Source organism: Pontibacter harenae (genome assembly GCF_020907245.1).
Classification (GTDB): Bacteria; Bacteroidota; Bacteroidia; order Cytophagales; family Hymenobacteraceae; genus Pontibacter; species Pontibacter harenae.
Map to the genome: position 1 here is coordinate 1 of NZ_JAJJWH010000039.1, position 42,475 is coordinate 42,475.

Sequence of the window (42,475 nt, forward strand, 5' to 3'; positions counted from 1 at the left end):
TAATACTCCTAATCCTTTGACACAGTTTGTTTTACAGCCTCACAAGTTAAGCAGCATATGGTTCAAAAGCCCGCACTTTCAGCACCTTAAAAACTTAAACCTTACTCCTCGCGCTTTGGTGAGCCAGCCGCCATAAGTATGTTTTGCACGTTCTCATGCTTTGTATAATCTATGGCAGCTTTGCCTGCGTTGTCAAGGGCTTTCACGTTTGCTCCTGCCTGAAGCAAGGCTACAATTACTTCGAAGTTGGCATTCATTTCGCATGCCAGCATCAAGGCTGTTTTCCCTTCGGCATTAGTTATGTTAGGGTCAGCACCTGCGCTTATCAGCTTATCAAGCTCCATGATGCCTATGTGTTGGCCTATGGTGGCCTGCAAGGCCTGTGCTAAGGCCGTGTTGCCCTCTTTATCTTTCATGTTAGGATCGGCCCCTTTGCCCAGAAGTATATCCAATAGAAGCACCTGCTCTTGCTCAAAGAATTCTGAACGCACTCTTGTACTACCCACTACAAAATGAAGAGCTGTTTTACCGTCTGCATCCTGGGCGTTTATCTTAGCACCGCGCTCTAGCAGCTGGTTAACCATTTCGATACGCACATCAGGTTCATAAATCACGCCATAATCTTCCAGCAGCATCGGAATGTAAATGGCATGCATCAAAGGTGTACGGTTTCTCAGGTCATCCCCAAATTCTTCGGGTGTTGCTAAGGTATTCACGTCTGCACCCGCTGTAAAAGCACGCTTCATCATGTCTGGGCTACGCGTAATGGAGGCAACCACCAGCTTCTCGTCTGGTGTCATGTTCATGTACTTTAGCTGCTCGTAAGCACTTACACTGCCTTTCGAAATTGCTTTTCGGTACAGCTTACGTGCCTCATCCAGCTTCACCTCTCCCAGGTTACCCTCTTCATATAAGAGACCCAGGGTATAGGTTGCTTCTCTATCTCCAGCGTCTATACCCTTTTTCAAGAATTCAACTGCTTTTCCTTTATCTTGCGTTACACCTTCTTCGTCTAAATACATATTAGCCAGGAAAGTATAGGCTACAACGTCATTCTTTAATGCAGCTCGATTCAGGTAATTAAAAGCAAGGCCCATGTCTTTCATTTCGCCATAACCTGTGTAGTACATGCTCCCTAAAATCCTGTTAGAGAAAGCATCGCCCTCCACTGCCTTTTCTCGTATGGCAACGGCAGCGGTACGCATGTGCTGCAAAAAGCGCTGCTTATCCTCATCGGTTCGCAGTACCATCAGCTCTGCTAAACCCAAATGCCCCAGCAGGCTATTCTCGTCTACAGCTTTTTGAAAGTAGTAGCGCGCCGAGTCTTTACTAGCAGAAAAATACTTATAAGCATTCTGCACCTCATTTATCGAATCTATTTGGATGGTATCATACTTCAGTTCGCGGTACTGGTGCATGCGGCCCAGAAAATAGTAGGCATCATGATCTCCCTCCTCTATAGCAGTCCTGAATTTTTCCTGCGCTTCTTTAAACTTAAGGCTCGTATAGTATCTTAATCCTTCCTGGGTCGCAGCGCTTCGCCAGATAATTCTGGTATTCTTATCTTGAGAAGGAACAGGTTTGGCAGTGGCCATGCCTACTGGCTTTGTGTTAGCACTTGCAGGTGCAGGACTTACAGGTTTTGCAGCAGTGCCAGGTTTAGTTGTCACCGTTTTACTGCTAGTACTTTTAGTTACTGGTTTGGTCTGAGCTATAATTAGCTGGCAAACGGAAACCATTGTTAAAGTCAGTAATAATTTCTTCATATTCGGTGCTTTTGCGCTCTTCTGCTGTTTAATCAAAACCTCTTTTCTCGTAATTATTAGCTTGTAAAAATACACTTATATCCTCCCGAATCAAAGGTGTTGAACCATATAGGCAAGCTTAGGCGTTTCTTTGGGCCAGATGTGGCGCCTCCCCTCAACGCTTTCGCCTTCATAAGTGTTCAATCTATAAAGCTTTACAACTATACTTACACTTGTCGTGCCAAAAGTGTGGTTGCCATTCTGAAAACGAAATTGAATTCGTAAATTGCAATGATTTTAAAGACGCACGCGGAAGAGAAGAAATGGATTTTATTAGTTTATTAAACGAATCACAAAGCCAGGCTGTACTGCACACCGAAGGACCAGCCATGATTATAGCGGGTGCAGGCTCAGGCAAAACAAGAGTACTAACCTACCGTATCGCCAACCTGATTAGCCAGGGTATAGACCCTTTTAATATATTGGCCTTGACCTTTACGAACAAGGCAGCTAAAGAAATGCGCCACCGTATTGAAAAGGTAATCGGCAACGAGGCGAAAAACATCTGGATGGGCACGTTTCACTCTGTGTTTTCACGTATTCTTCGTGCCGAGGCGGACAAAATCGGCTACCCAAAAAGTTTTACAATTTACGATTCAGACGATTCCAAAACACTTATTCGCAACATTGTGAAGGAGATGAACCTGGATGATAAGCTGTACAAGCCAAACGTGGTGCTAGGCCGTATTTCTGCCGCCAAAAATAAACTGATCTCTGTAAGGCAGTACCTAAGCGATGCTGTGATTCAGGCCGATGACGAAGCTGCTATGCGCCCGAAAATCGGGAAGATCTATGAAATGTATCAAAAACGCTGCTTTGCTGCTGGGGCTATGGATTTCGACGATCTTCTTTTCAACACCAATGTGCTTTTTAAAGATCATCCAGATGCGCTGAATAAATACCAGAATATTTTCAAGTTTGTGATGGTGGATGAGTATCAGGATACAAACTATTCACAGTACCTGATTACACGCAAACTGGCGGCTCAAAACCGTAACATTGTGGTGGTGGGCGACGACGCGCAGTCAATTTACGCTTTCCGTGGAGCTGATATCCAGAACATCCTCAACTTTGAGCGCGACTACCCAGAGCTGCAGGTGTTTAAACTAGAGCAGAACTACAGATCTACCAAAAACATTGTGCATGCGGCCAATTCTGTTATTAAAAATAACACGGCTCAGCTGCGTAAAGACGTTTTTACAGATAATGAGCAAGGCCCGCTGATTGAGGTAATTAAAGCAAACTCAGACAATGAAGAAGGCAAGCTAGTGGCTACCACCATTTTCGAAGAGAAAATGAACAACCACCTTTCCTACGATGATTTTGCAATCCTTTACCGCACCAACGCGCAGTCGCGGGCGATGGAAGAAGCACTGCGCCGCATGAACATCAAGTATAAGATTATCGGTGGCCTTTCTTTTTATCAGCGTAAAGAAATAAAAGACCTGATTGCGTATCTGCGCCTGACGGTGAACCCGAACGACGAGCAGGCCCTGCGTCGCGTTATTAATTACCCAAAACGCGGTATTGGCGAAACAACGGAGGCCAAAATATTTGTGACGGCCGAGGAAATGAACCATACGGTTTGGGAAATAGTGCAGCACGCGAGCCAGGTTTTAGGCAACCGTGTGGGTACGGCCATCGAGAATTTCTCGATCATGATAAAAGACTTCGCCCGCATTGCCGACAATAGCGATGCCTTTGAGGTTGCCAAGCACGTAGCCAAGCACTCTGGCATAGTAGATGACCTATACCAGGACAAAACCGTAGAGGGTCTGGCCCGTTACGAGAACATACAGGAGCTGCTGAACGGTATAAAAGAGTATGTCGATGATCCTGAAAGAGAAGACAAAAGCCTTTCAGCTTTCCTGCAGGACATTGCTTTAATTACAGACGCAGATACAAAAGCCGATGATGATGGCGAGTTTGTAACGCTGATGACGATTCACTCGGCCAAAGGTCTGGAGTTTAAGAACGTGTTTATAGTGGGCATGGAAGAAAACCTCTTCCCTAGCCAAATGATGCTAAACTCACGTGCCGACCTGGAAGAGGAACGCCGCTTATTTTATGTGGCTATTACCCGTGCTGAGAAGCGGCTTTACCTTACCTACGCCACCAGCCGCTATCAGTGGGGCAACCTGCGTGCTTGCGAAAAAAGCAGGTTCCTGGATGAAATTGATCCAAAATACATTAACTTTAAATACGGCGAAAATACAGGCGGCGGCGGAGGCGCTTTCGAACGTGTACTGCAACGCAAGAGCAGCATAGGTGCCTTAGTTACGCCGCCGCCACGTAAGCAAGCGGCCACTGCCTATACTGCCCCGGCAGATTTCAAGCCAAGCGATACCTCTAACCTAGCGGCAGGCATGAAGGTAGAGCACCCTAAATTCGGTTTCGGCGTAGTATCTAAAATAGATAGCCAGGGCAACAGCATCAAAGCCATCATCGACTTTGAAGAAGTAGGCGAAAAGACGCTGCTCCTGAGCTTTGCCAAACTACGCATACATGAGTAATTACGAGATAAGAATTACGAATTAAGAGTGAATTAGAAGCTAGTTCGAACAGCCGTTATATCGGTCTGCCTCTCTTTATATATTCATTTATAACTATAATTCTTAATTCGTGATTTTTAATTTTTAATTCTTAATTCGTAATTCGTAATTCGTAATTCTTAATTCGTAATTCGTAATTGATATAATGGAAGCTAGTACCACCTTTAAACAAGACCTGCTGCTGCGCGAATATGGCAGAAATGTGCAGGACCTTGTAAATTACATACTAAAAGTAGAAGACAGATCTGAGCGCACGCGTTTATCGCAGTTGCTCATAAACCTTATGGCAAAGCTGAACCCGCAGCTGCGCGACACACAGGATTTTCAGCAGAAGCTTTGGAACCACTTGTTTGTTATGTCTGGCTCTAAGCTTGATGTAGACGCTCCTTACCCGCTCAGCGCTATGGAGTACCTAAACGACAAGCCTCAGAAGATGGAGTACCCACTAAACACGCCAAAGTTTAAGCACTATGGCAAAAATGTGGAGCTTTTGGTGCAGCGCGCTACCGAACTCGAAGATGAAAAAGAGCGTGAAGCCGCCATTATCTCTTTAGGTAAGCTGATGAAAACTTTATACAGGTCTTACAACAAGGATAGCATTACAGATGATGTGATCTTAACCGACATCAAACAAATATCCAAAGGTAAATTGGATATTGACCTGAGCTATGTAGAAAGCAACAACCTGTTCGAATCGAATGCAAAACCGCAGCAGCAGGATAACCAGCGTAGCCAACAGCAAAGCCGCAACGACAATCGTAATGATAGCCGCGGCAGAAAAAACGTAAGATCTTCCAACCAAAGAAATAAATAATATTAATGGCTTCTCTCGAAGTAAAAGGCGGCGCTAAGCTTAAAGGCGACATTTACCCTCAGGGTGCTAAAAACGAAGCACTACAAATACTATGTGCAGTATTGCTTACCTCTGAGCCAGTTACAATTTCCAATATCCCCAACATCCGCGATGTAAACAAGCTGATAGAGCTTTTGATTGATTTGGGTGTGGTTGTCGAAAAACAATCAGAAGACACGTATACTTTCCGTGCAGAGAACCTGAACCTGGAGTACCTGGAAACAGAGAGTTTTGTAGAACAAGGCCGTGCCATCAGAGGTTCTGTTATGATTGTGGGCCCGATGCTGGCGCGTTATGGTCAGGCTAAAATGCCAAAGCCAGGTGGCGACAAAATTGGTCGCCGCAGATTAGATACACACTTTATAGCTTTCGAAAAACTGGGTGCCAAGTTTAGCTATGACACTCAGGATAGCTTCTTCAACGTTACCGCCGACAAGCTAAAAGGTGCTTATATGCTTCTGGACGAAGCCTCTGTAACTGGTACAGCCAACATCTTGATGGCAGCTGTACTGGCCGAAGGCACCACTACCATTTACAATGCTGCTTGCGAACCTTATGTGCAGCAGCTTTGCCGTATGCTGAACCGTATGGGCGCAAAAATCAGCGGAGTTGGTTCTAACCTGCTGGTTATTGAGGGCGTTGAGCAATTAGGCGGCACCGAACACCGCATGCTGCCCGATATGATCGAAATTGGTTCTTTTATTGGCTTGGCAGCCATGACGGGTTCTGAAATAACGATTAAGAATTGCCAAATACCTGAGTTGGGCCTTATACCAGAAACGTTCCAGCGCCTGGGCATTAAAATGGAATTCCGTGATGACGACATTTACATTCCTGCGCAAGACCATTACGAAGTAGATACCTACATTGATGGTAGCATCCTGAACATCTCGGACCATACCTGGCCAGGACTTACTCCTGACCTACTAAGTGTGGCACTGGTAACGGCTACGCAGGCTAAAGGTACAGTGCTGGTACACCAGAAGATGTTCGAGAGCCGCCTCTTCTTTGTAGACAAACTGATTGACATGGGTGCTCAAATCATTTTATGCGATCCGCACCGTGCTACTGTAATCGGCCAGAACAATCAAATTCCGTTGCGCGGCATCCGCATGACTTCTCCTGACATTCGTGCTGGGGTTGCTCTCCTTATTGCAGCCCTCTCTGCAGAAGGAACCAGTATTATCGACAACGTGGAGCAGATTGACCGCGGTTACCAAAACATTGATGGCCGCCTAAATGCCATTGGCGCACAGATCAGGAGACTGTAACTGTAGTCAAAAATCAACAAATAGTAAAAGAGGCTGTTCCGATTACTCGGGCAGCCTCTTTTAATTTTATTGTTCCGTCCTGAAATAGGTTGACAGCTAACTCAGGAAAAGATGCAAAAAGCTGAAGGGAAAAAAAGCAAGCGCACGCAGCGGGATTACACGCTGGGCTTTAAACTGCAGGTCGTGGCCGAGGTCGAGCGCGGGGACCTGACGTATAAACAAGCCCAGAAGAAGTACGGCATTCAGGGAAGAAGCACGGTGCTGGTTTGGCTCAGAAAACACGGAAAGCAGACCTGGTCTGCAACAGCAAGTGACAAAGCGATGGACAACACACCCAACCAAAGGATAAAGGAGCTCGAGGCGCAACTGGCAGAGGCCCAGGAGCGGGCCAGGCAGGCAGAACTGAAGGCAAAGCTGCTGGACACGCTCATCGACGTGGCCGAGGGGGAGTTCGGCTTCGAGATCAGAAAAAGGCCTTCACCCAAACAGTCGAGCGCTTCGCAGCGCAGGAAGAAATGAGCATCAGCCGCTCCTGCCAGCTGTTTGGGTACACGAGGCAGGCCTACTACAAGCGCAGGAAGGTGAGAACGGGAAACGAGCTGGAAGAGCAGCAGGTACTGGAGCTGGTGCAGGAGAAGCGCCTGAAGATGCCGCGCCTGGGCACCAGAAAGCTGCACTTCCTGCTACAGGATGGGTTTGCGGAAAGTAATCTGAAGATAGGCAGGGACAGGCTCTTCACGCTGCTGGGCAGCAACCGCCTGCTCATCAGGCCCAGGAAGAGCTATGTGAAGACCACAGACTCAAAGCACTGGCTGCGCAGACACAAGAACCTGGTGGAGGAGCTGGAGATTACCCGTCCCGAGCAGGTCTTCGTCTCGGACATCACCTATGTGTACACCGACCAGGGCTACAGCTACCTCTCCCTGGTCTCGGATGCCTATTCAAAGCAGATCATGGGTTATTGCCTGGCCCGTGACCTGAAGGCAGAGGGACCGCTGCAGGCGCTCGGGATGGCCATTGGAAACAGGAAGTACAGCCATCCGCTCATCCACCACTCCGACAGGGGGCTGCAGTACTGCTGCGCTGATTACCAGCAGGCACTGGTGCAGGCGGGCATCAGGCCCAGCATGACGGAGCAGTACGACCCTTACCAGAATGCGGTGGCCGAGCGTATCAACGGCATCCTCAAGGATGAGTTCTTTATCGGTGACGGCTTTGGCAGCCATCAGCAGGCAGAAAAGGTGATAGAGGAGTCCATCGCTGTTTACAACAACCTTAGGCCACACCAGAGCTGCCGCCTTCTGACACCAAGGCAGATGCACAGCCAGCAAAAAGTGGAGATGGTGAAATGGAAAAAGAAAGCCTCCAAAGCACAGGCTTTGGAGGCTAAGGATAAAGTGGTAATTTTAAACTAATCTTGTCAACCTATTTCAGGACGAGACAACAAGGTTACAAAGTAAATCCCTCGCTAAAGCATAAAAACCGCTGCTGATTCGTAAATACATTAGCAGCGGCTGTATAGTTATTGTTTAATTCTCTTTCTCTTCACCTCTTCGGCTGCCTCTGTACAACTCATACTTGAGTAGACGGCAGTCGATGGAGCCATTGTAAAGTGGTGTACGGCGAGAGGCTCGCAACCCGATACTTTTAGCGGCATCTAGGTTGCCTGTAAACACAAAGGCATCGTAGCCCTGGTAGTTGTTCTTAAGCGTGTCGCCAATGTTTTTGTAAAGCAGGTTAATATCTTCCGATACAATCCGTTCATTGTAAGGCGGGTTCATAACTAGCACACCTTCAGTTGCAGGAGCCTTTGTTTCAAAGAAATCGGTCTCTTCCACCTTTATCACATGTGCTAAACCAGCATTTTCTATATTCTTCAAAGCTGCGTCCACATAGTCGGCATCTATATCATACCCGATAATTTCTGCCTGCGGCGCTTGCTTTTCTTTTGCCTCTGCTGTGCGCCACACCATCTCAAAAAGGCTTTCGTCGTAATCTTTCCAGCTCTCAAAAGCAAACGGATCGCGGCGGTAAAGCCCTGGTGCTAAGTTCTGCGCCATCAAAGCCGCCTCTATTAAAAAAGTTCCCGAACCGCACATAGGGTCAATAAACGTAGATTTTTTATCCCAACCCGATAAAGAGATGATTCCAGCTGCCAATACTTCATTGAGCGGGGCCACATTGGTTTGCAGGCGGTAACCACGGCGATGCAGCGAGTCTCCCGATGAGTCCAGTGAAAGCGTTACCATGTTCTCGTGCATGTGCAGGTTCAGGCGTACATCTGGTCGTATACGATCTACAGAGGGCCGCTCACCTGTTGCTTTTCGGAACTGATCTACGATAGCATCTTTCGTAAGCTGCGCCACAAAAAGCGAATGCTCGAAAGAGGAATGGCTAACAACTGCATCAATAGCGAAAGTTTTGTCCAAGTCAAGGTAATCAGCCCAATTTACTTTCTGCACCTGGTTATATAAATCATCCTCGTCGCGAGCTTTAAAATTGCGCAAAGGCTTAAGTATACGAATGGCTGTTCGGCACCAAAGGTTCGCCTCATATAGCTGGCGTTTATTTCCTGAGAAGGTAACCGCTCTATTTGCCACCTTTATGTATTCCAAATCTAGAGCCTCCAGCTCAGCGGCCAGCACCTCTTCTAAACCAGCCAGCGTGGTGGCTATCATATTAAAATTGCCGTTCGGATTTTGTTTTGCCATAGTATAAGCTTACGAAAAAGGTAAAATTAGGACTAACAGTTATGAGTTCCGAATTCAGAGGTAGTAGTTTTAGATAAAATATGAAGAGACACAAACATCAATTTACAAGACACGGGACTCATAAATGAAATTAGCACTGATTCTTAGCAGATTGCAAGACATAATGCGCTTACTTTTATGTTGATCTAATAATGTTTGGCTCACTTACATTAACTCTTGAAGAGCAGGCCTCCTATTGCTGATTTAGCAATACCTATAAATCTCGTACCTCCGAACTCGGAACTCATACTGCAATATCCTATTTTTGCAGCAAACACACAGGTTATGAAACTGCAGTCAGATATTTCGCTTAAAGAGTACAACACGTTTGGTATAGAGGCTAAAGCCAAGCATTTTGCCCGCTTCGAGAGCGTGGAGGAGTTGCAAAAGCTCCTGGCCCTGCCTGAAGTAAAACAAGCACCAAAGCTTGTACTTGGTGGCGGAAGCAACCTGCTCTTCACCAAAGATTTTGATGGTGTAGTGCTGCAGAATGGCATAAAAGGTATTGATATACTGGAACAGAACGAAGAGCATGTGTATATAAAAGCTGGCGGCGGAGAAGTGTGGCATGAGTTTGTGCAATTTGCACTGCAGCAAAACTTTGGTGGCATTGAAAACCTTTCTTTGATACCTGGCACAGTGGGTGCCGCACCACTGCAAAACATTGGTGCCTACGGCGTAGAACTGAAAGACGTGTTCCATGAACTAGAGGCCGTAAACATTGCTACAGGTGAAGTTAAGACCTTTAGCAACGAGGATTGTTGTTTTGGCTACCGCGAAAGTGTTTTCAAGAATGAGTGGAAAGGGCAGTATATTGTAACGCACGTAACGTTTAAGCTCACAAAAAAGCCGCTGCTGAATACAAGCTACGGCGCTATAAAAACCACTTTGGAAGAAATGCAGGTACAGCAGCCTACCATACAAGATGTTAGTGCCGCCGTTTGCCAAATCCGCCAGAGCAAGCTCCCCGACCCAAAGCAAATTGGAAATGCTGGCAGCTTTTTCAAAAACCCCGAAATACCACTGCAGCTTTTTGCTATACTAAAAGAAAAGTACCCAGATATGCCCTCCTACCCTGTTTCAGAACAAACTGTGAAAGTACCCGCAGGCTGGCTGATTGAACAGTGCGGCTGGAAAGGTAAAGTGATAGATAATTATGGTGTGCATAAGCACCAGGCGCTGGTGCTGGTAAATTACGGCGGAGCTAATGGCGAAAACGTTCGACAGTTAGCCTATAGCATCATTCAGTCTGTAGAGGAAAAATTCGGTATCAAGCTTTCTCCTGAGGTTAATATTATTTAGTAGCCTATTCTAGCAGAAAATAAGAACCCTTCGCTCAACCTTAGGTATGCATCCTACGATATACATGCTGTACTATCGTTATTTGCTCCTTGCTTCAGCTTAAACGCTTTTTTGTTCTTTTCTTACTTGTTGTTTTCAACGGGTATATGTTGTCTTCCTGCACCCAAGACAGCGATGATGATCCTTTGTCCCCAACTGATCTTTTAGTGGCAGAGACCTGGTACGGCGACAGAATATTAGTTGCTGGCCTTAATATCAATCTTACGCCAGGTTTGTCAGAAAAACTAGCACTACCTGATATCTCCACCTTAACTCTTAGCTTTAACAGAAACGGCACTTACGAAGCCTTCTATACTGAAAACAACCAACCTGTATCTAGTACAGGGCAGTGGCAGTTAACCCAAAACGACACAAGGTTATATATAGAGCTTCTGGGGGAGTTCGAGATAGAAACTCTGACAGGATCTGCACTTACATTGCTAAAAACGCATAATGACGCTGGCACAGATTACCCTTTAGAGATACTTTTTGTACAATAGCCACTTTTGCTATATGGCTATATTAAAATTTTTTACGTATTAATTTTTACGCTTACTAACTTTAACTAAATGCTTAACCTCATGACAAAATTTAAACTCATTCAACTACTGTTTGCCTCCTTTTTAGTTTTAACATTTGCAAGCTGTAGTAACGATGACGACGAAGCAGAAGACATTTCTCCTAACACTTCTCTTTTAACTGCTGGCGAATGGACAGGTAGTGCTGTATACATAAACAACGCAGATTCAACTGACTTTTTTGAAGAACAAACAAATATAATCTGGAACAACTACAGCACTGTTTTTGAAAGAGACGGAACCTATACAGAATCTTATGGTGGTGACGAAATTAATGGAAACTGGGAATTTACGAATAACGAGAGGTCTATCATCTTTGATAAAGGAACTGATAATGAATACACTGTGGTGGTGTCTAAATTAGATGAAGATGAGTTGTTTTATTTGCAATCAGGTATAGAATTCAGGTTCGAAAGGTAAGTGTACATAAGAAGGTATTTCACTTTATTGGAGGCAACAGATGTTATGGTTTTCCCTGTTAGCTGAAAAACACACTCCTTATTTAAACTTTCTGCCGAAGCTGACGCTATTGGATTAAACTTTATCTATTCTTATTATTATGAAGCTCACAACTATACGATCATTGCTCTTTGCCCTGAGCATACTCTCTTTTTTAACCTCATGCGAAAAGGATGAAGAAGATTCTGAATTGTCACGTACCGAACTCCTAACCGCTGAAACCTGGAATGGCGACAGAATTTTGATTGGCGGACAAGATGCGGCGGATTATCCTGGAGCAGCAAACTTAGTACCCGATCCGAAGTCATTAAGAATCACTTTTAATACTGATGGTACTTTTACAGGGCAGTATACCCAAAATGGACAAACGATTCCTGCTTCGGGCAACTGGGAGCTTAGCGAAGACGAGCAAACTATAACTGGAGACTTCTTTGGCCTGGCATCAGAGGCTGAAATAGAGACTTTAACAACTAGTAACCTAAACCTTACTACTACTGTGCAGCTTCCTAATTTTCCTTTTCCACTGCCAGCAGAACTACGCCTTGTAAGGTAACTGAAACCTTATTTCCTATAAACCAGCAAAGGCTCCCCATATGGGAGCCTTTGCTGGTTTATAGGAGTTCTAGCAAATGATACAACCTTTCCAATCCAACAATAAGTCTTACTAATTCTGCCTTCTGTTCCAAAATATCAGTAATAAGAGTAAACCCTTTCTAAGTAAATATCGTTATACTTTTATATTCGGATTATAACATATTTTTTTTACTCTTAAGCTTTATTATGAACAGACTAAGACACTTTACGCTTTTATTAGCTTTTCTTATCATGCTGACGGCGGTTAGCTGCAGCAAAGAAAATGAAAAAGAAGATGATGTTGAGCCAAACAAGTATGAGCTTCTTACGGCAAATACCTGGCAAGGAAACCGCATTTTTATTGAGGGACAGGATTGGAGCAGCCTTTTTGATATGGACGACACGAACATGACGTTCAATAAGAACGGGACCTATGTATATTTACTAGGTGGTGAAACGAACGAAGGAACCTGGGAATTGACAGCAGACGACCAAAAACTCTTAATGAATAAGAATACTGAAGAGGAGTTTTCTGTAGACATCTTAACACTAACTAATTCTAACCTCAATATAACTTGGGAAGAAGAAGATGAGGATACAGGTGGATCTTACACGATTGAATTAAGACTACTGAATAATCAGAATAAATAGACTTATTGCTCCTATAAAACAGCAAAGGCTCCTTTGAAAGGAGCTTTTGCTGTTTTATAGGTATTTGTAGGAAGGAGAACTGCTTAACGAGACAAATTTTATATACTTGATATTTAACGCTTTCCCCCCATTATTTTTCATATTTAACTTCTTTAATACGTGTTGTAGAAGCAACATACTTTTACTATTTAAATATTTTACTGCACATTTACTTTATTATAAACCACTATAACCTATACAACTATGAAAAAAGTAAATTTATTTGCGCTCCTGTTTCTTTGTCTGTTTTCGTTTACTATGGTAAGCTGCGACAAAGACAAAGATGATGAAATTGATCCTTCTATTACCAACATGCTCACCGACGGTGAATGGGTTGGAGCAGCCATGCGATTTAACAACGTGCTACTTACGCGTGATCAACTGTATGTGCTAACGGAAGGCATGTACGATATTTCCACCTGGACTTTAGAATTCAACAAAAATGGTACAGGAACTACTTCGTTGATGGGTGAAACTGGTTCTGGTAAATGGGAACTAGCTGACAAAGGCAAAACAATTATCTTCAGTAAAGGAACGGAAGAAGAATCCAGAGCAAAAATATTGAAGCTGACTGCCTCTGAGCTACACCTTGAGTTTCAGGACAAAGAACTTGAAGAGGAAATGGATGGCAAAGCAGAAATCCATTTTGTTCACTAAGATTAAAACAAGATTCTATAAAAACAGGAAAGCCTCTCCAGTTGGAGAGGCTTTCCTGTTTGAAACTATACATATTTTACTTCAGCACCGCTAGGGTAGCACCGTCACCGCCGCGTTCTTCAACTTCGCTGCCAAGGCTAGCTACCTCGCGCACCGAGTAAAGGTAATCGCGCACCACTTGGCGCAGGATACCGTTGCCACGGCCGTGAATGATCTTGATTTCTGGCATCCCCAGCATAATGGCTTCGTCTGTAAAGTTCATAACTTTGGTTAAAGCATTTTCAGCAAACTCGCCTCGTATGTCTAGGGTAGCGGTAAAATCGGCCATGCGTTGCGTAATGTTCATGCCACGGGTATAGCCATCGCCAGTGTCCATTTTCGATTTCTTTGGCTTCGCTACCTGCCCCTCTACCCTTTCCAGGTTATCTACCTTTACAATGGTTTTTAGGCCGCCAAACATTACCTCGGCTGTTTTACCTTTTATACCTACTAACTGCCCTACCGAGTCCTGCCCAATTAATGCCACATTATCGCCTTCTTTTAAGGCACCAGTTTGGATGCGCTTATGCGCTGGGCGCGGCTCCTCTTTCCGTACTTCCTGTGCAAAAGTTTCCAGCTCTTTACGAGCTTCTTTCGTCTGCTCCTTCTGGGCCTGGTTCTGCTTTATCTGCTGAATAGTGGATTCTATTTTCTGGTTCGCATCCTTCAACAGCAACTTCGCTTTGCCTTTGGCCTCACGCATAATGTCCTGCTTGCTATCTTCAAGGAAGTTTTTCAGGTCCTGGTATTCTTTCACGTTTTTCTTCAGCTTCTGCTCTAAGGCCGTTGCTTCGCGAGTCTTTTTCTCCAGTTCTTGCTTCTCTGTTTCCAGTTCTTCCAGCAGGCGGTCGTAACGGATTTTGTCTTTACCTACCAAGCTGCTCGCTTTATCTACAATATGCTTCGGCAAACCGATCTTACGTGCAATCTCAATCGCGAACGAAGAACCTGGCTTCCCGATCTCCAGTTGGTACAGCGGCTGCAGGTTTTTATGGTCGTAGCGCATGGCGCCGTTTATGATGCCTGCCGTACGCTCGGCATAGTTTTTCAAGTTGGTATAGTGCGTCGTAATCACACCGTAAACTTTGCTGTCGTTCAGTGTCTGCAGCACCGCCTCGGCAATAGCACCGCCCAGCACAGGTTCCGTACCTGTACCAAACTCATCTATCAGCACCAAGCTTTTGTTATCGGCTACCGTCACAAATTTTTTCATGTTGGTGAGGTGCGAACTATAGGTACTCAGGTCGTTCTCAATCGACTGCTCATCCCCGATATCAATAAAAATATCATGGAAGATACCGCCTTCTGAATTATCGCCAGCAGGTATGAGCATACCGCATTGCAGCATGTACTGCACCAGCCCTACCGTTTTCAAGCTAACCGATTTACCACCTGCGTTCGGACCAGAGATGAGCAGAATGCGTTGCTCACGGTTCAACTCCAAATCCATAGGCACAGTAGTTTTGCCAGCTTGCTTATGCGATAGGTACAGCAAAGGGTGCACAGCCTGCTTCCAGCTGATGTGCGGGTACTTGTGCAAAGTTGGTTTAACAGCCTCTACACGGCGCGCGAAAGCTGCTTTAGCCCGAATAAAATCGAGCAGGCCAAGGTACTGATAGGCTTTGCGCAGCTCTGGTATGTGGTGGCGCAGCGTATTCGTTAATCCTGTTAAAATACGTACCAACTCACGGTTATAGGCATTGTGCAGGTCTTTTATATCGTTGTTGAGCTCGAAAATGGCCTCTGGTTCAATATAAACCGTCTGCCCCGTATTCGACTCATCGTGAATCAGACCTTTAAGACGACGCTTATACTCTGTGATAACAGGTATAACTAAACGACCTCCACGTATGGTAGGCTCCGCATCAGCTGGCGTCCAGCCCTCGCTTTTCGCGTGCTTGATGATCGACTGAATCCTGTTCCGTAATATACCCTGCTGCGAAATCAAGTCGCGCTTTAGGCGCTGCAGTTCTGGTGTGGCATCGTCGCGTACGACACCTGCATCATCTACTACTTTATCTAAAGCAGCAATAAGCGAGCGTTCTACAGTAATATTGGCACCCAAAGCTTTCAGCGCCTCATACTTACCTTCTTCTGCACCCGAAATAAAGCGCAGCGAATCGCGGATTGTACGCAACGACATTTTTATCTCGAAGAAAGCAGGTACGTCCAGGTAAGTACCTACAATAGCCGCTCGGTCGAGGTAAGAAGTTACGTCGAAATAATGCTGAAGCGGAATTTCGGCATCCGCCTCTAATAATTGTTTAAACTCTTCTGTTTGTTGCAGCAGTCGCTCCACCAAGTCGTGGCGGTTGAGGAAAGCCATGCGGTTTACGTACTGGCGTCCCAACGGGCTCAGGCAAAGCTCCGAGAGAATCTCCCGCACCTGCGCAAACCCGATTTTTATTTCAAAGTTTTCTGGATAGATCAATGCTTATCGTTTAATTTACTGCAAAATTAGCAATAACTATAACAACTATACAGGGCAGTTTTGTTCGTTTTTGAAGACATAAGATTTAAGACACAGGACATAAAACTTTCTTCAACTTTATAACTTTTTAACCTTCTAACTTTCTAGCTCAAAATGGTTCTTGATAAACTCGCCAACGCCTCCCGCTACTATAGTCTGCACCCGCTGTTTGAGCAGGCTTTCCGCTTTTTACAAGAAACAGATTTAATGGCGATCGCGCTGGGCAACCAGGCAATAGTTGGCAAAGACTTATTTGCTATCATTTCAGAAGGACGCGGTATACCTGAGAAAGACGCGAGGCTGGAAGTACACCGCAAGTACATCGACATCCAGTACGTTATCTCAGGCACCGACCACATGGGCTGGAAAGACCTGGTACAATGCAGCGAACCCAACGACCCTTACAACCCAGAACGCGATGCCGCCTTCTTCCCCGACAAAACAAACAACTGGTTCGATGTACCCGCTGGCTCTTTTACCATCTTCTATCCTGATGATGCTCATGCGGCCATGGCGACCGAAGAAACGGTGCGGAAGGTGGTGCTGAAGATTGCGGTGGAGGCTGGGAGTTGATAAATGAAATAGATGGATATAAGTAATTTCAATACGGTTAAGCAGCATATTTTACTGCCACATTGATTTTACTAGTGCTTGCTACTTTCTACTTAATTTTAATTTCAGAAAGCTTTATCAATTAGTTATGACTAACAAAACACATACCATCGTTCTAGATCATGATGGAGTACTTTATAAGCTTTTTAAATTAATGTATGGACGTGATGGTTCTGTTATGTTGATTTCTCCTTATCATCCATCTAAAGAAGCAATAGTTGGACTATCAACCATAAATTACTCTCTTCAAGAAAAGGATATAAGTATTGAAGAAGCAATAGATGTAGCATCAGTTAAGGATGATAAAAAGAGGCTTAAGCTTACACATCATGCCAGCGGTTTGATTCATATTTCAGGAGAAGGTATCACCTCTGGAATCAATGAAAATGGAAGGCTCAAAGGCATAGGAGTACAAAGTTGGCCATTGGAATATCCAGTTACAGGTCCCGCTTTTGGAATCACCATTTATGGATTTGAACATTTTGATATAGAAAATAATATCAAAAGTGACTTTCATGTTTTCTCTACAAATGCATGTGAAAGACTAGACAATTATAAGGCCTTAGTTATTGAAGGATACTGTTTTCCTGCTCACTATAGACGTTTTGTTAGAACTGATAATAATGGCCAAAAAATAATACACTTAACTCATCCTACTGGCATGGTTATTCCCTTGAGAGTTGCTTTTCCTCCACAAAAATGCAAATGTCAAAGCTTCTTTGGAATAGAATTATATTTTGATGAGGGCCATCCTGATGAACAACACATGCCAAGTTATTTTCTCTCTTCATCTACAGGAAACATTCGCGTTAATGATAAAAACGAGCATTTTGGAGATTCTATCTTTTGTATGTTTCCTAGGCAAAGTCTTCCCGTAAAAAGAAGTTTAAATCGGTTTATTTGAAGTAAAGAAATAGTTAAAGTTTGTAAGAACAAAACAATAATGAATTTATTTTAGAAGGCATTGCATTTACTTAAACACACTGGACAGAATGATACTGCTTTTGCTCTTTCCTAACAAGTCAGCCGTGGCAGCTCCCGCACCAGCTCCGACTCCAGCCTTAACGTTGGATACTGCTGCAGCACATCCAGAAACTCATCATAAAGGTGCATATTATCGGCTATATTTGAGAAGTACGCCACCAGCACATCATTTTCAGGTATACGGATTACGAGGTTGCTGAAGCCGCTGGTGTTGCCGCTCTGGTACATTTCGTTAGTCCCGTCGGCACGCTTAGAGAAAAACCAGCCCATGCCGTAGAACCAGTTATTATTCTCTTCTATCGTATGATATACTTTATTCAGTAGCGGCAGAACATGAAAAGGACCAGGTATAAGCAGCGCCTGGTGCCACTTCTGGTAATCCTGCAGCGAAGTATAGATGCAGCCGTCGCCCATGGTAGCAGTGCAGGTGCCCTGGTCAGCAAAGCGGAACCCTGCTTCTCCACTGGCATAGCCCATGGATCTGTTCGTTATCTGTTTGTATTTTTGGTAAAGCGAAGTGCTTTGCATCTGCAAAGGCTGGAAAATAAGCTGCTGCAGGAAATCAGCATAAGGCAAGTCAGACACCCGCTCCACCACCAGTGCCAGCAGTACAAAACCTGTATTGCTGTACCTGTACTTTGTGCCAGGCGTAAAGAAATTTTCCGTTAAAGGTGCCACCAGTTGCAGTACCTCCTCATCAGTTACCTGTTCCTCCGATGTCTCCTCCACAAAGTTCTCATAATCCTGCAGCCCTGAAGTATGCGTAAGCAAGTGGCGCAGGGTGATTTCGGCACCAACAGGACTAAACTCTGAAAAATATTTCAGCAGCTTATCCTCATAACTTAGCTTCCCCTGTTGTTCCAGCAGTGCCACACACATTGCTGTAAACTGCTTCGAAACAGAGGCCATTCTGAAGGTTGTCTGCGGCGTGATCTGCTGCCCTGTCTCCAAGTTAGCCATGCCAAAGCTCCGCTCATACAGCACTTCTCCTGCCACACTAACCAATACAGTTGCTCCTGGATCGGAGTTGGTATAACGGGCGTTCATAATTTTATCGAGGGAAGAAGTAAGCACGGAGTTCATAAGGGTAGCTGCTGGTTTTTGTTCTGTGGCAAATATAAACATCTAACCGCAGCATCTGTAGATTGCCTGGTTTTCTGAACAGACCTCACAGTGTTTTTCAGACCTGTGAGCGTTTTGGCAACTACGAAGCAATAGCTCTGCTGGCACTAGAATCTCACTGGAACTGCCGTCAATCGTCACATTATTTAACCCACCTCTAACCCCTCCAAGAAGAGGAATTCTGCTTATGATATATCAGGTTCGTAGAAAAAACTCCTGCTTCTTGTGTCCTTTGTCTTGTGACTTTTAAGCTAAAACTTCTCCTCCACACCCAGCCCGAACAGGGCGTAGTCGTACTTTACCGGGTCAGTTGGATCGAAGGTGCGCAGGTGGTCGGTGAGTTCTTCTGCGGTTTGCCAATCCATGCCTTTGCGAGTAATGAGGCCGAGGCGACGAGCCACCCGCTCTACGTGCACATCGCATGGACAAACCAGATCAGCCATTTGCATGGTGTTCCAGATTCCGAAGTCTACGCCGTTGTTGTCGTTACGCACCATCCAGCGCAGGTACATGTTCAGGCGTTTACAGGCCGATTTCCGAGCTGGCGTGGAGATATGCTTACGGGTACGGTGCGGCGCTTCCTCTAAGCTAAAAACCAAATCATGGAAATGCTCAAGTCGCTGTTTCTGTGTCTTTACTTCGTTATGTTCACCTGTGAAAGCCGTTTCTAAGCTCTCGTGCTGTTGGTAGTACTGCTGGAAAAAGAATAGCAAGTATAGCAGATCAGTATCATTGAAGGTGCGGTGCTTAAAGCCAAGGAAGCGCTGCAGGTCCTGCTCCTGGTGGTTCAGAATAAAATCGTGCGGCGTATTATCCATCAAGTCCATCAGTTTGAGGCAGTTGTTGATGATGGTTTTGCGCTGCCCCCAGGCCAGTATGGCCGCAAAAAATCCGCTGATTTCTATGTCTTGCTTTTTAGTAAAGCGATGCGGTATGGAAACAGGATCATTCGGTATGAAATTAGGTTGATTATACTTTTCTACCCGATCATCAAGCAGGGCTTTTATAGCGGCAATATCTTGGTTCATGTATCGCTTGTACGAGGTATGGTAATTCGTTGATGCTGAACTGTACTATAAATCGTGTCATCGTCGACACTCCTTCGGTATTTACTTCCCCAAAATTCGAAGGAAGAAGACTTCTGCATGACCGCTCCGTCCAATCACTTGTGACAATGTAAAATTCAGAACTACGTCTAAATGCAAAGCGCCAGTATTATATATAATACTGGCGCTTTGCATTTGTAACTAAGGGCGTTATGGCATGTAAGAAACTTCTACTGGGGCTTTGCCTCCTGTTACACCTAGTTTCTGATAAGCCTTTTTAGAAAGACGAACAAGTGTTTTGTTATTAGCGTCAGCCTCAGAAAGCTTTCCTATTACGCGCACATACACCACTTGGCCATTTGCAGGGTTTTTTACCTGCATAATGGTGCCCACAGGTGCCGTTTTATGTTGTGCCAGGTATTTGTTCGAGTCCGCTTTAGGATCCAGCACTTCAGCCATCCCGCTCTCTACTATTTTCTTAACTGTTTCTTCTGTTGTACTTTCCTCGTTTTCTACACGTTCTGGAGCAGGTTGAACACTTACAGTTGTTGTGGCAACCGCATTCTCTGCTTTTTCTTCAGCAGTTTTTGGCTTCATTACATCGTCTGGCTCTGGCACATAAACAGGCTGCTTAGTTGGTGTAGCGGCTCCTTTGCCTACAACCAGCTGCGACCCAATGCTGATATTGTTTTCTGTCAAGTAGTTCCACTTTTTCAGGTTCTCTACTGTTACACCGTGCATCTTAGAGATAGAGAAAAGTGTTTGCCTTGGCTCTACGGTATGCAGTTTATTGCCTTTATCGTCTACAGTAAAAGTGCGGCTACTTGCAGTTGGTACTGTTTTATCGGGCAAAGCAGCTACAGGTGTAGCCTTTGCCGTAGAAGCGACTGCTTTCGGCACATAGCTCTTCCTTGGGATGAGTACTATCTGACCAATATTAATCGTGTTCTGAACAATAGGATTAGCTTCCACTATTTTCGACACAGGCACTCCGTACTTCCTGGACAGGGCATAAAGCGTTTCTTTAGGCTCTACCCTATGCTGCACAAATATCTTCCCGTTCTTACGCTCCACTCCAATGGAATCTCTTACAGCAGAAACACCAAAGGCTGAGGCAGAAAAGGAAAGCAGGGGTGCCACAAAAAAGGTGAAAAATAAAACTCGTACCATGGCTAAATAATTCTATGTAAGAAGTCGATGAATTCTTAAAATGTTTCTGTCTTGAATAAAGATCAAATCGTGCCTAAAGATAAGAAAAGTATCTGAACCAATGCCACTTAAACTTGTACCGATATTCTCCTTTAAGAGCAGTTCTCCATCAAAACTGAAAACGGCTAACACGTTGTGCAGCTTGTTAGTTGCATCCGCTGTGTAATAACTTATAATGATATTCTGTTCAATTTCAGCATATTCCATACCATTCACAGCCTTATCACCAAGCTCCTGCTCTATAAACTCCTGCACCTGCTCAAAGTATGCGTCCTGCTCCAGGTATAGCACAGGGAACATGCAGTTTTTATAGCGACTAGGGCTAAAAGCCTCGACAGCAGCCATTGCTTCTGGCTGGGCTATGTTGGCTACAGCTGCTGTTCCTGCTTTAGCCGACAGTAACTGAAAGCCCTCTTCGGGATGACTCGCAGGGAAAGCATAAATACCCGCTTCTCCTATCCCATAAAATGCAAGCTCCTGCTGCTCCCAAACGATAGCAGCAGTTTCTGCGTCTATAGTGATAATACCCTTATGCTGGCCAAGCTTTCTGTCGCCATAGCCATGCAGGTAAACAAGTCCGTCGTGTGCATCTTCTAACCCTTGCCACCACAGCAGGTTTTGCCGAAGCTCCAGTTTTTGCAAAGTATAAGTTGCATAGTTAAAGCTGAAAAAGGTTGTTAGCAATGCATCAGCATCACGCACCTCTAAGGCCAGCCGATCCGAAACAGAATCTAGCCGCATACGCCACACAGGCGCGCCAAAATCGTATTTAAATAGTAAGGGAAGTATAAGCGCTTATTTTTTTGTATCTTATCCTGAATTCAGACGCAATTTATGAAAACTCATGTAAAGCCAGGCCATCTGCTACAACTGTTCTTCCTGTTTTTAGCTATGGCCTTACCATATTTAGTGCAGGCACAGCAACAGCGCCCAAAAGTATTTGTGATGGAAGTAAAATCGGAGATAGACCCAAGAACCAACCGCTATACCGAACTGGCTTTTGACCAAGCAACGGAAGCAGATGCCGACCATGTACTGCTCGTGCTGGATACGTTTGGAGGTGCCTTGAACGATGCCGACGAAATCCGCACCAGAATTCTGGAGTATCCGAAGCCTGTTTATGTCTTCATCAATAAAGATGCCGCCTCGGCTGGGGCACTTATTTCCCTTGCCTGCGATAGTATTTATATGGCTCCAGGCGCGAACATTGGTGCCGCAACCGTTGTAGATGCCAGCGGAACAGCTGCCCCTGGAAAATACCAAAGCTATATGCGCTCTATTATGCGCTCCACAGCAGAGGCAAACGGACGTAATCCGCATTTGGCAGAGGCCATGGTAGAGGCTAGTGTAGACAGTACGCTCTCGGCTGGCCAGGTACTTACGCTTACTAGTACCGAAGCCATTCGCTATGGTTTTTGCGAAGGTATAGCCACTGACGTTGATGGTGTGCTTGCCAAGCTTAATTTACAAGATGCCGAAGTTCTTCGCTTCAACTTAAGTACAGCCGACAAGATTATCGACTTTTTCCTGAACCCCTTTGTAAGCGGTATCCTGTTGTTGGTTGTGTTAGGTGGTTTATATTTCGAGTTGCAGACACCAGGAATCGGCTTCCCGCTGGCAGCGGCTTTTGTAGCTGGAATCCTGTACTTAACGCCCTACTACTTGAACGGCCTGGCCGAGAACTGGGAAATACTTCTTTTCGTTGTGGGTATTCTGCTTATTGCTGTAGAACTGTTTGTTATCCCTGGCTTTGGTATTACAGGCATAAGCGGTATCATTCTGGTTTTCCTGTCGCTTGTGCTGATTATGGTAAACAACCAGGCGCTCGACTTTACTTTTGTAGCCTCTGAGCAACTGATGAAAAGCTTGTCTTCTATCGTGATTGGAATGGTGGGTGCCGTTGTGCTTATTGCTCTTACCTGGGACCGCATGCTAAACAGCGATGCCATGAAACGATTGGTTTTGAAAGATACCTTCCGCAACGAAGAAGGCTATAGAGTGGGTAACACTGCAGCACATCTGATTGGTAAAGCAGGTATAGCACATACCCGCATGTCGCCGACTGGCCGTGTTATGATTGAAAATACCCTCTACGATGCGCAAGCCCGCGACGGCTATATTGAACCTGGTGAAACTGTGGTGGTGATAGACCAAAGCACGTTCTCGCTTCGGGTTAAGAAAGTATAGTTTGCAGAATTGCTTGTGGAGGCCCATCTTTACAGCCGAAATTAGCAGAACAGATATGGATATTCTTGGCATCATACCCGCTCGTTACGCCAGTACACGTTTCCCTGGCAAACCACTCGTAGACATACAAGGTAAAAGTATGATTCAACGGGTGTATGAGCAGGCAAAGCAGGCGCAGAGTTTAGCGGAAGTGCTTGTTGCCACGGACGATGAACGTATACTAAACCATGTGCAAGGTTTTGGAGGAAAGGCTATACTTACTGCTGAGCATCACCAAAGTGGCACCGACCGTTGTTACGAAGCTCTTCGTCTGCACGGCCATCCGTTCAGTCACGTGATCAATATTCAGGGAGATGAACCTTTTATTAAGCCAGAGCAGATAGATTTACTGGCCTCATGCCTAAAAAACTCTGATGCGCAGTTGGCAACGCTGATTAAAAAAGTGAATAACGCTGAGGAGCTATTTAACCCAAACTCCCCTAAAGTTGTTGTAAATAAAGCCAACGAAGCAATATACTTTAGTCGGCAGCCTATCCCCTACTGCCGCAATATTCCGAACGATATTTGGCACCAGCAACATACCTACTATAAGCACATCGGCATTTATGCCTACCGCACCGATGTGCTGGAGCAGATCACTCAACTGCCGCCTTCGCCCCTGGAGCTGGCAGAGTCGCTTGAACAACTCCGCTGGATAGAAAACGGCTTCCGCATATTAACAGCCGTTACAGAATTCGAAACATTCGGGATTGATACACCAGAAGACCTTGAGAAAGTCAAAGATTTGTAGAGTTAAGAAATTACTTGTTTTTAACATGCTTTGATTCGCTAAATCCCTAACTTCTTAACTCTCTAACCCTTCAACTTTCTAACTCCGATCATCCTCCCGCTTTTTTAGCTTTGTAGCCTGCAGCAGTTAATACTTGTAGTACTTTGTCGCGGAAGTCGCCTTGGATTAGGATTTCACCGTCTTTGGCTGAACCGCCTACGCCGCATTTGCTTTTCAGCATTTTGCCCAGTTCTTTCAGGTCATCGTCTGTGCCCACAAAGCCTGCTACTAACGTCACCTGCTTGCCCCCTCTAGATTTTTTATCGAGCATCACTTTTAAGTTCTGCTGTTGTGGCGGCAGCGTCTCCACCTGCTGCTCGTTTTCGTATTCGTAGTTAAAATCAGAACTAGTGGAGTAAACAACTCCTTGTCTTCCTTTTTTATTTTTATCACTCATAACCTCTTTTCTTAAAATTATCTTAACCGCAGGTGTCTAGTCATATTCTAAACTGTTAACACTCCTCCAAATTGAACCTCTGCCTGATGAAGAGAATTTTAACTTTTACTTTTCTACGCAGGCACCACTACCTTCAGCGACATTGGGAACAAAGAAACATTAAACTCCGATGCTTTACCCAGAAATTCTCCGTCAGCATGATACATCATCTCCTCCTCTGCTACTACCTTCACCTCGTTAGTCGTAAAATATTCGGCACTATCAGCATGAGCTACTTGCTTCGTGAGCATACAATAGCTCAAGTTCAACGCTTTTATAAAATCCAGCTGCCTAACAAGGCATACATCCAACAGACCATCTTTTATATCGGCCATGGGTGCAATGTAAGCGTTGTTTCCGTATTGGGCTGCATTGGCAAAGGCCATCACAAAGCAGTCGGTGCTTGTAGTGTTTCCGTTAATGGTTAGTTTAACAGGTAAATGCTTATAGTTACGTACTTCTTTCAGAATCAGCTCTACATAGGTTTTCAGCCCTCGCTTCTTATTACCAGCAAACACAGAACTGATGTAGGCATCAAAACCAACTCCAGCCGTAGTAAAAAAAGGATGATCATTGATAAGGCCGCTATCAATCTTGGTGGTATGTCCCTTATTGATTACCCTCAAAGCTCCTTTTATGCCCATGGGGATTAGCAAGTGGCGCGCCAGGCCATTACCTGAACCTTTTGGAAGAATAGAAAGCGCTGTTTCTGTGTTGAGAATGCCACGCGCTACCTCGTTTACTGTACCATCTCCGCCAACAGCAACCACCACAGCGCATCCTTCTTCAGCTGCTTGTTTGGCCAGCATAGGCGCATGCCCAGCATAAGCTGTGTACACAATATCGTGGTTATACTTTGTATGGTCGAGGTGCAGCTTGATGATTGCAGCAACATCCATACGGCTGCTAGTCCCAGATTTCGGATTGATGATAAATCTGATGTGAGGAAGTTTTGCCATGCAATGTGGTATAGTGCTGTCACACAAAATTAAGCCTTTCCTCAAAATAAAAAAGCCAGATGCAAAAGAGCATTTGGCCTTAATTGTGCAATTTCCGCTACTTTATGTGTAAAGTAAGTACAGGTATGCTTGTGTGGTTTACAAGATCTTCAGCAATACTGCCGCTTAGCAAATGAGCCAAGCCTGTTCGTCCATGTGTAGCCATCATAATCAGATCTGCATTTATATCATGCGCAAAATGGAGTATACCGTCCTCTTCCACCACATCGTTGTAAACATTGCTAGTGTAATTCTGAAAGCCAGCATTGGATGCAAAGCTTTCCAACTTCTTCTTTACATTGCCTGTTGATTCGAAGGCTCCTGGAGTGTTTATGTAAACCAAGTGAAGCTTAGCATTAAATAACTCTTGAAATGCTTTAAACTTTTCAGTAGCCTGACTTATTTCCCGCTTGAAATCAGAAGCAAGTACGATATCTTTCACTTCAAAAGCTCCTGGTTTTTCCTTCACTGTCAGTACGGGGCAAGAGGCTGTTCTTACCACCTTTTCAGTATTGGAGCCCACCAAAAACTCACTTAAGCCGCTAGCGCCTTTCGAGCCCATCACGACTAAATCAACTGCATCTTCCTCAATAGTAAGTTTTACTTTACTTGTAAGCGTGGCAACATCTACCTCCTCCACTACATTTATTCCATCCAGATAAGCAGAGTTCTTAAGCTCTTGCATTTGCGCTTTGGTTCGCTCTATAAGCTTCAGCGTAAAAACATGATCCATCGTATTAGGGGCTGTCGTTGTTATATCGCCTGTTGCACTAAAATTAGTACCATAAGGAATTTCCACAACATGCAGTAGCTTAATAGTTGCTCCAGTTTTACGGGCTATATTGACGGCAACTTCAAGCGCATATTGAGCTTGTTCAGAAAAATCGGTTGGAACGAGGATTCTTTTCATATAGTAGAATTTGAAGGAAATAGATTTCTTTATAAAAGTATGTATACTGATTCTATAAGAATATGATATATATCATTTAGCTATTATCTATAGAGATAGGCACAACAACCATTATCTGCTACCACAGCATAAAAAAAGACCTAAAACAAAAAGCCCACTAAAAAGTGGGCTTTGCAAATGTATAGGTAAGAAAATCTTAAGCTGCTTCTTAGCCAATTTTGGCAATAAGGTCAGCAGCACGGTTAGAGTAACCAGTCTCGTTGTCATACCAGCCTACTACTTTCACCAACGTACCGTTAGCAGAAGTCATTTCAGCATCGAATATGCAAGAGTGCGTGTTACCAACAATGTCAACAGAAACGATTGGATCTTCTGTATATTCCAGAACACCTTTCATCTCGCCTTCAGCCGCCTTTTTGATAGCCGCATTAATTTCTTCTTTTGTTGCTTCTTTTTTCAGAACGCAAGTAAGGTCTGTAAGTGAACCAGTAGGAATTGGAACACGCATTGCAACGCCATCCAATTTACCCTGAAGGTGCGGCAGCACAAGACCTACTGCTTTTGCAGCACCTGTAGATGTAGGCACAATAGAAAGTGCAGCTGCACGAGCTCTTCTTAAGTCGCTGTGAGGACCGTCCTGCAGGTTCTGGTCAGCAGTATAAGCATGCACTGTTGTGATATATCCTTTCTCAATTCCAAAAGCGTCATCTAACACTTTAGCCATTGGGGCAAGGCAGTTAGTAGTACAAGAAGCATTAGAAACGATAGTTTCTTCGCCAGTAAGTGTGTCTTCGTTTACACCAAGTACAACTGTTGGTACATTACCTTTAGCAGGTGCAGAAATAACTACTTTTCTAGCGCCAGCCTCTAAGTGACCGCCAGCACCTTTCTCGTCTACGAAACGACCAGTAGATTCTAACACAACGTCTACACCAAGCTTGCCCCAAGGCAGGTTCTTCGGCTCACGCTCCGCAGTAATCTGAATTTCTGTTCCGTTAACAACTATACCGTTGTCGGTAGCCTCTACCGTACCGTTAAACTTGCCGTGTACTGAGTCATACTTCAGCAGGTGTGCCAGCGTTTTAGTGTTGGTTAGGTCGTTGATAGCTACAACTTCTATATTCTCCTTCTCAAGCAGAGCTCTAAAAGTTAATCTGCCGATTCGGCCAAAGCCGTTAATTGCAACTTTAGTTTTAGACATGGTATCTAGTTTAGTGGGTTTATTTTTACTGCCGCAAATTTACAATTACCATAGTGGAAAACCAATATTTATTTTTTATACTGATGATGAACCACTTAATTCTTTTTACGAAAAAATTATAGCAAAATGTTTTGCTTCTTTCAAATGAGCCGTATCTTTGCACCGTCGAAACACAAAAAGACAAGCCAATTACAAAATGGCCCGTTCGTCTAGGGGTTAGGACGCTAGATTTTCATTCTAGTAACAGGGGTTCGATTCCCCTACGGGCTACTTGAAAGGCCCTCAGCAGCAGCTGAGGGCCTTTTTTTATTTTCTTCGGACACTATTCGGACACTAAAGCCGCACAACATTATCCTACACTCCGCATAAGAAGACTGGTTTGACTCTCAACTGGAGCTAATGCACCCGTCCTTATCCTTTTGCCTACTAGCTCTACCTGCTCCTATGCTGTTAGCCTCCTCCCAATTATCTATACTTTGAGGTACACGTTAAAAGTAAACTCGCACAATAGCTCGATTGTATCATCAACTCGTCTCATTATTCAGAATATAAGTTTTATTTGTGAGACGGCAATTATGGACATACTGTATAAAGAGCTTATATACTGCTTCATAGTATCGTTTTAACAGGGGTTTTTATGAGACTGGAAATTTCAGGCCTAGACAGTTTATGTGAAAGCTTGAGAAGGGTTTAGCATCGAAACCTGTTATCTTATATCAGGACAAGACTTATTGATATTTATTTATAAAAGTTTTAACTTTTACTACCAGGTTACCGTTTTCGCTAATGTTTTATCAATGATAAGGTTGTCTATGGAAAATGATTTCTCGAGCCCTGCAAGAGACATTCGGTTTCATTCTTTATTCGAGAATACCCCTGAGCTGATTCTGTATCAGAACGAAGAGTCCACTATACTGGATGCTAACCCTGCCTTTCTAAAGCTGGTTCAGGAACCAAAGGAAAATGTAATTAACCGAAACTACAATGAGTTTCTGTCTGAAGATGTTCAGCTCCTTTACGAAGAAAAACTCAAAGAAGCATTCACAGGCAAAACAGTTAGGTTTGATCTTTATACCCCTCAGGGGAACTCTGCTCCCCGACACTGGGATGTAGTAAAAATACCGGTGTCGGAGAATGAAAAAGTGGTAGGGGTGCATATGATTGCAAGGGACATTACAGAAAAAATGCAGGCGCAGGAGGAAATACTGGAGAAGAACAAAGATTTACAGCAGTTCACTTATGTGGTCTCTCACAACCTGCGTAGCCCCTTGACCAATGCCTTAGGCTTAGTAGAAGTGCTGGAAATTTCAGACCCAGGCTCTTCTGACTTTGAATCCACACTGACACACTTGGGAACCAGCCTTAGACAGCTTGATCAGGTCGTTCGTGATATAAATACTATTTTGTCAATACGTGACAAGCAAGACCTCGTGCAAAATGAATCCGTTCCGCTAGCCCAAGTCGTTCATCAAGCCGTTCAAAACTTTCAAGAAGCTCTTCATGATAGCGGTGGAACTGCACGGGTGGCCATCCCTGAGGGTATTCAAGTATTGGGGAACAGGGCCTATCTTTACAGCATATTCTTTAACCTACTTTCCAATGCGATAAAGTTCCGTTCGGAGCAGCGGCCGTTGCAGGTAGATATAACTTTAGCAGTTAAGGACAGTCAAACTAAGGAGATTTCGTTTGCTGATAACGGCTCAGGAATTGATCTTGATAAGGCAGGCGTGGATATGTTCAAGCTTTACAAGCGGTTCCATCCACAACATTCCGGCCGTGGCCTGGGCTTGTATCTGGTCAAGGCTCATGTGGAGAGCATCGGAGGCCAAATAGAGGTAAGCAGCAGGCCCAATGAAGGGACAATTTTTAAGGTTTCACTACAATAACTCAGCTACTTGTGAATTTTGTACTAATCGATGATGAGCTAATTACTTTGTTTTTATACAAAAAGCTTTTCCAACTTGAGGGTCTTTCCGATGAAGTAATTGCCTTTGATGACCCTGAGAAAGCCCTGGAGTTTCTCCAACAACAAATATCTTCCGGTCAGGTCCCCCAAGTCATTTTCGTAGATCTGAATATGCCTAAAATTTCAGGATGGGACCTTTTAGGGGCTCTCGAACCATATAAAGTGCAACTACAAGCAAAATGCCTCATTTACCTGTTAACCTCATCGCTGGACCCTTCAGACATATCGCGGGCAAAGGAGCATCCACAGGTGACAGAACTGATTCACAAACCCCTTGATAGGCACATCATACATAAAGTTCAGGAAAATATGAGGGGAAGTCGCTGAGAACATCAATTAGTTCAGGTTCTGTGGTAACTAAAAGATGTATTCACCACCATTTTTATACCTGCAATTTTCTCGTCTGGTTCCTTCGGGTTAGTGATATGCCACGAGGGATACATCCGTTTCAGCAGGGTCATGTCAGAGCCGCCCCTTCGTCTTGCTCGCCTTCCTGATCTGGAGGTGAAAGCCCTCGATGGCCTTGGTGAACACAATTTCAGTTTCATGCCCATCCTTCGCTATCGCTTCAGGCTTCGCATGCAAGCGGATGGCCATTGACCTCTCCTATGTGAGGGGATCAGTGAAAGAGGTAATAGATGAATTGGAAGTGATCCTGACCGGCTAAGCAAGTGGCGGCAGAAAGACAGCTCACCAGTAAGGTCTACCGATGGGCTTCTAACCTAATTTTGTAAGGCAAGTATATTAGCAAACCTGATTAACGCACTATATAATATTAAACCGGCATGGCAAAGGCAGATAAACCTCTTGAGTCCTATTTTCCCAATGTAGTTTCCAAAGTCAAAGGCTTCGCTATCTATATGTTGGACAAGGATGGAGTAATTCTTACATGGAACCCTGGGTGTGAACTTATGAAAGGTTACAAAGCAGAAGAAGTAATTGGTCAAAACTACAGCATGCTTTTTCCCAGTTTCCTGAGAGATAAACATTTGCCTGAAAAGGAGATAGCGATAGCAAAAGAAAATGGCCGGTATGAGACAGAGAACTGGAGAAGGCCTAAAAGCGGGGAGCTTTTCTGGGCGTTTGTGGTGCTGACTAAGATTACAGATGACAGCGGAAAGTTTGTAGGTTTTGTGAAGATAACCCAGGACCAGTCTGAGAAAAAGAAGCTGCATGACCAGTTGCAGAGTAAGATAGAAGATTTCAAGAGGATGAATACCGACCTCAACAACTTCGCTTATACTGCCTCGCACGACCTGAAGGCCCCCATCAACAACATAGAGGGACTCTCCCTGCTGCTGAAGAGTGAACTTGAAAACAGGGTAAATAATGACGGGATCTCAAAGATCGTGGAGCTGATGCACCAATCTGCCCTGAAGTTCAAGGTTGTAATTACCGACATGGCCAGGGCCGCTCAAGAGGAGAGTGAGCATTACACCTACCAGTCCTTTAAGGATGTGGTAGATGATATTAAGCTCTTACTGAGCAATGACATTAAAACCGTGCAGGCTGTCTTCCATGAAGACTATGCCGAGGCCCCCTTTGTCAGGTATCCGACAAAGCATATCCGCAGTATTCTGCAGAACCTAATTACAAATGCCATCAAGTATAAGTCTCCAAAAAGAAAGCCAGAAATCACCATCAAAACGACTCTAACCGAAGGGTACACACTGCTGGAGGTGGCTGACAATGGCATGGGCATAGAAGAGGAAGATAAGAAACGGATTTTCTCAATGTACCAGAGAGTGGACAATGACACTGTAGTGGAAGGGACAGGAGTAGGCTTAGGGCTGGTTGCTAAACTAGTAGAGGGCAACCACGGGAAAATTGAAGTTGAAAGTAAGGTAGGGAAAGGAAGTAAATTCAAGATATTCCTCAGATAAAAAGCCTGTTAGTCTTTTATGAAGGCTGTAAGCAGCCAGGCAAATTCTCTTGCTAATTTATTTATATAGAATGTACTATAATAGTTTTTAGAGGCTGTAATTGAAGCTACATAACCTTTTGCTAAAGCCTTTCATATGTGCTGAATCTGGGTAGGTCGTCTGTTTTATAATTTCTCATAAGTAAAACAAAGGGTTCTACCTGAATCTTGAAACTATTGAGTTTATTGCCCCTCCCCCGTCTGTATATACTTATCAAGAGCATCAAGATCTTTGTGGAAAAGTTAGATAATTCAACCCTTCGGGCTACAAAAAAGGCCTTCAGTTAACGCTGAAGGCCTTTTTTGTTTAGCTTCGGACACTATTTGAACACTAAAGCCGCACATCATTATCCTGACTCGTCCTGAAATCGCAGATCAGCTGTAACAAAGTGTTACATGCTGTTACACCTAACTCACTGAAAATTAGGATGTCACAAGCCGCGCATCGCTATTCCGCCGATACCGTCATCAGCCCAATAGGTTGAACAAGAGATAAAATTTAATTAAGGGTTACGGATTGGTGCTTTAGGTGGTGGTGCATTTAACCCAACCCGTGTCATTTCGCCCCAACTCTTTTTTTTCCTTAAATAGTCTATAATTCCTTTCATAGAAGACCATACCACAAAGGGGTGAAATAGGACTGGCTCTAAGAGAGCAGTTAAAATAAGCTTTCCTAAATCACCAGGTTCTTTATATTGGTTAAAAGTAATTACTTCCATCAAGATAGCAAAAATCGAAAACAGCCAGCCAAAAATTAAGATAAAGGATGTCAATCCCAGGAAAAAGGGCCAGTTAATCATGCCCATTACAGCAAAAATAACAAAGAGCAAAAACCCGCAAAACTCTATAACTGTAGCCAGAAATTCAAAGAAAAACCAGTAGGGGTAGCTAAATATCCCTAATATGCCATAGCGGGGATTAAGAAAGAGGTTACGGTGTATCTTCAATGTCTCAATAGTACCTCGCATCCAGCGGTTTCTTTGTCGTCCCAATATTTTGTAGGAAACTGGTGCTTCGGTCCAACATAAAGGGTCTGGAATAAAGGCAACTTTGTAGGGTAACTTCCGATCTGCCATATAGCGCCGCATCCTCACTACCAACTCCATGTCCTCACCTACAGTGTTATGGTCGTAACCGCCAGCATCTATGGCAATTTGCCGGTCAAAAGCCCCAAAGGCACCTGAGATCAATATCAAGCCGTTCAATCGACTCCAGGCCATTCGGCCTAGCAAGAAGGCCCGAATATATTCTAAAGCCTGCACCCGCGGCAAAAACTTCTTGGGTAAGTTTACTTTAATTAATTTCCCATTTTCAAAAATACAGGAGTTTGCGATCCGCACCACTCCTCCGGTAGCAATAACCTTTTGCCCCGTTTCCTCCATAAAAGGTTTTATAAGTTTTAAGAGGGCGTCCTGTTCCAAGATACAATCTACATCTATACAAACAAGGTATTGGTTACTGGCCAGATTAATACCAGTATTTAAAGCATCTGCCTTGCCACCGTTTTCTTTATCAATCACCAATAATTTACTATAAACAGGATTGGTGCTTTTATAGATGGCTTTAACCTGTTTGGTAGCTATTCTTTGGTTATAGGATGTCTCGATTGGGCGCAGTTGATAGGCAGCTATAAGTTTAGCCATTGAATCGTCTTTGCTGCCATCGTTTATCACAATCAACTCCAGATGGTTGTAGTAGATGCTTAGGAGCGAGCGGACATTTTCAATAATGTTGGCTCCTTCATTATAGGCTGGTGCCAGTATACTTACAGTGGGTGCATAAGGGGAAGAGGCCAGCAAGCTGTAATTGGTTAAACGGCTTTTCCGTAAATAAGTGATTGCTTCAGAAATAGCAAAGGATCCTAAAAAGATATAACATCCTAGCAAGGCGATAGAATATAACAGCATGCCATAGCTAAAAAAATCGTAAAGAAATGTCATTTAATTTCTTTGTTGCCTTTTTGAAAATAGGATAATAGAAATTTAGAAATTTTCCTGTAGTTGTTTTTGGAAAATAACTTTATTGGCCGCCAACCTTACATCAACATCTTCTGTTAGAGCTAGTTCCTTTAAAAAATAGGGGTCTACTTTTTCGTCAGACCTAATAAATTCAGCAAGGATGGCTAATTGTAAGTATTTGTTTGGTTCAGCGAAAAACACCTGCTGCAATGCCTGGGTAGAAGAATCGGAAGGGATTTCTCCTAAACAGCTAATGGCCTGGCGACGGATTACTTCTTCAGGGTGCCCTAGGCAGGCAATTACCATATGCTGATAGTTACTGGCATGCTGTTCGCCAATTAGCTTTAGCGTAAACTGCACCACACTTGCGTTAGCTGACTGTAACCAGGTACAAACAATTTCTTCGGCGGGAAGAGGGTGGTTGGCTAAGAAGCCTAGAAGCTTTAGTTGGTGCCACTGGGTTAAGGAATACCGCATGTTTTCAAAAAAGCGTAAGCCCTCATATTGGTGGAAACACACCATTGCTATTTGGGCTTCCATACGAACCTCTGGGTGCGGGTGATTTGTTAAAAGCAGGATGTCATGGCTATAAACCATTTGGTTCATCATGGCTAGTTCCTGAATTCCTTTAACCTTATCATACCATATAGTACTTTGCAAGCTTTGGACAGATAATTTATCTAACTCCAGCTGTACATAAAGTTGTTCAATATTTTGCCCTGGCTGGCCACTTAAACTACTTTTTAATCGCTTAAGCTCCTGTAGCAATTCCATTTTTGCAAATGGTTTTTGCAACAAGTTACTAACAGGCCTTGGCACATCAAATGCCAGATGGTTCTCTTTTTGCTCTTCTAAAATAATATCTACCAGCCATTCCTGAAGGGCTTGCTGTATAAAGTATTGTTTCTTAACCTGGTATTTTTTCCTGAGAAGAAGAATTACCATATAAAAAACAAGTAATAAGATTGTCCCCGTAAAACAGCCAACAGCTATATAAAAATGCTTTGGCTGGACCAGGTTTCCGATTTTAAATAATACTAGAAAGGCTATAGTTATCTGCAATTGTAGCGCGTGTTAGTCGGTTGATTATTAACTCTGCAATGCAAAGCGCCTGACCCGCAAGGCCAGCTCATTCGGACTGAAAGGTTTCGTGATATAATCATCAGCCCCTAAGTTGAAGGCTTCTACCACGACATTTTCCTGTCCCATCGTAGACAAAACAATCACTGGCACTGGCTTACTTAGTTTCTTGACCAGGCTTAAACTTCTAAGCCCGATACAAAAGGCATCATTATATCGGTTATTACCAGGTGAAAATCGTTTTTTTGTATTAGTTCTGATGCCTCCTGGCCATTGCTTGCCGTGGATACCTCATGGCCATCTTTCTTAAGACGCATCTGCATGGTGGCTAAGGTTATTGGTTCATCTTCGGCAATTAAAATTTTCATACTATATATCTTTGTGCCTCCAGAATAGAAAGCTGTTCATTTATTTCTTGCTCAATGGCTGGAAAGATTTCTGTATATAGATTCTGACACAAGTTTACCTGATCAGCGACTGCCTTCAGATCGTGATCTGCTTGGACGGTTTCTTCCATTAAGAGCAGCATCTGATAAATTTCTGGTATACCCACCGAAGACAGGCTGCCTTTGATCTTATGGGTTTTTTCCAGAAATTCTTCCCAATTACCAGAGGTGGTTAAGGTACTTAACTCAGAAAGGTAGCTTGGCATTTTACCTTTAAAAAGGTTGAAGACTTGCTGAATTGCCTCCGTATCTTCTAATTCCAGCAAATGGCTTATATCAAATGCCAAAGCCAGTCTTTCTTCTTTTACCGGTATTGAAGTGGTTGGTAAATCAACAAACTGGTGTTCGGTGGAGTCTGACAGAAACTGTTCGAGGGTTCGGGCCAGGTCAGTCATGGAAAACGGCTTGGCCATATAATCCGAAGCCCCGATTTCCATGCACCGGTCTCTTTCGTTGCGAAGTACGCTGGCAGTTAAGACTACGATTGGTGTTTCCAGGTGAAGCTTTTGCCGCATATAAGCGGTAGCCTCAAATCCATTCATGATAGGCATGCGCAAATCCATAAAAATGATATCGTATCGGTTGCCCTTCTCTAAATCATTTATTGCTTCCTGACCATTATTTACAATAGAAATATCTAATTGATGTTGTTTTAGAGTAGATGCCAGCACCGCCTGGTTTATATCATTATCTTCTACAATTAAGGCTCTTTTACTACTGTATTTCTTTTTGATAGCAACTGGCGTATTGTTATGATATGGCATAACTACATGTACATCCTTGGAAATTTTATAGGGTAACTGAAGTATAAAGCTTGTACCCACACCTTTCTTGCTTTCAACAGTAATATCACCCCCCTGCATCTGGATGAGCCTTTTAGTTATGGCTAAGCCTAAACCAGTACCTCCGTACTTACTCGATATGTCAGTAGAAGCTTGGGAAAAATTATCAAAAATATAATTAAGGTTACCTTCTTCAATACCAATTCCAGAGTCGCTTACCAAAAATTCCACTACAACATCGTCTTCGGTTTCACTTAGCAGCAAAGCCTCTAGTCGAACAAAGCCTTTGTCGGTAAACTTTATAGAATTACTCAGCAGGTTATTCAGAATCTGGTTTAACCGGTGAGGGTCACCGGTTAACACACGGGGTATAAAAGGATCGATGGATACAGCTAATCTAATGCCTTTTTCTTTGGCCCGTTCTTTAAATAATAAAGCGGTGCCAGTAACAGACTCATTAAAATCAAAATTAATATTTTCTATGGTGAGCATACCCGCTTTTATTTTAGACAGATCAAGAATATCGTTTACTAAATTTAAAAGGGTGTCAGAAGAACGTTTAATAATATTTAACCGGCCATGCTGGTCAGGTTGCAAGGATGATGACGTTAATAAAAGGTTTACCATTCCTACAATGCCATTCATGGGGGTTCGTAATTCGTGGCTCATATTAGCAAGGAATTGTTCCTGTAGGTGTTCGGCGTTTTCGCGAGCCTTTACAAGCTGCTGTTCATGTTGAACTTGCTCGGTAATGTCTTTGCATAAAGTACAGATACCGAAGAACTTCTTTTTTCGGTCATAAAGCGGAAACTTGATCACTTCCATTTCCAGAATTTTACCCTCCTGCAGCCTTATCTGTTGCTTAAACTCTTTTGACTTGATTTCACCATCCTCTACATTGCCGTCATTAACACCGAACTCAGCCCTGGCCAAATCATCATCAAACATTGCTTTTAATTGCAGGCTTATTTCATTGTTTCTATCTAGGTCAAACAGGTTTAAAAAAGCTTTATTCGAAAAGATATGTTTACCTTCCATATCTTTTATCAATATTGCCTGTGGCGAATAATCTAGAATGGCTTTAAAGCGGTACTGGAACTCTTCTTTATCGGACTGAGCAATTTTTACGGCTGCTTCTATTCTTTTCCTTTCGGTGATGTTCTTAGAAGCACAGCAAATACCGATGATGTTACTATCATCGTCTCTTACTGGGAAATAACTCGAATAATAGTTTTCATCGCCTTCCGGCATTTCGAATACCCGCTCAGTTTCCCAATTATCTCCAGCTAGTACCTTTTGGTAAATAGCTTTTAATCCATCGCTCAACTCAGGTTCAAATAAATCCGGGAAACAATCTCCTAGCCTGCAATCAATGCCATAAGTTTTTTTAGCTAAGACATGGGCATGTTCATTTAATAGTAACAAGTTCAGGTTTAGGTCCAGTAAATACATTGCTTCCTGGGTGCTGGACATAATTGCCTTAAGATTCTTTTCCGACTGTTTTAGCTGAATTTCCCTTAATTTTCTTTGCGTAATATCCCGTACACTGCAAACTATGATAGTCCCTTTATGAGATTTCAGCAGGTTTAATCGTAAGTCTGCCGGAAACTCTTCCTGATTTTTCCGGATGACAATCAACTCACGGCTATTATCGATTGTTTTTTGTTCGGAAGGATTGGCAAAAAATGCTTCGCGTCTGTTTATATGAGCAGCATGCTCATCCGCTGGCAGTAAAATTTGGATGTCCATCCCCAGGATTTCATCCTGAGTGTACCCAAATATGTCTTCTGCCTTTTTATTAAACAATAAAATTGTTCCTTCAGAATTAAATCCAACCATACCGTCTGGAGTTGCCTCCAGGAGGGAATCAGAAAAAGTTTTTTCTATAAGCAGATTCTCTTGGGCCAGTTTGTTTTGGGTTATATCCCTAATAGCCCCGATCATCCGATAGCCAAGGTTGTTTTCATCCCGGATTAAGATTCCGCGGTCGGTACAATAAGCAAAGCTTCCATCAGCTTTCTTGTACCGGTATTCCTGTTGCCAAGTAGCCTCACCGCTTTGCAAAAAAGCTTCCAAGTCATTAACTACCCTATCCCGGTCTTCGGGATGTAAATGATCTATCCATTGTTTATAACTTTCCCTGCTATTCTCTATTTCGTGGCCAAACAAGGTTTTCATATTGTCGCCCCAGAATAATTCATTGGTTATAAGATCCCAGTCCCAAATGCCATCATAAGACACTTTAGATAATGTTTCCCACCGGTGGTTACTAATCTTTAAAGCTAATTCTGCTTTAACTTTTTCAGTTACGTCGTTGGCTTCAACAATTAAGCTGGGTATGTTGTCGTATACAATATGGTGGGCTGAAACCTCTACCTTGATTTGGGTGCCATCCTTCTTTAAGTGATTCCACAAACCATACCGCATTATACTTTTCTGAGTTTTTGCCTTATTCAGGGTTTCTTCTAAATAAGCAGCCTCCTCGGCTGGCCTCAAATCTCTGGCATGCAATTTTATGAATTCGTCTCTGGAGTAACCATAATGATTGATGGCACTTTCATTTACATCCAGAATCTCAAGGGTTTCCAGATTATAGATCCATTTTGGTAAGGGTGCCTGGTAAAATAGAAGTTTATATTTTTCTTCTGAAGCCTGTAAATCATGTTCAAACTTACGTTGCTCCGTTACATCCTGAGCTGTACCGTATAGGCGTATTACCTCATTGGATGCGTTCAAAGCACATTTCCCGATAACACTTATTACTCTGTGGTTGCCCTTTCCTGTGTTTATGCGGTAATCGGCAGAAAAGGGCTCTCCGTCATTTATGGCTTTTTGTGTTATTTGAATGGCAACATCCCTGTCAGCCTCATTAACAAAATTTAGGAACGAAACAAGTGTTTCATCAAAACCTTCGGTATCGGCTTCAAAAACTAAATAAAGTTCTTGTGATACCGTAAGCCTTTGGGAAGGTATCTCCAAGTTCCAGGAACCGATTTTGGCTATGTGCTGCGCTTCTGCCAGGGCAGCTTCACTTTTTTGGATAAGTTCAGAAGCAATCCGCCTCTCGGTCATATCCACTAGAATATTTATACCGCCAGTAATATTTCCAGCCGCATCATAGCTAATAACCGGGTGTGGCATTACATACCGTTTTTCACCATTTGGCCGTTCTATAATAATTTCCTGACCATAAACTGGCTCTCCATTTTGCAGCGCTTGGGCCATCGGGCTTGCTGTCTGGTGTATTACCTGATGATTGGTGTCAGAAATTTTATAAGAACCACACCAGCGGTCCTCATTTAGATCGGGCTCCCGACCCCAAAGCTCGACGGCTGCTTTATTATAAAGCTTAATTTTACCGGAAGTTTCGCAAGTGTATATTGCGGCTGGTAAATCTTGAATAAGCTGACGGAAATTACGTTCGCTTTCTTCTATTTTTAGGCGATTTTGAACCTGTTCCGTTACATCTACACCATAAAAAAATATCCCTTCTACTTTATCTTCGGCACTGGTGTAAGGCTGGAAAACTGTATTTAAATAAAGTTCAGATATTCCAGCTTTATTTTTCCCATTTAAGAATACCTGCATCTCATGACCAACGAAGGGTTCTCCAGTTTCATAAACCTGATCTAAAATTTTTAGAAAACCTTGTTGCTCTATTTCTGGCAATGAAACCTTGATAGGTTGCCCGTTAATAACACGGTTATCTGTAAGGGCATCATAATAGGTGTTTTTTGATACTACCTCATGGGCAGAACCTTTTAATATACAAATGCTGCTGGGAGCTTGAATAAATAATTCATTAAAGCGCTTTTGTTCGCCTCGGAAAGCCTTTTCTAGGTTTTTCTTTTCGGTGGCGTCTTTTGCCACACAATACATGATCTGGTCCTCGGTATTATAGCTTGCCGACCACAGAATAGGAGCAAAGCTTCCATCTGGACGCAGGTAATGGTTTTCAAAGGTTGTAACCAGATTTCCGTTCATGATGGAGGCGGCAATATCGGAGGTTAACTTCTTGTCCTGCTCAGCTACAAAATCCATGTAGGCCTGTCCGATTAAGTCTTCCGGAGCATAACCCCAAACCCAGGCCGATGCAGCGCTTACCTGAACAAACTTACCCTGGGCATCTATGGTGCAGATAACGTCCAGGGAGGAGTCCATGATGCGTCTTAGATTATTTATAGCTTTGGCTAAAAGTGCATTTACCGTTTGAACTTCCTGGTCAGCCTTTATGCGGTCAGAAACATCTCTAAAATTATAAACTATAGCTTGTACGCTCTCCTGGTGCAGTAAATTCGTGGTTTCTCCTTCTAGCCATATATAATGCCCTGCTTTATGAAGAGCTCTAGTTAAGCCTTTAACTGGTTTATCAGGATTTTCTAAGACCTGTTGCCATTGAGACTTTATAGCTGGCAGGTCATCGGGATGAATGTGATTCTTTAAAGGGATCTTTTTAAACTCTTCTAGTGCCCAACCCAGGATTTTTTCTGTCGCTGGGCTCCAATAGGTTATATTAGAATTATTATCTCGTAAGATAATTGCTTCATTGTTATTTTCTACAAGCGCGCGAAAATGCTTCTCGTGTCTTATTAATTCTTCTCCGGCTATCTTTTTTTCCTCCAGATTCTTCCAGCCTTTTCTTAAAACCAAGGTGAGTAAAAAAATAAGGATACCTAGACTCGAAAATAAAACTATATTAGTTTGGAAAGCAATTTCGTCACTTTGTCTTTTTCGTTTGGATAATATCTGGTTTTCATGTTTATGCATAGCAGAAACAATTTCCCTTATTCTATCCATTTGGATTTTTCCCTGGTTTGTCGAAACCAGGATTATAGCCTCTTCAAGACCTTTTTCTTGAAGAGGCTATAATGGTAAATTTAGCAATGGCAATCTTTTTTGTTAGATGGAAATGCAACTTTTCAAGGTGCCCTTTTTGAATAGGATCATCTTCCATAAGTTCCACCAGGTGCAAAAAAGTTTTGTTTAAGTTTTTTTCGGCTTGCTCGAAGGGCTGTTTATAGATTTCCTGATTTGTGATTACAAAACCCCGGGCACTGGTTTCATAATCTTTAGTTAAAGATACAATCCGTTCAATCTGGAAAATTTCTTCCTGAGAATGTAAAACGAGACGGGAATATTCATTCTCTTTTCTCAGGTTATAATTTACAATATAAACAAGGAGTATTAATAAGAGGAAAGTGAGAGAAAAGCCAGCAACAAACTTTTTGAATTCTTGTGTGCTTCTAATAATAGTATAAATTTTTAACATAAGCTTTTCTGACAAGCACTAAGAATTATTTTGTAGTTTTTTATTGCTTTTAATTTCATAAAACCGTTTTCTTGTTTATTCAAAAACAAATATAATTTCAATGTGCTAATTTTATTAATAGTTTTTTATTCACCATTAAATATTGGAAATGTTCAAACATTTAACTCGTAAAATTGATTTACTGATGTTTCAGGTAAATATAGGGAATAAAAATGCAAGTAGATATCAATAATAATGCTTTATAAAAAAAGTGTTTAATATTAGAATTCTTTTATTTTATGATTCACGCATTATTTAACAGGCAGGTCGGCTCTTTCCTGTCGATTTTTTGGTTATTAAATTTGACAAACTGCCCTTATCCCCACCTGTGGAGTACAAATTCAAGCATACTATTATAAAGGCGATGATTGATGTAAAGCATAACTTGCGTAAAGCAGTATATATGTAAAATATAGCTTACAATAAGCCAAAGACAAGACCTTTGCACCCTTCCTGGCAACGGCTGCTGGCTGATTTAAATAAAGGTTTAAATTTGACTATGATGGAAAGACGCGTATTTGACGCCTCCTTTAAACAGATGACTGTAGACCTCTCCTATGCGAGGGAATCAGTAAAAGAGGTAGCCGATGAGTTAGGTATAGATCCCAGTCGTCTGAGTAAGTGGTGGCAGAAAGACGCCTTGCCAGTAGATCTACCGAAGGGTTAAATGATGATCAGAAAGAGATCAAGCGGCTGCAAAAAGAGCTCAAGGAGGCGCAGCTGGAGCGCGATATTTTAAAAAAGGCGGTGAGCACCTTCTCCAAGGGAGACGGGCGGTATACGGATTTATAAAGGAGGTATATCAGCAGAGCAAGTGCCGCTATGGCAGCCCCAGGATCAGCTTTGAACTCCAGGAGCAGGGCATCTAGGCTTCTCACCCAAGGATAGCCCGTGCCATGCGTAAACACCAGATACATAGCATTGTAAAAAGGAAGTATCGGGTGCAGACCACAGACTCCAGTCATGCCTATGCAGTAGCGGAAAACCACCTGGCAAGAGATTTCCAGGCGGTAAGGCTGGCAGAGAAGTGGGGATCTGATTTAACCTACATCAGGACCAGGGAAGGCTAGCTGTACCTGACGATCGTACTGGACCTGGCCGACAGGAAAGTAGTCGGTTGGGCTTTGAGTGAGACTATGAAGGCGGATGGCGGACACAACTACGGTGGCCGTCTTCATGATGGCCGTCAAAAACAGTCCCCTGTTTCACTCCCTTTTATTTCACTCTGACCAGGGCGTGCTTACGCCTGCAGTGCCTTCTGAGAGCAGTTGGAGAGGATGCCGGTACAGCAAAGTATGAGCCGCAAGGGCAATTATTGGGATAATGCAGTGGCAGAGAGCTTCTTTAAGACAATGAAAACTGAAACAGTGTACCACCACATCTTTGCCACCGGGAAAGAGGCCCAATGCCGTCAACTTAAGGATTTACAGTACTGGTCTTTT

General features: G+C 43.4%; 36 protein-coding genes, 1 tRNA gene and 2 pseudogenes. 20 read left to right on the forward strand and 19 right to left on the reverse strand.

All coding sequences use genetic code 11. The features are described from left to right. Nucleotides 1-101 precede the first annotated feature (101 nt). A complete protein-coding gene (locus LN893_RS16085; protein ID WP_229971852.1) occupies nt 102-1,766 on the reverse strand; it encodes an ankyrin repeat domain-containing protein in 1,665 nt (554 codons plus the stop codon). Nucleotides 1,767-2,068: 302 nt separating this feature from the next. On the opposite strand from LN893_RS16085, the gene LN893_RS16090 reads away from it, so the two are divergent. The 4 genes and pseudogenes from LN893_RS16090 to LN893_RS16105 form a co-directional block, all read left to right on the forward strand. Next, complete coding sequence (locus LN893_RS16090) at nt 2,069-4,318, forward strand: ATP-dependent helicase (RefSeq protein ID WP_229971854.1); 2,250 nt, start codon at nt 2,069-2,071, stop codon at nt 4,316-4,318. Between the two features lie 184 nt (nt 4,319-4,502). Next, nucleotides 4,503-5,171: a DUF4290 domain-containing protein gene (locus tag LN893_RS16095; protein WP_229971856.1), complete on the forward strand. Its 669-nt coding sequence runs from the start codon at nt 4,503-4,505 to the stop codon at nt 5,169-5,171. A gap of 5 nt (nt 5,172-5,176) precedes the next feature. Next, nucleotides 5,177-6,481 (forward strand): UDP-N-acetylglucosamine 1-carboxyvinyltransferase, encoded by a 1,305-nt coding sequence (gene murA, locus LN893_RS16100; protein WP_229971858.1) that lies wholly within the window; start codon nt 5,177-5,179, stop codon nt 6,479-6,481. Between the two features lie 111 nt (nt 6,482-6,592). Beyond that, nucleotides 6,593-7,815: pseudogene (locus tag LN893_RS16105) on the forward strand (IS3 family transposase); the annotation flags it as partial. 195 nt (nt 7,816-8,010) lie between these two features. On the opposite strand, the gene LN893_RS16110 reads toward LN893_RS16105, so the two are convergent. Next, entirely contained in the window at nt 8,011-9,192 is a 1,182-nt protein-coding gene (locus tag LN893_RS16110; protein ID WP_229971862.1) for a THUMP domain-containing class I SAM-dependent RNA methyltransferase, read from the reverse strand. Between the two features lie 324 nt (nt 9,193-9,516). Here LN893_RS16110 and murB point away from each other — a divergent pair, with 324 nt between their 5' ends. The 6 genes from murB to LN893_RS16140 all read left to right on the forward strand — a co-directional run bounded on the left by murB (nt 9,517) and on the right by LN893_RS16140 (nt 13,529). Then, on the forward strand, nt 9,517-10,533 hold the full coding sequence (murB, locus tag LN893_RS16115) for a UDP-N-acetylmuramate dehydrogenase (protein WP_229971864.1): 1,017 nt from the start codon (nt 9,517-9,519) through the stop codon (nt 10,531-10,533). A gap of 146 nt (nt 10,534-10,679) precedes the next feature. Further along, entirely contained in the window at nt 10,680-11,072 is a 393-nt protein-coding gene (locus tag LN893_RS16120; RefSeq protein WP_229971866.1) for a hypothetical protein, read from the forward strand. Between the two features lie 81 nt (nt 11,073-11,153). Continuing rightward, nucleotides 11,154-11,570 (forward strand): hypothetical protein, encoded by a 417-nt coding sequence (locus tag LN893_RS16125; RefSeq protein ID WP_229971868.1) that lies wholly within the window; start codon nt 11,154-11,156, stop codon nt 11,568-11,570. Nucleotides 11,571-11,709: 139 nt separating this feature from the next. Beyond that, the gene (locus LN893_RS16130; RefSeq protein ID WP_229971870.1) at nt 11,710-12,162 is read left to right on the forward strand and encodes a lipocalin family protein; all 453 of its coding nucleotides are present in this window, start codon (nt 11,710-11,712) and stop codon (nt 12,160-12,162) included. Nucleotides 12,163-12,389: 227 nt separating this feature from the next. After that, on the forward strand, nt 12,390-12,833 hold the full coding sequence (locus LN893_RS16135; RefSeq protein WP_229971872.1) for a DUF5004 domain-containing protein: 444 nt from the start codon (nt 12,390-12,392) through the stop codon (nt 12,831-12,833). A gap of 243 nt (nt 12,834-13,076) precedes the next feature. Continuing rightward, nucleotides 13,077-13,529: a hypothetical protein gene (locus LN893_RS16140; protein ID WP_229971874.1), complete on the forward strand. Its 453-nt coding sequence runs from the start codon at nt 13,077-13,079 to the stop codon at nt 13,527-13,529. A 76-nt stretch (nt 13,530-13,605) separates the two neighbouring features. On the opposite strand, the gene LN893_RS16145 is transcribed toward LN893_RS16140, so the two are convergent. Beyond that, nucleotides 13,606-15,999: an endonuclease MutS2 gene (locus tag LN893_RS16145; RefSeq protein ID WP_229971876.1), complete on the reverse strand. Its 2,394-nt coding sequence runs from the start codon at nt 15,997-15,999 to the stop codon at nt 13,606-13,608. Nucleotides 16,000-16,152: 153 nt separating this feature from the next. On the opposite strand from LN893_RS16145, the gene LN893_RS16150 reads away from it, so the two are divergent. Both LN893_RS16150 and LN893_RS16155 read left to right on the forward strand, forming a co-directional pair. Next, a complete protein-coding gene (locus LN893_RS16150; RefSeq protein ID WP_229971878.1) occupies nt 16,153-16,611 on the forward strand; it encodes a NanQ anomerase/TabA/YiaL family protein in 459 nt (152 codons plus the stop codon). A 127-nt stretch (nt 16,612-16,738) separates the two neighbouring features. Beyond that, entirely contained in the window at nt 16,739-17,554 is an 816-nt protein-coding gene (locus LN893_RS16155; protein WP_229971880.1) for a hypothetical protein, read from the forward strand. Nucleotides 17,555-17,664: 110 nt separating this feature from the next. On the opposite strand, the gene LN893_RS16160 is transcribed toward LN893_RS16155, so the two are convergent. The 4 genes from LN893_RS16160 to LN893_RS16175 all read right to left on the reverse strand — a co-directional run bounded on the left by LN893_RS16160 (nt 17,665) and on the right by LN893_RS16175 (nt 21,752). Further along, nucleotides 17,665-18,717, reverse strand: a complete 1,053-nt coding sequence (locus LN893_RS16160; protein WP_229971881.1) for a serine hydrolase domain-containing protein — start codon at nt 18,715-18,717, stop codon at nt 17,665-17,667. Between the two features lie 290 nt (nt 18,718-19,007). Then, complete coding sequence (locus LN893_RS16165; protein ID WP_229971883.1) at nt 19,008-19,784, reverse strand: TIGR02757 family protein; 777 nt, start codon at nt 19,782-19,784, stop codon at nt 19,008-19,010. Nucleotides 19,785-20,012: 228 nt separating this feature from the next. Further along, the gene (locus LN893_RS16170; protein ID WP_229971885.1) at nt 20,013-20,972 is read right to left on the reverse strand and encodes a septal ring lytic transglycosylase RlpA family protein; all 960 of its coding nucleotides are present in this window, start codon (nt 20,970-20,972) and stop codon (nt 20,013-20,015) included. Nucleotides 20,973-20,984: 12 nt separating this feature from the next. Next, nucleotides 20,985-21,752: a DUF4905 domain-containing protein gene (locus tag LN893_RS16175; protein WP_229971886.1), complete on the reverse strand. Its 768-nt coding sequence runs from the start codon at nt 21,750-21,752 to the stop codon at nt 20,985-20,987. A 150-nt stretch (nt 21,753-21,902) separates the two neighbouring features. Between LN893_RS16175 and LN893_RS16180 the strand changes: the two genes are divergently transcribed. Together LN893_RS16180 and kdsB are read left to right on the forward strand one after the other, a co-directional pair. Beyond that, complete coding sequence (locus LN893_RS16180; protein ID WP_229971888.1) at nt 21,903-23,198, forward strand: NfeD family protein; 1,296 nt, start codon at nt 21,903-21,905, stop codon at nt 23,196-23,198. A gap of 55 nt (nt 23,199-23,253) precedes the next feature. Then, nucleotides 23,254-23,988, forward strand: a complete 735-nt coding sequence (gene kdsB, locus LN893_RS16185) for a 3-deoxy-manno-octulosonate cytidylyltransferase (RefSeq protein ID WP_229971890.1) — start codon at nt 23,254-23,256, stop codon at nt 23,986-23,988. Nucleotides 23,989-24,076: 88 nt separating this feature from the next. Here the strand turns inward: kdsB and LN893_RS16190 are convergent, their stop codons facing one another. The 4 genes from LN893_RS16190 to gap form a co-directional block, all read right to left on the reverse strand. Further along, the gene (locus LN893_RS16190) at nt 24,077-24,424 is read right to left on the reverse strand and encodes a translation initiation factor (RefSeq protein WP_229971892.1); all 348 of its coding nucleotides are present in this window, start codon (nt 24,422-24,424) and stop codon (nt 24,077-24,079) included. 113 nt (nt 24,425-24,537) lie between these two features. Beyond that, nucleotides 24,538-25,422 carry a diacylglycerol/lipid kinase family protein gene (locus LN893_RS16195; RefSeq protein ID WP_229971894.1) on the reverse strand — a complete coding sequence of 295 codons (885 nt, stop codon included), beginning with the start codon at nt 25,420-25,422 and terminating at the stop codon, nt 24,538-24,540. Nucleotides 25,423-25,519: 97 nt separating this feature from the next. Further along, nucleotides 25,520-26,371 (reverse strand): universal stress protein, encoded by an 852-nt coding sequence (locus LN893_RS16200; protein ID WP_229971896.1) that lies wholly within the window; start codon nt 26,369-26,371, stop codon nt 25,520-25,522. Nucleotides 26,372-26,579: 208 nt separating this feature from the next. Further along, nucleotides 26,580-27,572 (reverse strand): type I glyceraldehyde-3-phosphate dehydrogenase, encoded by a 993-nt coding sequence (gap, locus tag LN893_RS16205; protein WP_229971899.1) that lies wholly within the window; start codon nt 27,570-27,572, stop codon nt 26,580-26,582. A 198-nt stretch (nt 27,573-27,770) separates the two neighbouring features. Here gap and LN893_RS16210 point away from each other — a divergent pair. From LN893_RS16210 to LN893_RS16220, 3 genes are all read left to right on the forward strand, one after another. Next, nucleotides 27,771-27,842 (forward strand) — tRNA-Glu (locus tag LN893_RS16210). Nucleotides 27,843-28,369: 527 nt separating this feature from the next. Then, nucleotides 28,370-29,458 carry a PAS domain-containing sensor histidine kinase gene (locus LN893_RS16215; protein WP_229971901.1) on the forward strand — a complete coding sequence of 363 codons (1,089 nt, stop codon included), beginning with the start codon at nt 28,370-28,372 and terminating at the stop codon, nt 29,456-29,458. Between the two features lie 11 nt (nt 29,459-29,469). Beyond that, a complete protein-coding gene (locus LN893_RS16220) occupies nt 29,470-29,865 on the forward strand; it encodes a response regulator (protein ID WP_229971903.1) in 396 nt (131 codons plus the stop codon). Nucleotides 29,866-29,879: 14 nt separating this feature from the next. On the opposite strand, the gene LN893_RS16225 is transcribed toward LN893_RS16220, so the two are convergent. Beyond that, nucleotides 29,880-30,086 carry a hypothetical protein gene (locus LN893_RS16225; RefSeq protein WP_229971905.1) on the reverse strand — a complete coding sequence of 69 codons (207 nt, stop codon included), beginning with the start codon at nt 30,084-30,086 and terminating at the stop codon, nt 29,880-29,882. A gap of 312 nt (nt 30,087-30,398) precedes the next feature. On the opposite strand from LN893_RS16225, the gene LN893_RS16230 reads away from it, so the two are divergent. Further along, a complete protein-coding gene (locus tag LN893_RS16230; RefSeq protein ID WP_229971925.1) occupies nt 30,399-31,421 on the forward strand; it encodes a PAS domain-containing sensor histidine kinase in 1,023 nt (340 codons plus the stop codon). 541 nt (nt 31,422-31,962) lie between these two features. Here LN893_RS16230 and LN893_RS16235 read toward each other — a convergent pair. From LN893_RS16235 to LN893_RS16260, 5 genes and pseudogenes are all read right to left on the reverse strand, one after another. Beyond that, entirely contained in the window at nt 31,963-33,399 is a 1,437-nt protein-coding gene (locus LN893_RS16235) for a glycosyltransferase family 2 protein (RefSeq protein ID WP_229971907.1), read from the reverse strand. Nucleotides 33,400-33,441: 42 nt separating this feature from the next. Continuing rightward, nucleotides 33,442-34,362 (reverse strand): HEAT repeat domain-containing protein, encoded by a 921-nt coding sequence (locus LN893_RS16240; RefSeq protein ID WP_229971909.1) that lies wholly within the window; start codon nt 34,360-34,362, stop codon nt 33,442-33,444. Between the two features lie 144 nt (nt 34,363-34,506). Continuing rightward, nucleotides 34,507-34,865, reverse strand: a pseudogene (locus LN893_RS20805) (response regulator transcription factor). After that, nucleotides 34,862-40,522, reverse strand: coding sequence for a PAS domain S-box protein (locus LN893_RS16255; RefSeq protein WP_229971914.1), 5,661 nt, complete (start codon nt 40,520-40,522; stop codon nt 34,862-34,864). Before LN893_RS16255 ends, LN893_RS20805 begins: the two are co-directional and overlap by 4 nt. 43 nt (nt 40,523-40,565) lie before the next feature. Further along, entirely contained in the window at nt 40,566-40,994 is a 429-nt protein-coding gene (locus LN893_RS16260) for a CHASE3 domain-containing protein (protein ID WP_229971916.1), read from the reverse strand. A gap of 538 nt (nt 40,995-41,532) precedes the next feature. Between LN893_RS16260 and LN893_RS16265 the strand changes: the two genes are divergently transcribed. Then, nucleotides 41,533-41,700 carry a transposase gene (locus tag LN893_RS16265; RefSeq protein WP_229971918.1) on the forward strand — a complete coding sequence of 56 codons (168 nt, stop codon included), beginning with the start codon at nt 41,533-41,535 and terminating at the stop codon, nt 41,698-41,700. A 7-nt stretch (nt 41,701-41,707) separates the two neighbouring features. Here the strand turns inward: LN893_RS16265 and LN893_RS16270 are convergent, their stop codons facing one another. Together LN893_RS16270 and LN893_RS16275 are read right to left on the reverse strand one after the other, a co-directional pair. Beyond that, nucleotides 41,708-41,998: a hypothetical protein gene (locus LN893_RS16270; RefSeq protein WP_229971920.1), complete on the reverse strand. Its 291-nt coding sequence runs from the start codon at nt 41,996-41,998 to the stop codon at nt 41,708-41,710. A 75-nt stretch (nt 41,999-42,073) separates the two neighbouring features. Continuing rightward, nucleotides 42,074-42,211 carry a hypothetical protein gene (locus LN893_RS16275; RefSeq protein ID WP_229971922.1) on the reverse strand — a complete coding sequence of 46 codons (138 nt, stop codon included), beginning with the start codon at nt 42,209-42,211 and terminating at the stop codon, nt 42,074-42,076. Between the two features lie 117 nt (nt 42,212-42,328). Here LN893_RS16275 and LN893_RS20810 point away from each other — a divergent pair. Continuing rightward, on the forward strand, nt 42,329-42,475 hold a 147-nt coding region (locus tag LN893_RS20810; protein WP_369427690.1), incomplete at its 3' end, for an integrase core domain-containing protein.

Excerpts from the sequence above, each read along its gene's own strand:
- LN893_RS16165 (WP_229971883.1), bottom strand. The coding sequence starts at position 19,784 with ATGAACCAAGATATTGCCGCTATAAAAGCCCTGCTTGATGATCGGGTA.
- LN893_RS16160 (WP_229971881.1), bottom strand. The coding sequence starts at position 18,717 with ATGAACTCCGTGCTTACTTCTTCCCTCGATAAAATTATGAACGCCCGT.
- LN893_RS16260 (WP_229971916.1), bottom strand. The coding sequence starts at position 40,994 with ATGTTAAAAATTTATACTATTATTAGAAGCACACAAGAATTCAAAAAG.
- gap (WP_229971899.1), bottom strand. The coding sequence starts at position 27,572 with ATGTCTAAAACTAAAGTTGCAATTAACGGCTTTGGCCGAATCGGCAGA.
- LN893_RS16230 (WP_229971925.1), top strand. The coding sequence starts at position 30,399 with ATGTTGGACAAGGATGGAGTAATTCTTACATGGAACCCTGGGTGTGAA.
- LN893_RS16275 (WP_229971922.1), bottom strand. The coding sequence starts at position 42,211 with ATGAAGACGGCCACCGTAGTTGTGTCCGCCATCCGCCTTCATAGTCTC.
- LN893_RS16170 (WP_229971885.1), bottom strand. The coding sequence starts at position 20,972 with ATGGTACGAGTTTTATTTTTCACCTTTTTTGTGGCACCCCTGCTTTCC.
- LN893_RS16120 (WP_229971866.1), top strand. The coding sequence starts at position 10,680 with ATGTTGTCTTCCTGCACCCAAGACAGCGATGATGATCCTTTGTCCCCA.
- LN893_RS16135 (WP_229971872.1), top strand. The coding sequence starts at position 12,390 with ATGAACAGACTAAGACACTTTACGCTTTTATTAGCTTTTCTTATCATG.
- LN893_RS16180 (WP_229971888.1), top strand. The coding sequence starts at position 21,903 with ATGGCCTTACCATATTTAGTGCAGGCACAGCAACAGCGCCCAAAAGTA.
- murB (WP_229971864.1), top strand. The coding sequence starts at position 9,517 with ATGAAACTGCAGTCAGATATTTCGCTTAAAGAGTACAACACGTTTGGT.
- LN893_RS16235 (WP_229971907.1), bottom strand. The coding sequence starts at position 33,399 with ATGACATTTCTTTACGATTTTTTTAGCTATGGCATGCTGTTATATTCT.
- LN893_RS16155 (WP_229971880.1), top strand. The coding sequence starts at position 16,739 with ATGACTAACAAAACACATACCATCGTTCTAGATCATGATGGAGTACTT.
- LN893_RS16200 (WP_229971896.1), bottom strand. The coding sequence starts at position 26,371 with ATGAAAAGAATCCTCGTTCCAACCGATTTTTCTGAACAAGCTCAATAT.
- LN893_RS16085 (WP_229971852.1), bottom strand. The coding sequence starts at position 1,766 with ATGAAGAAATTATTACTGACTTTAACAATGGTTTCCGTTTGCCAGCTA.
- LN893_RS16175 (WP_229971886.1), bottom strand. The coding sequence starts at position 21,752 with ATGCGGCTAGATTCTGTTTCGGATCGGCTGGCCTTAGAGGTGCGTGAT.
- LN893_RS16140 (WP_229971874.1), top strand. The coding sequence starts at position 13,077 with ATGAAAAAAGTAAATTTATTTGCGCTCCTGTTTCTTTGTCTGTTTTCG.
- murA (WP_229971858.1), top strand. The coding sequence starts at position 5,177 with ATGGCTTCTCTCGAAGTAAAAGGCGGCGCTAAGCTTAAAGGCGACATT.
- LN893_RS16255 (WP_229971914.1), bottom strand. The coding sequence starts at position 40,522 with ATGGATAGAATAAGGGAAATTGTTTCTGCTATGCATAAACATGAAAAC.
- LN893_RS16090 (WP_229971854.1), top strand. The coding sequence starts at position 2,069 with ATGGATTTTATTAGTTTATTAAACGAATCACAAAGCCAGGCTGTACTG.
- kdsB (WP_229971890.1), top strand. The coding sequence starts at position 23,254 with ATGGATATTCTTGGCATCATACCCGCTCGTTACGCCAGTACACGTTTC.
- LN893_RS16130 (WP_229971870.1), top strand. The coding sequence starts at position 11,710 with ATGAAGCTCACAACTATACGATCATTGCTCTTTGCCCTGAGCATACTC.
- LN893_RS16215 (WP_229971901.1), top strand. The coding sequence starts at position 28,370 with ATGATAAGGTTGTCTATGGAAAATGATTTCTCGAGCCCTGCAAGAGAC.
- LN893_RS16265 (WP_229971918.1), top strand. The coding sequence starts at position 41,533 with ATGATGGAAAGACGCGTATTTGACGCCTCCTTTAAACAGATGACTGTA.
- LN893_RS16240 (WP_229971909.1), bottom strand. The coding sequence starts at position 34,362 with ATGGTAATTCTTCTTCTCAGGAAAAAATACCAGGTTAAGAAACAATAC.
- LN893_RS16095 (WP_229971856.1), top strand. The coding sequence starts at position 4,503 with ATGGAAGCTAGTACCACCTTTAAACAAGACCTGCTGCTGCGCGAATAT.
- LN893_RS16150 (WP_229971878.1), top strand. The coding sequence starts at position 16,153 with ATGGTTCTTGATAAACTCGCCAACGCCTCCCGCTACTATAGTCTGCAC.
- LN893_RS16110 (WP_229971862.1), bottom strand. The coding sequence starts at position 9,192 with ATGGCAAAACAAAATCCGAACGGCAATTTTAATATGATAGCCACCACG.
- LN893_RS16125 (WP_229971868.1), top strand. The coding sequence starts at position 11,154 with ATGACAAAATTTAAACTCATTCAACTACTGTTTGCCTCCTTTTTAGTT.
- LN893_RS16195 (WP_229971894.1), bottom strand. The coding sequence starts at position 25,422 with ATGGCAAAACTTCCTCACATCAGATTTATCATCAATCCGAAATCTGGG.
- LN893_RS16270 (WP_229971920.1), bottom strand. The coding sequence starts at position 41,998 with ATGACTGGAGTCTGTGGTCTGCACCCGATACTTCCTTTTTACAATGCT.
- LN893_RS16190 (WP_229971892.1), bottom strand. The coding sequence starts at position 24,424 with ATGAGTGATAAAAATAAAAAAGGAAGACAAGGAGTTGTTTACTCCACT.
- LN893_RS16225 (WP_229971905.1), bottom strand. The coding sequence starts at position 30,086 with ATGAAACTGAAATTGTGTTCACCAAGGCCATCGAGGGCTTTCACCTCC.